Annotated in this window: 47 protein-coding genes and 1 other annotated feature (2 of these 48 only partly in view); of the genes, 9 read left to right on the top strand and 38 right to left on the bottom strand. The window is 46.8% G+C overall.

The window, feature by feature from the left end; genetic code table 11:
• From F4V51_RS13015 to F4V51_RS13000, 4 genes are all read right to left on the bottom strand, one after another.
• Positions 1-935, bottom strand: the 5' portion of a protein-coding gene (locus tag F4V51_RS13015) for a DHA2 family efflux MFS transporter permease subunit (protein WP_153980684.1). It extends 547 nt beyond the left edge of the window; only the first 935 of its 1482 coding nucleotides appear in the window; the start codon lies at positions 933-935; the stop codon falls past the left edge of the window.
• 59 nt (positions 936-994) lie between these two features.
• Positions 995-1582, bottom strand: coding sequence for a TetR/AcrR family transcriptional regulator (locus F4V51_RS13010; protein ID WP_153978282.1), 588 nt, complete (start codon positions 1580-1582; stop codon positions 995-997).
• Positions 1583-1806: 224 nt separating this feature from the next.
• Positions 1807-2969 (bottom strand): IS3 family transposase gene (locus tag F4V51_RS13005; RefSeq protein ID WP_416226484.1). Its coding sequence is split into 2 segments (ribosomal slippage): positions 1807-2705 and positions 2705-2969, totalling 1164 coding nucleotides; the frame shifts between segments, so codons are not numbered across the junction.
• Positions 2970-3170: 201 nt separating this feature from the next.
• Positions 3171-4088 (bottom strand): NAD(P)/FAD-dependent oxidoreductase, encoded by a 918-nt coding sequence (locus F4V51_RS13000; protein ID WP_153978281.1) that lies wholly within the window; start codon positions 4086-4088, stop codon positions 3171-3173.
• Positions 4089-4491: 403 nt separating this feature from the next.
• On the opposite strand from F4V51_RS13000, the gene cyoE reads away from it, so the two are divergent.
• Positions 4492-5421, top strand: a complete 930-nt coding sequence (gene cyoE, locus F4V51_RS12995; RefSeq protein ID WP_127535973.1) for a heme o synthase — start codon at positions 4492-4494, stop codon at positions 5419-5421.
• Positions 5422-5514: 93 nt separating this feature from the next.
• Here the strand turns inward: cyoE and F4V51_RS12990 are convergent, their stop codons facing one another.
• The 9 genes from F4V51_RS12990 to F4V51_RS12950 all read right to left on the bottom strand — a co-directional run bounded on the left by F4V51_RS12990 (position 5515) and on the right by F4V51_RS12950 (position 18563).
• Positions 5515-7284, bottom strand: coding sequence for an ABC transporter ATP-binding protein (locus tag F4V51_RS12990; protein WP_153978280.1), 1770 nt, complete (start codon positions 7282-7284; stop codon positions 5515-5517).
• Positions 7281-9026, bottom strand: coding sequence for an ABC transporter ATP-binding protein (locus F4V51_RS12985; protein WP_153978279.1), 1746 nt, complete (start codon positions 9024-9026; stop codon positions 7281-7283). Before F4V51_RS12985 ends, F4V51_RS12990 begins: the two co-directional genes overlap by 4 nt.
• A 140-nt stretch (positions 9027-9166) precedes the next feature.
• The gene (locus tag F4V51_RS12980) at positions 9167-9898 is read right to left on the bottom strand and encodes a Stf0 family sulfotransferase (RefSeq protein ID WP_153978278.1); all 732 of its coding nucleotides are present in this window, start codon (positions 9896-9898) and stop codon (positions 9167-9169) included.
• Positions 9899-10341: 443 nt separating this feature from the next.
• Positions 10342-10683 carry a hypothetical protein gene (locus tag F4V51_RS12975; RefSeq protein WP_153978277.1) on the bottom strand — a complete coding sequence of 114 codons (342 nt, stop codon included), beginning with the start codon at positions 10681-10683 and terminating at the stop codon, positions 10342-10344.
• Positions 10668-11168, bottom strand: coding sequence for a copper amine oxidase N-terminal domain-containing protein (locus F4V51_RS12970; RefSeq protein ID WP_153978276.1), 501 nt, complete (start codon positions 11166-11168; stop codon positions 10668-10670). The genes F4V51_RS12975 and F4V51_RS12970 overlap by 16 nt, the downstream gene beginning before the upstream one ends.
• Before the next feature lie 196 nt (positions 11169-11364).
• On the bottom strand, positions 11365-13998 hold the full coding sequence (locus F4V51_RS12965; RefSeq protein WP_153978275.1) for a PAS domain S-box protein: 2634 nt from the start codon (positions 13996-13998) through the stop codon (positions 11365-11367).
• Positions 13999-14273: 275 nt separating this feature from the next.
• The gene (locus F4V51_RS12960) at positions 14274-16658 is read right to left on the bottom strand and encodes a polyprenyl synthetase family protein (protein WP_153978274.1); all 2385 of its coding nucleotides are present in this window, start codon (positions 16656-16658) and stop codon (positions 14274-14276) included.
• A gap of 189 nt (positions 16659-16847) precedes the next feature.
• Positions 16848-17645, bottom strand: coding sequence for a sulfite exporter TauE/SafE family protein (locus F4V51_RS12955; protein WP_153978273.1), 798 nt, complete (start codon positions 17643-17645; stop codon positions 16848-16850).
• Between the two features lie 447 nt (positions 17646-18092).
• Positions 18093-18563, bottom strand: a complete 471-nt coding sequence (locus F4V51_RS12950) for a DUF6376 family protein (RefSeq protein WP_153978272.1) — start codon at positions 18561-18563, stop codon at positions 18093-18095.
• Positions 18564-18705: 142 nt separating this feature from the next.
• Between F4V51_RS12950 and F4V51_RS12945 the strand changes: the two genes are divergently transcribed.
• Positions 18706-19674: a bile acid:sodium symporter family protein gene (locus F4V51_RS12945; RefSeq protein ID WP_153978271.1), complete on the top strand. Its 969-nt coding sequence runs from the start codon at positions 18706-18708 to the stop codon at positions 19672-19674.
• A gap of 62 nt (positions 19675-19736) precedes the next feature.
• Here F4V51_RS12945 and asd read toward each other — a convergent pair whose 3' ends face one another.
• From asd to F4V51_RS12920, 5 genes are all read right to left on the bottom strand, one after another.
• Complete coding sequence (gene asd, locus F4V51_RS12940) at positions 19737-20822, bottom strand: aspartate-semialdehyde dehydrogenase (RefSeq protein WP_153978270.1); 1086 nt, start codon at positions 20820-20822, stop codon at positions 19737-19739.
• A 168-nt stretch (positions 20823-20990) separates the two neighbouring features.
• Positions 20991-21261 (bottom strand) — a binding site (T-box leader).
• Between the two features lie 185 nt (positions 21262-21446).
• Positions 21447-22319, bottom strand: coding sequence for a UTP--glucose-1-phosphate uridylyltransferase GalU (gene galU / locus F4V51_RS12935; protein ID WP_153978269.1), 873 nt, complete (start codon positions 22317-22319; stop codon positions 21447-21449).
• A gap of 1 nt (position 22320) precedes the next feature.
• Positions 22321-22758 carry a GtrA family protein gene (locus F4V51_RS12930; protein WP_153978268.1) on the bottom strand — a complete coding sequence of 146 codons (438 nt, stop codon included), beginning with the start codon at positions 22756-22758 and terminating at the stop codon, positions 22321-22323.
• On the bottom strand, positions 22751-23737 hold the full coding sequence (locus F4V51_RS12925; RefSeq protein WP_153978267.1) for a glycosyltransferase family 2 protein: 987 nt from the start codon (positions 23735-23737) through the stop codon (positions 22751-22753). Before F4V51_RS12925 ends, F4V51_RS12930 begins: the two co-directional genes overlap by 8 nt.
• Positions 23738-23783: 46 nt before the next feature.
• Positions 23784-26033 carry a glycosyltransferase family 39 protein gene (locus F4V51_RS12920; RefSeq protein WP_415752987.1) on the bottom strand — a complete coding sequence of 750 codons (2250 nt, stop codon included), beginning with the start codon at positions 26031-26033 and terminating at the stop codon, positions 23784-23786.
• Positions 26034-26229: 196 nt separating this feature from the next.
• On the opposite strand from F4V51_RS12920, the gene F4V51_RS12915 reads away from it, so the two are divergent.
• A complete protein-coding gene (locus F4V51_RS12915) occupies positions 26230-26913 on the top strand; it encodes a response regulator transcription factor (RefSeq protein ID WP_153978266.1) in 684 nt (227 codons plus the stop codon).
• Positions 26913-28460 (top strand): sensor histidine kinase, encoded by a 1548-nt coding sequence (locus F4V51_RS12910; RefSeq protein ID WP_153978265.1) that lies wholly within the window; start codon positions 26913-26915, stop codon positions 28458-28460. Before F4V51_RS12915 ends, F4V51_RS12910 begins: the two co-directional genes overlap by 1 nt.
• A gap of 57 nt (positions 28461-28517) precedes the next feature.
• Here F4V51_RS12910 and F4V51_RS12905 read toward each other — a convergent pair whose 3' ends face one another.
• From F4V51_RS12905 to F4V51_RS12875, 7 genes are all read right to left on the bottom strand, one after another.
• Complete coding sequence (locus F4V51_RS12905; RefSeq protein ID WP_153978264.1) at positions 28518-28799, bottom strand: hypothetical protein; 282 nt, start codon at positions 28797-28799, stop codon at positions 28518-28520.
• Between the two features lie 27 nt (positions 28800-28826).
• Entirely contained in the window at positions 28827-29378 is a 552-nt protein-coding gene (locus F4V51_RS12900; RefSeq protein ID WP_153978263.1) for a hypothetical protein, read from the bottom strand.
• 40 nt (positions 29379-29418) lie between these two features.
• Complete coding sequence (locus F4V51_RS12895; protein ID WP_153978262.1) at positions 29419-29769, bottom strand: VOC family protein; 351 nt, start codon at positions 29767-29769, stop codon at positions 29419-29421.
• The gene (locus F4V51_RS12890; protein WP_153978261.1) at positions 29766-30341 is read right to left on the bottom strand and encodes a GNAT family N-acetyltransferase; all 576 of its coding nucleotides are present in this window, start codon (positions 30339-30341) and stop codon (positions 29766-29768) included. Before F4V51_RS12890 ends, F4V51_RS12895 begins: the two co-directional genes overlap by 4 nt.
• A gap of 182 nt (positions 30342-30523) precedes the next feature.
• Entirely contained in the window at positions 30524-30817 is a 294-nt protein-coding gene (locus F4V51_RS12885; RefSeq protein WP_153978260.1) for a hypothetical protein, read from the bottom strand.
• A gap of 143 nt (positions 30818-30960) precedes the next feature.
• Positions 30961-32691: an ATP-binding cassette domain-containing protein gene (locus tag F4V51_RS12880; protein ID WP_153978259.1), complete on the bottom strand. Its 1731-nt coding sequence runs from the start codon at positions 32689-32691 to the stop codon at positions 30961-30963.
• On the bottom strand, positions 32688-33533 hold the full coding sequence (locus tag F4V51_RS12875; RefSeq protein WP_153978258.1) for an energy-coupling factor ABC transporter ATP-binding protein: 846 nt from the start codon (positions 33531-33533) through the stop codon (positions 32688-32690). Before F4V51_RS12875 ends, F4V51_RS12880 begins: the two co-directional genes overlap by 4 nt.
• Positions 33534-33646: 113 nt before the next feature.
• Here F4V51_RS12875 and F4V51_RS12870 point away from each other — a divergent pair, with 113 nt between their 5' ends.
• Positions 33647-34237, top strand: coding sequence for a biotin transporter BioY (locus F4V51_RS12870; RefSeq protein WP_153978257.1), 591 nt, complete (start codon positions 33647-33649; stop codon positions 34235-34237).
• A 236-nt stretch (positions 34238-34473) separates the two neighbouring features.
• Here the strand turns inward: F4V51_RS12870 and F4V51_RS12865 are convergent, their stop codons facing one another.
• The 6 genes from F4V51_RS12865 to F4V51_RS12840 form a co-directional block, all read right to left on the bottom strand.
• Entirely contained in the window at positions 34474-36729 is a 2256-nt protein-coding gene (locus tag F4V51_RS12865; RefSeq protein ID WP_153978256.1) for an FAD-dependent oxidoreductase, read from the bottom strand.
• A gap of 5 nt (positions 36730-36734) precedes the next feature.
• On the bottom strand, positions 36735-37580 hold the full coding sequence (locus F4V51_RS12860) for a carbohydrate ABC transporter permease (RefSeq protein ID WP_153978255.1): 846 nt from the start codon (positions 37578-37580) through the stop codon (positions 36735-36737).
• 22 nt (positions 37581-37602) lie between these two features.
• Positions 37603-38484 (bottom strand): carbohydrate ABC transporter permease, encoded by an 882-nt coding sequence (locus F4V51_RS12855; protein ID WP_153978254.1) that lies wholly within the window; start codon positions 38482-38484, stop codon positions 37603-37605.
• A 264-nt stretch (positions 38485-38748) separates the two neighbouring features.
• On the bottom strand, positions 38749-40062 hold the full coding sequence (locus tag F4V51_RS12850; protein ID WP_321573818.1) for an ABC transporter substrate-binding protein: 1314 nt from the start codon (positions 40060-40062) through the stop codon (positions 38749-38751).
• A gap of 153 nt (positions 40063-40215) precedes the next feature.
• Positions 40216-40977: a response regulator transcription factor gene (locus tag F4V51_RS12845; protein WP_153978253.1), complete on the bottom strand. Its 762-nt coding sequence runs from the start codon at positions 40975-40977 to the stop codon at positions 40216-40218.
• Between the two features lie 18 nt (positions 40978-40995).
• Complete coding sequence (locus F4V51_RS12840) at positions 40996-42798, bottom strand: sensor histidine kinase (protein WP_153978252.1); 1803 nt, start codon at positions 42796-42798, stop codon at positions 40996-40998.
• 448 nt (positions 42799-43246) lie between these two features.
• Here F4V51_RS12840 and F4V51_RS12835 point away from each other — a divergent pair, with 448 nt between their 5' ends.
• Positions 43247-44971: a cellulase family glycosylhydrolase gene (locus F4V51_RS12835; RefSeq protein ID WP_153978251.1), complete on the top strand. Its 1725-nt coding sequence runs from the start codon at positions 43247-43249 to the stop codon at positions 44969-44971.
• A 127-nt stretch (positions 44972-45098) separates the two neighbouring features.
• Positions 45099-45998, top strand: a complete 900-nt coding sequence (locus F4V51_RS12830; RefSeq protein ID WP_095358352.1) for a manganese catalase family protein — start codon at positions 45099-45101, stop codon at positions 45996-45998.
• Positions 45999-46069: 71 nt separating this feature from the next.
• Here F4V51_RS12830 and F4V51_RS12825 read toward each other — a convergent pair whose 3' ends face one another.
• Positions 46070-46459: a hypothetical protein gene (locus F4V51_RS12825; RefSeq protein ID WP_153978250.1), complete on the bottom strand. Its 390-nt coding sequence runs from the start codon at positions 46457-46459 to the stop codon at positions 46070-46072.
• Positions 46460-46952: 493 nt separating this feature from the next.
• Between F4V51_RS12825 and F4V51_RS12820 the strand changes: the two genes are divergently transcribed.
• Complete coding sequence (locus F4V51_RS12820) at positions 46953-47330, top strand: hypothetical protein (RefSeq protein ID WP_153978249.1); 378 nt, start codon at positions 46953-46955, stop codon at positions 47328-47330.
• 88 nt (positions 47331-47418) lie between these two features.
• Here the strand turns inward: F4V51_RS12820 and F4V51_RS12815 are convergent, their stop codons facing one another.
• The 3 genes from F4V51_RS12815 to F4V51_RS12805 all read right to left on the bottom strand — a co-directional run bounded on the left by F4V51_RS12815 (position 47419) and on the right by F4V51_RS12805 (position 52035).
• Positions 47419-49383 (bottom strand): sucrose-specific PTS transporter subunit IIBC, encoded by a 1965-nt coding sequence (locus F4V51_RS12815; RefSeq protein WP_153978248.1) that lies wholly within the window; start codon positions 49381-49383, stop codon positions 47419-47421.
• A gap of 26 nt (positions 49384-49409) precedes the next feature.
• On the bottom strand, positions 49410-50885 hold the full coding sequence (locus F4V51_RS12810) for a glycoside hydrolase family 32 protein (RefSeq protein WP_153978247.1): 1476 nt from the start codon (positions 50883-50885) through the stop codon (positions 49410-49412).
• A 160-nt stretch (positions 50886-51045) separates the two neighbouring features.
• On the bottom strand, positions 51046-52035 hold the full coding sequence (locus F4V51_RS12805) for a LacI family DNA-binding transcriptional regulator (RefSeq protein WP_153978246.1): 990 nt from the start codon (positions 52033-52035) through the stop codon (positions 51046-51048).
• Positions 52036-52593: 558 nt separating this feature from the next.
• Between F4V51_RS12805 and F4V51_RS12800 the strand changes: the two genes are divergently transcribed.
• On the top strand, positions 52594-53673 hold the full coding sequence (locus F4V51_RS12800) for a bifunctional 3-deoxy-7-phosphoheptulonate synthase/chorismate mutase (protein ID WP_153978245.1): 1080 nt from the start codon (positions 52594-52596) through the stop codon (positions 53671-53673).
• 123 nt (positions 53674-53796) lie between these two features.
• Here the strand turns inward: F4V51_RS12800 and F4V51_RS12795 are convergent, their stop codons facing one another.
• The 3 genes from F4V51_RS12795 to F4V51_RS12785 form a co-directional block, all read right to left on the bottom strand.
• Complete coding sequence (locus F4V51_RS12795; protein ID WP_153978244.1) at positions 53797-55470, bottom strand: ribonuclease J; 1674 nt, start codon at positions 55468-55470, stop codon at positions 53797-53799.
• A 206-nt stretch (positions 55471-55676) separates the two neighbouring features.
• Entirely contained in the window at positions 55677-56948 is a 1272-nt protein-coding gene (gene rhaA, locus F4V51_RS12790) for an L-rhamnose isomerase (protein WP_153978243.1), read from the bottom strand.
• A gap of 17 nt (positions 56949-56965) precedes the next feature.
• Positions 56966-57671 carry the 3' portion of a bifunctional aldolase/short-chain dehydrogenase gene (locus tag F4V51_RS12785; RefSeq protein ID WP_153978242.1) on the bottom strand. It continues 1364 nt past the right edge of the window, so 706 of the gene's 2070 nt are visible here — the last part of the coding sequence; the start codon falls outside the window, past its right edge; the stop codon is at positions 56966-56968.

Genomic DNA, 57671 nt, shown 5'->3' with positions numbered 1-57671 from the left:
AGTGCTGTAACAGCCATACCTTGCTGCAGATACATTGGAAGGATCAGCATTGATGACAACATCATCATCATACAGATGAAGATCAGAATCAAGCCGATCGTAAACATTGGATATTTGAAAGCGCGCAGATCCATCATTGGCTGCTTCATCCGCAACTGACGGATGCTGAACAGCAGCAGGGACAATACTCCGACAACCAGAGTAATTACCACAACAGGGCTGGTCCAGCCTCCGCCTGTTTCCCCATGTCCTCCCGCGCTGCTGAATCCATATACAATCCCGCCAAAACCGAGGGTAGACAATATAATGGAGATTACATCAATTTTCGGCTTGGTCAGTTTTGAAATGTTCGGCAAGAACAGCAGACCACACACCAGCGAGATAATGAAGAACGGCAAGGAAATCCAGAAAATCCAGTGCCAGCTCAGATTAGCCAAAATCAATCCGGAAATACTCGGACCACTCGCTGGAGCAAACATGATTACGAGACCGATCAATCCCATGGCAGCACCACGTTTTTCAATCGGGAAAATAACCAAAATCGTGTTAAACATCAAAGGCAGCAACAGAGCTGTACCTACAGCCTGCAGTACCCTTGCAACCAAAAGCAGTTCAAAACTTGGTGCGATTGCAGCAACAAGGGTTCCCGCAATCGAAAATATCAGAGACGTTGTAAACAACTGTCTTGTTGTAAACCATTGTAATAACATACCGGAAACCGGCACCAAAATACCCAGTACGAGCAGATAACCTGTCGTCAACCATTGAATCGTTGTAGGTCCAACTTCAAGCAGGGTCATCAGCGGCGTCAGTGCCACATTAAGCGCTGTTTCACCGAACAGGCCGATGAATCCGCTCAACAGCATCGCGAATAATATGGGCAGTACCTTATATTGCTTTGTTTCTTCTTGGTCCTGTACAGAACCAGCCTTCATGGAAACCTCCACGATCCATCCTCCTCAAACATTATAACTGTTTCTCTCTTTGTGCAGACTTATTGAATCCCTCTGGCATTCTTAGCCACACTTGACAAATAATCAGCAGCCGTCAGCAGAGGCTGTTTATCCTGATTGGTCAGACTGATAATCAGTGCTCCCTCCATTAAAGAGATGACCAAAAGACCCGTTTCTCGTGCTTTCTCCTCACCAACGCCCTCCATCATCAGATGTTTCGTAATGATGTTCTGCCAATTGGCGAATACACCCTGGCATGCCACACGCAGTTGATGACTGATACAGGAAGTCTCCACGGCTGCCCAAAAGCTGAATGGCAGAAACCCCGTGAAACCAGCCGCTTCCGTTTCATCAGCCATGTCATGAATAAATCTCTGGATGGCATCTCCTGTGGTCTCATGGGCTGCGAAGGTATCCTCGAATTTCTGCATGATGTGTTCATTGGCTTTCTGGATGCACTCGTGAGCGAGCTCTTCCTTGCCGTGCGGAAAATAATGATATAACGATCCTTTTGGCGTACTGCTCTCCTTAATAATCTGATTAAGACCGGTCGCATGATATCCTTGTGAAAAAAACAGTCTGGCTGCTGTGCTGACAATTTGTTCTTTAGCATTAGACTTTTCACTCAATGGAGCCACTTCCTTAATCTGAATTATAACAATCGGTCTACATAATTAAACCCGTTTCCAGAAGTACTGTCAACAACTTTATCAAAGAAATGTTATGGAAACGCTAACAGTTTGTTGTCTTCATATTAAAAGAAGCGAAGACACTGGTTATCGGCAAAGAATATAAAAAGACGGCTCTTTGGTCATAACCCTGTCAAGTAGACAGTACAAAAAAAAGACAAGATTTAAGCTGCGGCCGTTTCCCGGTATTCTACCGGGGAACGGTCGTTTAGTTTTTTCTGAAATCGGTTTTGGTTGTAAAACAGTATGTATTCATTCACTTGCTGCTCAACCTCTGCTTTGTTTGCCGCCTTATTCAAATAAATTTTCTCCGTCTTCAAATGAGAGAAAAAAGATTCAACACAGGCATTATCTAAGCAATTTCCACGCCTGGAGTGACTGCCTAGCATGCCAAGCTGGTTTAGTTTACGGTTAAATGGCTTCGACGTATATTGAAATCCTTGATCTGAGTGTAGGATTACGCCATTCAGATCCACGTGCTGACGGAGTCTATCCAGCGTGTCATGAACTAAAGCAAGGTCATTTCGTTCAGAAAGATGCCACGCTACAATTTCGTTATTGTATAAATCCTGAATAACAGACAGATACACAAAGTGTTCTCCAGCACGAATATAGGTAATGTCCGTAACCAGCTTCGTTCGTGGTGTATCCGCCTGAAACTGACGCTCCAGCCGATTTGGGTTTACCACAGAGGCTTGTTTTCCAAAGAATCGACGCTTTTTTCGAATGACAGAACAGATGCCTAATTGTTTCATTAATCGGTACACCTTTTTGTGGTTGACTCGAAGGCCTTCCCGTCGTAAAGCAACGGTCATTCGAAGATAGCCAAAGTAAGGATGCACGCGATGAATGGCAAGCAAATGGGATTCTAGTTCATGTTCTTTGTGTCTACGCTCTTTTGCGGCTGCTATGCTTTTTCTCCACTTGTAATAACCCGAGCGGGAAACCGCAGCTAACTTCAAGAGCCAAGCCAGACCATGGCGTGCTCTCAGGTCCTCAATGATTTGAAATCTGGCTGCTTTACTCGTCACTCCTTGTGTAGATTTGGATATTGCTTTTTTAAGTATTCAATCTCCGCCCGCAAATACGCCATCTCTTCTTCCATACTGGAAAACTTGGTTCTAGGGCGTCCCCGTTTGGGTGTAGCAGGTTCTAGACTCATTCCCTGTTTCGCTTTGGCTGCCCACACTTGTACCTGAGATTTATTTTGAATATCTAAACGCGTCGCTACTTCACGTATACTCATATGTTCTTCGTTGACCAGCCGGACGGCCTCCAATTTCAACTCCAAGGAGTACCGCCGGTATGTTTGTCCTTTTTTAGCCATGAAAAAATCCCCTTCGTTTACATGATTAAGTTCATCTTAACAGATGTCTTTTTTCTCATGTCTACTAAAAGGGGATAATACCACTTCGCCGCCTTGATTCTAATACGTTTCCTCGTACTCGATCCTGAAAAAATCAACATTCCGTTTACCTGGCCACACGTTTTCATAGAAAACCAATCTGATCTACTCTACTATCTACATTTATAACTTTCCTGAATGATCCCAGGCCTCGGCGTTCAGCTCACTATTAATGCTAACCGCCGCGAGCGCGCCTAACGAAGCTGCAGTAATCGCCTGATATATTTCCGATGCAGCATCTCCTGAACTAAAGACACCTGGTACGGACGTTTTGGCCAACTCATCTACCTTAATTGTCCCCGACTCCGTTACCTCACACCCCAGCGTTTGAGCCAGGTGCGAACCGATGACAAGCTTGGGTGCGAAGAAAATGCCTGTACACTCCACAGTATTTCCATCCTCGAGCACAATCTGCCTAACCATTCCTTCCTCTGATTCAATGGATTGGATCGGCGTGTCCAATACAGACACCTGATGCTGCTTCAACTCCTCCCGCTGTTCTTCCGTCATTCCAGTTCCGTTCGTTAGTATGGTGAATTCGTTCGTCCAACCCGATATGACTTTGGCCATGTGTACGGCTTTATCCCCACTCACAATGATGCCAAGGGGTTGATCCCTCAACTCCCAGCCGTCACAGTATGGGCATACAAAGGCACTCTTGCCATATACCGCGGACAGTCCGGTAATGTCGAGAGGCTGGTCTTTTTTTCCGACTGCAAAAAGAAGCTTCCGGCCTCTTACGATCTTTCCTTCTACCGTAGTTACTTCAAATGAACCTTCCGTTCCTGCGACCGCAGCGGCCGTGTCCTCCATGATATGTACAGATGGATAGGCTCGGATCTGCTCTTTGGCAATTTGGCGGAATTCACTAGGCGTTGCTCCGTCTCTTGTCAAGAAACCATGAGTTTCACGAGTCACCTTATTACGAGGTCGCCCTTCATCGATAACAACAACCTCTTTTCTGGCTCTTCCGAGGACCAGTGCAGCATTCAGACCGGATGGTCCCCCGCCTATAATAATTACATCTACTGTTTTATTCATTTTAAACACCCTTTCCAGATACTTAAAGTCCTTAATTGATCCAAAAAAAGATTCTCTTCTTCACAGCCTATGGATTAAAACAGTAAACCCTGACAATAACAACCAGATAGGCTATAATAAAGAGAATGAAATTAAAATCAATTAAAGATCCTTGATATCTACAATAGACCCTTAATTTCAAAAATGCAAGTATAATTTTCTCATTTATTATGATATCTTTGTTTTTTTCATGAATTCTGTAGCACAGAAATTCAATTTTAACAATTAAAAAAAACCTTGTTTTTAAATTGTTCACAATCAATTGACAGTATTTTTAAACAAAAACGTGTTTTAATTCACATAGTAAACTAAATGCTATAATAAGGGCACGAGATATATAAGTATAGATATAGGAAGTGAGCATTTGAAAACACTGAATAAGGGGTCTCAACCCAAAATTGAACTAGAGTATAGCTCCATTCCGAAAGTATTCTTTGATACGATTAAAGTCGGAATCATCAAGTCCAATCTGATTGCCATGCTTGCCGGTTTGTGTCTGGCATTGTATGTATTTGATGCCTCATTCATAGCCAACATTGTGCCGATCATACTGTCTGTCATTGGCTCCTCCCTGATCATTGGGGCTGCTGGTGTGTTCAACAACTTGTACGACCGGGATATTGACGCGATTATGGAACGTACAAGAACACGTCCGACCGTTACGGGTCAAGTTGATACCAAGTCCGGACTTATTCTGGGGATCACGATTACGGTGCTCGGGGGCATTCTACTGTATATTGCTTCACCTTCAGCAGCCGTATTTGGTATCCTGGGATTGTTGCTTTATGTCTTCCCATATACCATGTGGACCAAACGTACAACAATATATAATACGGAAGTAGGCAGCTTGTCCGGTGCCGTTCCACCACTGATTGGTTGGGCAGCAATCTCACCGGAACTTGGACATTTCGAAATCTGGGCTTTGGTTGTTACCATGCTCTTGTGGCAAATGCCTCACTTCTACGGTATTGCCATCCGCAGATTTGACGAATATAAGGCAGCTGGTGTCCCAATGCTTCCTGTAGTCAAAGGAATCAGACGTACGTATATTCAAACGAATGTGTATCTGGTATTGTTATTGCTTTCCAGCTTTTTATTCTGGCCGCTTAGCCCGTTAGTGGCGATTGTTGCTTTCTTGGTCAGCTTGGCATGGCTCATTCTTAGCGTGGCAACATTTGATCGGAACCAAACCAAGAAATGGTCACATAAAATGTTTATTTTCTCCATCAATCACATTACGATTGTATTCCTGGTGATCATCGCTTATTCCCTGATTGCACAGCTGCTCAGATAAAGAATTGCAGCAATCTTGAATACAAACAAGCCGTACAGACTAACTCATGCAAAGAGTTAACTGTACGGCTTTTTATATGTTGTTAATCTAATCTTATCCCACTTTCACAGGCGCTTGTTCTCCCTGCCAGAGCAATTGCATTTCTTCACTGGTCGCAAGAAGCTCGCTCAAGCTTCCTTCGGCTTCAATACGGCCATCTTTTAATACGATAATATGATCTGCCTTGGAAAGTGCTGCTCGCCGGTGTGAAACGGCAATACATGTCACATGCTGCTCGTTGGATAACCCTTCCCAGACCTGCTTCTCGGTCTCCACATCCAGGGCACTCGATAGATCATCGAAGATGTACAGATCCGCTTCAGTCATTAGCATCCGTGCCGTGGCTGCACGCTGTATCTGTCCACCTGACAGCATGACACCCCTCGGACCAACGGAGGTTTCCAATCCTTGATCAAGGTGTTCAATATCCTTTTTCATTACAGCCAGGCGAATGGCACGTGTGAGCGATTCGCCTACTCTACCCTTTTTGCCTTGCACAATGTTCTCCTTCAATGTATCACTGAACAATCGAGGGACCTGGGGCGTGTAAGCCGCACGAGGCGGCATCAAGAATGTTGCTGGATCTACCTCTTCCCCGTTCCACCGAATACGCCCCTCCTGTTTCGGCAATAATCCAAGGAGCGTCCTCACCAGTGTAGATTTTCCCGATCCGATTCGTCCGGTAATCACAATAAATTGTCCACGTTTCAGTCGGAGGTTAATATTCTGAATACCTTTTGAAGAATTAGGATAATGGTATGTCAGATTGCTGACTTCCAGCTCCTTAAGTTTATCGTCCTTTTCTCTCTGCAGTTCAACTGGTTCCGGCGGATCCTCATACAGGTAGATCTCTCTCGATTCGATGATGCAATCTTCTTCACCAGGACGAAACAGCTTGCGCATGCGGTCAAAGGAGACCTTCAGTCGTTTGTGCTGGAATACCATGTACCCGAATAAGGAAATGCTAAAGCCTATGTTCGCAAGATACGATGTAAACAAGGCAAAGTCACCTACAGTGAATTGTCCGGTTCTCATTTCGGCTGCACACATCAGCAGGATTAATCCTGTACAAATGCTGAGCACATGCTGATTCAGGGATCTCATCCACTGTTTGAACAGATTATCCCTTAAGGCTGCTTGACGACGATCCTCATTGAGTCGATTGAACCGGGCTGAAACGTGCTGCTCGGCCTGCCCCAGTTTCAAAGCCTGCACGGCACCAAACGTTTCCGCTATAAAACTTGTAATCCGCCCTGTCGCTTCCCGATTGGTCTGGGCGTATTTACGTGCGCGATTGCCTGACAGATTGTTCAGCAGCGTAACGACAAGTAATGGCATGACGGCGACCAGTGTGATTTTCCAGTTGATATTTGCTATAATGACGATGGATACAATTGCAAACACGAGCCTTCCCCAGAAGTCTACCCAGGACTCAACATACTCGACAACTTCGTCCACATCATCACGAAAGCGACTCATCGCTTCTCCAGGTGAAGCGGGAAGATTACGTCCAGGCCAGCGCATAATGCCAGCCAGCATATTGGTACGAAGAATGGCCTGAATGTGAAAGACATATGTAATCCACGCATAGAAAGCGGCAAAGAACGTGCCTACTCTGGCTACTCTTACTAGCGCAATGAATATTAGCGGCACTGCCAGCCATAAGTAATCACTAGAGCCAATCGTCACTCGATCAAAAAACCACTGCATCCCAATACCAATAGCTAATGGCAAGGAATGAAACAAGCACCACAACAAACCGTTAATGATAAATAATACCGTCCTAAATCGAAACAGCCGTCCAATAAATCCTGCCACATTCATGCAAGTTCCTCCTCTCTGCCTGTCATTCGCAGCCGTGCATAATGAGAATTCGGATTGTTCGCCAGGTCTTCCCTCGCACCGAATTCCAATATCCGGCCATCCCCCAGTACCATGATCTGATCAACCTGTTCAAGCGTAGCCAGACGATGAGCAATAATAATTCCCGTACATTGCTGCATCAACTGGTTGACAGCCGACTGGAGCAAGTGTTCCGTAGCCGCATCCAGACGTGAGGACGGTTCATCCAGAATGACCAAACTCGGCTCGGTCAGAAACACCCGGGTTAAAGCAAATAATTGCGCTTCCCCAGCGGACAAGGATGAACCACCCGCTGTCAAATGGGTATCCAGCCCATTTGGCTGGGTATCAATCCATTGACGCAGACCCAGTCGATCCGTCGTTTCCAGGATCATGTCATCGGGCATCTCCTGATTGAACAGTGTCAGGTTATCCCGAAGTGTACCATCGAACAGCTGAACATCCTGCGTAACCATGCCCACCCGTCTGTACAGTGCCTTCAAGCTGAGCTTGGAAATATCCATACCACCAACGCGGATAACACCCTGGTCCAGATTATATAAACGAAGCAGCACCCGGCTCAGGCTAGACTTTCCGCTGCCTGTTCGACCAATAATTCCAAGCCTTTGACCAGGCTCAATCTTAAAATGAATATCCTGCAAAACAGGCTTATCGTTGTTATAGCTGAAGTGCACATGATCAAATTCCAGACCAAGCGCTCCATTCGGAAGCTGTTCCTGGTCTCCGTCTTTGATTTCACTGCTCAGGGCAAGCAATTCCCTGGAACGAAGCATACCGGATTTCGCTTTTTGAAACTCCTGCACCTGATCTCCAAGCATCTCAATCGGATCATTCAGCATCTGGGTATATTGATAGATCAGAAACAAGGTTCCGATGCTAATCGCCCCTTGCATAAAATAATGAACGCCCAGCAAAAGGACCACTGTAACAGCAATGGCGAATAAAATGACGGTGGTATTCCACGGAATTACGCGGAGCATCCAGGCTCTCCGGCCTTTCAGGAATACCGTGCGCATTAATTTGTAGAAACGGCTCATGACATACGGCACGTGCCCGTTCGCCTGTACATCCTCAATTCCGGCAATCCGTTCTTCGATCATGCCGAACAGGGATGCACTTGCTTCTCGCTCATTTTTGGAGGATTGTACGCCCAAATTACGGATAAATACCATAAATAAAATCGATAATAACGTAAACACGGTCATGACGATTGCAATAGGTAAATTCACCGTGAACATAAAACCGAGTATCCCGGCAAGCAATACAAAACTCCCGATGACCTGAACAATAAACATGGCGAAAAAGTTGGAAATGCTCGTTACATCTCCATCCACACGTTCAATCATTTCCCCGGGTGTTTTTACATTGTGAAAACGCATATCCAGTTTCAGACAATGTTTAAGCAGGTCTCCCCGCAGCTGATTGGTTGCGCGCCATGACACATCATTGCCAAAATAACTGACTGCCACCGTAATCAACTGATTACATACAGCAACGACCAGAAAGAGGGCTGCGAGCTGAATCAGATTTGTGAGCATTCCACCGCTAGCGGCTGTATCAATAAACCGCTGGATGATCTGCGGATTCAGCAGCTGCAAACCGGTAGAAGTCAGCAGCATTACCACCAGCAGTGCGAGTCGCCCTTTTACAGGCTTCAGATAACTGAAGAGCCAGGTCATGGATCTTTTTTCTTGTTTGGGCATGCTGCCCACCCCTTTACGTCTATTTAAATACTATTCAATTAACTTCATTATGCCTTTCATGTCGTATAGCTAAGACGAATCATGCAGAACAACATGAAATACCATCTCTTGCACCCAAACTTCAAAATTGACTTGTAGTTTTACCATCTTGTATTCTCCCAACCCTTCTGGCAATCTTCCCGGAACCTTTGAACCCATTGTTCGGATATCTCATCTGCGATAGGGTCAAAAGCCGGGGGCGCAACGGTAACGTCAGCAGACGAAACATCCAAGTACTCCAGTACCTTTCGGACGGTCCCCTCGTAATTTTGTACGAAATCCTCATATACAATCGTCAAAGGGACGATGCCCGACTCCGAAAGGAAATCCTCGATGGCAGCTTCACACATACTGCTCTCAACAAGCAAATGTTTAATGGCATCAAAATGGTATTGATCTGCAATATCTTTCTCTTCAGCCTGAGCACCATGCTGACGATGCCACTCACCTGAAACAATAGCCCGCCACCAAGACACTGCCAGTCTCACTTTGTTTCTGCGTGTCATGTAAATATGCTTCGTACAGTTGGGGAAACCTGTACTCCATACTTCCGCCCTCGGCGTTTCGGATGGCAGCTGATAAAGTTTGCGAATGGCATCGATCCAGTGCTGTTCAAAATTAATTTTGATGCCGAATACCCCATTAGGTGTTGTACCCATCTCCCAGATTTGCTCCAGATCTGCACGCTTCAATGTTTCCGGGCTCTTATGCTGGAAATGCAGCCATTCACCAGGTTTACCTGCTACGCCTGTTGAACTTAAAGCTTCACTGAGCAGTGTACTGCCTGTGCGTTGGGAAAACCAAATCGTATAGCTTTGAGAAGGTTTATTCATACCTTTACCACCTTTCTTCCCTTAGGATATAAAATGAATTGAAGCCCAGATATCTAAAGATCTCCTTTCCATGTGAACCGATTGGTGGGATGCATGCAAAAAAGCCATAGATGAACTAATGTTCATCTACAGCTTTGTATCAACAAGAGAACCATATGAAATCAAAATCGTTTCCGGATTTCTCCTCTGCATCGCAAAATGAATAGTGTCCACGACAGGGGCTGCACAAGCACGACTGTCTACACACTGACATTCATCCTAAGATCGTATCTATGCTCATGCTTATTCAGTTATTGAATGTAAATCCCATATTGGCATGAACATATTCATCTACCCACCCGTTACACATATTTGTTATTATTGTATGCACTCCACCACATTACGTCAAGAACATTTTGTCTTAATTGTTATTTCTTACATGTTGATCATCATATGCGGTAAGCTTAACGATCATACCCCAGATTAGGAATGGTTCTGTAGGCAAACTTCATTTGATTGACTTTCCATACACCTTCACGGTGTACAAGTTCAATGTTTCGATCATAGACGTAGTGTGATTCACCTGTTAGCGTATTCCCAAGAACGAACGATTGAGATAATGTTCCTGTTGTAGAACTTGTATAATAAACGGAGTTCTCAGGAACATCATACTGAATCCATTCATTTTGCAGCTCCTGCCCTCCAACAATGGAACCGATCAACTTCTCTGTAAAATAGGGTTTGAAATACGTCTGTACATGTTTAATCTCAGACAGCTTGGACGTTTCGTTCAATTTTTCCGACAATAATTTAACCTGGCATGGCTTATTTTCAGAGAATTGGTTATTCGGGATTCATCACGCTGGACATGCACAACTACCGTCTGACCATTTGACCTTATTGTTGCCTGCTTGTTCTCACCATCCCAGGTCAGCTTGGCTCCAAAAACCTGACTGACAAATTTCAAGGGAACATACGTCACGCCTCCAATTAATAGCACGGGCGAATCCATCGTTATTATCGTGTCATTTACACGCGCATTTTTGAAGTTAACAGCCAGCAAAATCTCTTTCTCTTTTGTGTGAATCTGTATATATCTATCTTCCGGATACCACTTTATATCCCCCCCTAGATTGCTGGATACAACTCTTAAAGGGATCAGAACCCGATTATTGGACAGTACTCCATCCTCAACCTCTACAATAGCTTCTTCTTCAGCAAAGGTCGGTGCATTAAATGAGGCAATCATCAAGATCGCCAGCAATGATATAACCCATTTTTTTAATTTCATGTGACATCCTCCCAAGGAACAAATAACGTAACCATTCTTTCTGGAAAAGTTAACGTTATCTGACCATTGAAAGTTGGAACTTCACATAAAAAAACGCTGGATAGGATGCCAAAAAACCGCTCCCTTATCTAGGATAAGCAGCGGCTCTATTGCCCATCAGGTGCTGACTCGTTCAGAAATGATCCTTTTTACGAGGTCAATGATGGATCTGTTTCTTGTGATAATACCTCTCCATCACTTGCATGATGGACTCGCTCTTTATAGGTTTGCTTACATAATCATCCATGCCCGCCTTCAAGCATCTATCCCTATCGCCCCGGACGGCATTTGCCGTAACCGCAACAATATATGGACATGCTTCGGGGTCCGAAAGTTCCTTAATCGCTCTGGTGGCTTCAAATCCGTCAAGCCGCGGCATATGCACATCCATAAAAACAATATCGTATGCACTACGTTTGACCTTCTCAACAGCCTCCACACCATCTGCTACACGATCTACAAAATGTCCCTTTTTCTCAACCATCCGGCTAAGGACAAGCAAATTAACCTCATTGTCTTCGGCAATGAGAATGCGCAGAGGTGTACTTCTGTTCTTTTTCTGCTGTTGATCAAACTGGCTGCTACCTTCATCATTATTTAATTTGAAGGAAGCCGTAAATATAAATGTTGTACCAGGTTCATCCGATTCCTCGATCCAGATATCGCCCTGCATGAGCTCTACCAGCTTCTTACTGATGGCTAACCCCAGACCAGTCCCTTGAGGTTTACGGGTCATAAAGTTCTCTAACTGGTAGAAGGGCTCAAACAATTGCTGTCTTTTCTCAACAGGAATCCCTATGCCCGAATCCTTCACCTTAAATTGCAGAAGGATGTTATTGCTGCACTGCTCCTTAACTCCGACTTCAATTGCCACACTACCTTCTGGCGTAAATTTGACCGCATTGCCGATAATGTTGGTAAGTACTTGTTTCAAACGGTAAGCATCGCCATAGAGCGGAGTCGGTATGGCCTCATCCAGACGTAAACGAATATCCAGCTCCTTTTCACGAGCCAGTGGTTTCACAATTTGCACGGTTTCTGTCACGATTTCCCCAACATCAAAAGGATCATCGACCAGATCCGTTTTACCTGACTCTATTTTCGAGAAATCCAGGATATCATTAATGATGGCCAGTAAGGAATCTCCACTCTTCTGAATAATTTGAATATATTCCTTTTGCTCCTCACTAAGTCCCGGCGTATCCAGAAGCAGATCTGTCATCCCGATAACACCGTTCATGGGTGTGCGAATTTCATGGCTCATCATTGCCAAAAATTCACTTTTGGCCTTGTTCATTCTCTCGGCAGTCTCTTTGGCCACAAGCAGCTTCTTCTGTTCCGTAATATCCTTCGCAATCAGATAGAATCCGACATTGGTCTTGTTGATGATGATCGGAGCAAGTGTAGCTAACACTTCTGTCTCAGTACCATCCGTGTGACGAACGGCGTTAATTTCCTTCTCAGCCAATTCGTAATTGCTGCGCAGGATCATTCCCAGATTGACAGCTCCGATGAATCTGCTAATGCTCGTGCCGATCATGTCCGACACAGGACAACCTGTCATTTTCACCGCTACAGGGTTCGCATTCATGATGTTGCCGTCCATGTTAAACGAGATAATGGCGTCATGATTATATTTCTTAAGTGAAGTGTAACGTTCCACGGATTCCTGCAGTTTAAATTCAATAAGTTTCCGTTCAGTGATGTCCTGCAAAGTTCCGTTCAATTGTATTGGCTGTTGGTGTTCATCAAACGTAATCAGCCCGCGCAAATGGAGATATTTCTCACTCCCATCAGAACGGATATGTTTGTATTCGAAATCAAGCGGTTCTCCTTGCTTCGTCTCTCTGATTTTTTCTTGCAAGGATGCTGCATCGGCGGGATTCATCACCCGAAGAACATCCCTTGCCCGGTAGCGTTTGTGTGTGCGCTCAAGCTCGAAAATTTCAAGCACCTGATCTGAAGTGGCGATTTGGTCATTGACCATATCCCATTCCCAACTACCAATCATCGCAATACGTTCAGCCTCTGCACTGATCTCTTCATGTTTCTTTCGCTCAGATATGTCTCGTCCAATGGTAAGTATCTGCCGTTCCTGCTCGGCATCCCCAATAATCTTGTATGTGGTCTCAAACCATAGATAATGTCCATCTTTATGACGAACTCTGATATTCAGCATATTTCCGGTAGTCAAGTCCATCTGTGAGATCTGTTCCAGATCAAACGGATGAAAATAGTCATTGTTATTCTGGCCGATAATGTCTTCTGGAGAGTAACCCAGCAGATCGCGAACCGAAGGTGAGCAGAACCGACAAACTCCATCAAGATTGGCAATGTAGATAATCTCCTGTGCATTATCCGAAATCAGTTTGAACATCTCTTCACTGTGCAGCAGTTTTTGTTCGGACACCTTACGATCTGTTATATCTACAATATGACAAATGAAATATAGCGGCTCATCTGTACTTTCATCCCGGGCCAAGGAAATATGCAATGAAATCCAGAGTACGTCCCCATTTTTTTGGATGTAGCGCTTTTCGTACGTATACTCTTTCGATCTGCCTTCAAACAAATCACAAGCATAGACTACATCCTGCGGACAGTCGTTCGGATGTGTAATATCCTGGTAGCTGAGATTCATGAGTTCATCACTGGTATAGCCCATCATGCTGCAAAATGCAGGGTTTACTTTTAACCATTGACCTGACGGAGCGACGAGTGCAATTCCAATAGGTGCTTGATTATAAATCTGCTCGAACAATTCGTGATGGTCGACCTTTTGAACCTGCATTTTAAGATCTCCTTTTGAAATATATACTCAAGTAATGGGTTGTCGAAATTTCAAATTATCGCTTTTAACTTGTCCGTCTCGAAAAGGAATAATCGTTTTAAAACCATAATAACTGCTTAGTACCCATTATTATAGGGATTGAAACAGCTCTTTCCAAATGATTTGTGTCTTTTAAACGGAAACAAGGCCTGGATTCCATCAACATGGAAGTCCCGACCTTTGTCGCTTATGTTCATTATAAGTCATATGGTGCTCGAAATCGCGAGTAAAATCTGTCAGCGCTCACGACCAACAATGTAATCCAACAAATGTTTCAAAAAAGGGATGTGCTTCGGCATTTCGGCAAGTGCATCCGTTGCGAGACAATAATGTTCCCACATTGCTTTTTTCGCTCCATCCTCCCCAAGGATGGAAACGAAGGTTGAATTGTTGTTGCGGACATCCTGCCCGGCTGGTTTACCAAGCACCAAGTCATTCCCTTCCAGATCCAGCAGATCATCCTTGATTTGAAAAGCGATACCCGCATGATAGGCAAATGCCTTCAAGGAGGAAATTTCAGAATCCTTAACCTGTGCCAGAATAGCAGGCATCACCAGCGCGGCTTCAAAGGCAATGCCTGTTTTGTAGAAGCAGATCGTGTTCAGCTGATCCAACGTCAGCGCTTTTCCTTTAGAGTTGAGGTCCATCGCCTGCCCCATACACATGTCTTCTGCTTTTTCAGCCGAATATCGGATCAAGGTTAGCACCGTTGAAGCATCGAATTGACTAAGCGAGGATTGTTCTCCAATGGCTTTCTGGATCAGAAAGAGGCCTGTTAATTCAGCTGTGGCGCTGTTATGCACCTGATGCAAGGTTGAACGGCCGCGCCTGGTTGAAGCATTATCCTGCGTTGGCAGATCATCAAAAATGAGGGAAGCGGTATGCATATACTCCAGTGACCTTAACAGCGGAACGATCGATGCTTCTGACAGCCCATACTCTCGCACACCCATTACCCAGGTTAAAATCGGCCTCAGCCGTTTGCCGCTTCCCTGCAGGCTATAATTGGCTGCATCAATCAGCGTTTCCTTCATTTCTAGAATTGTATTTGGTTTGGAGATTTGAACTTCCATGTTAATCCGTTCACGAACGTTTCGAACCGTTTGAAGAAAATCTTCTTTTTCCTTTTTGTCATTCTTCAGATGGACAACAACCTGATCCCTGAGCAATTTATCGAGAAAGTCCACGTCATCCGCTTTTTGAACCATTCGTTGAATGAGATCGTTAAATTCAGGCTGACCCGAAGCAAAGATGTCCATAATTTCATTATATTTCGCTGGTCCCAGTCGTTCCCTGCTGCGTTTGAGGCCATTGATCGCACGATCCAATATGACCTCACGAGTCTTGGCATCCGAGTCATACACACTGTGGATCAAATGAGAGATTACAGTCCAATAGAGCTCATATGGATTAATTAAGTCAGGACGCAGATCCCGGTATTTCAAATAATACGTGTACGGAGTCACTGCCCCCTCTTCCAAATCATCAAACATATCTGCAAAATCATCGGCCAGTTGATTGTAAATTCCATAATAGAACGTGCGGAGATCAAAGCCTTCATCCTCCGAAGCGCTTAGGACGGAACGAACAATCAGCCTGGATGAAGATGACTTGATAATAATCGGGATATAGAGCTCTTCATTGGTATAACTCACATTGGCAAGTTTCTTCGCCCGGTCCAGCTCTTGGGATTGAAAAAACACATAGGATTGCTCGAAAAAGGTCCGCTGCATCTCAGGTCGCTGATAATTCTTGATGTATTCAAATGCCTCACGCAGCTCTGAATGAACATAGCGAATGACTTCCTCATTGTCTCCGTTCCACTCGCCAATGTCAGGTACAATTCCTGTAAGCAGCGCCTTTCGAATCAGGAGGGAATACTGTTCTTTCTCTTGGGAAGTCAGGGCCTGTGAATCCAACAGATCGTCTATAAATGGATAGGTTAACCCGTATGAATACCCCAATCTGATAGCTGCATCAAATCTCTTCGAACGTTCCGGAATGGGTGTCGTTTCATCCAATTCATCATTCACATGCAGGACAACGCCAAGAATGATCTTAATCAGCTTGCGTTGTGCCTGCTCTGCGTCCAGCTCCTTCGGAATATTTGAAGCGACGTTTTCAAGTTTCTGTATCAGCCAGATTACGGCAGTCTCCACGTTTTCCTTCTGAGCCCAGCGATACAATGCCGCCAGGCTGATAAAATCGGGCTGGCCCTGTCGTTTCGCTCCATCCGCACGCATGAAGTATTTCTTGGTATCCTGCACAACCCGCTGAATACGAGCCTGCGTTTCGGGAGTATCCAGCGCCTTGCCCAGATCTCTCATATAAATATAGGAAATACTGCGATCGAGGTACTCATCCAGTTTACCGGTCACGTTCAACCAGTGGATATATCTATATACATCCCGGGAATCGGGTTTTCTTGAAGTTCGTGATATCCAGGGTAACCATGAGAATCGCTGAATATGTTTCTTTTGCCATAGATGAAAATCCTGCTTTAGAACCGTTGTATATGTGTTATTTATTAGCTGGTTATGAAGGGAAGCAAAGTACTGGGCTGCCTTATGCTCGGCTAACTCATATCCTGCTTCGGCATGATCTATAAGTGCGTTATTCATAGGATGGATACCTCAACTTCTATTAATGTTAAACATGTATCCATGAGAGGAGATTGAGGATGCTCCATGGACGAAAACTGTTGTGAATTCATGCTGTATCAAATTCGCCAGCTCATGTTCATAACCTTTATACGGCGCTTGAACCGTTTGGTTACGTAATCGTCATGGACAATCCACTGATCCTTGTTTTTATAGAATAGAAGCCCACACTTTAACGGCAGTAACGGCAATAAGAACAATTAAACCATAGCGAAGCACATTCACATTAATCATTGAACTGACCCTCGAGCCGAGTGATGCCCCTATCAGACTCCCTATAACGGTGTAGATGACTGGCTCAATCGGAATGCTTCCACCACTGACTTTCCCGATGACTCCACCAATCGCGGATATAAACACGATGGCCAGGGACGAGGCGATCGTCGTTCTCGTAGGAATACGAAGCACCGTCAGCATGATCGGAATCAGAATAAAAGCACCGCCTGCGCCAACAATTCCCGATACAACGCCCACGGCCAGAGCCGAACCTGCCGCAATCCATCGGTTAAATTCCACAACATCTGAAGCATCGTCTGTACCTCTTCCCGGAATCAACATGAGGACAATCGCGATAACTGCCAATATGCCGTAAATCAGGTTAATGACATCTCCATCCAGATGACTGGATAGGATGCCTCCAATCAAGCTGCCGATGAGAATACTGATGCCCATGTATGCAACAAGCGTCCTATTCACCAAAGCATGCCCGACCCCGGCCTTCCTCTTCTTTCTCTGAAATGCGACTACACCTGCCAACGAGGAAAAGAATACCTGGAACATGCTAATGGAGGAAACCTCATGTGCAGTAAAAGGGTCAATACCCATTAGAGAGGGAACGTACAGCAGCATGGGGTAGTTAATAATAGCTCCACCAATACCCAGTAAACCGGAAAAGAAGGAACCGACCAGACCCAGTATAAACATGATGATAAAAAGCAGAACATCCATCGGTAATTCTTCCTTTCTTGCGCTTGAAAAACCTTGTCAAAAAACTGTATACGCGGCGATATTTATCGGCTATAATAAAAACCAAGTAAATTAATCAGAAATGAGTGATTAAGCATGCTTAATCTGTTCAAGACTCTTTTTGAAAATAAATGTCCTCACTGCAGCGAAAAATTGCATGTATGCAGTGATTCACTCTGCGCCACCAAGACCTGCAGCCAGTGCAATTATAAGGAAGAAAGCTACGGCACTCTCGGAGTACGCATTGTGTATGACACCACAAAATGATAAAAGACATTCCTGCTCATTGTACCACGTTTTCCGCTGGCTCGATAAGCAGTAAGCCCTGATAGCAAGTGAAATCGTATACTCCAGCATGTACAAATATAAAAAGGTGCTAAACGAATTACATCGTTTGGCACCTTTTTTACTTCATATTTGAAATTTGGCTCATTCATTTCCTAGTCCGCTCAACGGATCTTTTAGATTGTTGATATTATTGATCAGATCCGGGATTCCGGTCTTTTCCCAGTTTTCCGCAGTAAAGCCTTGCTCTGCTATGGTGGTCTCGAATTGGCCCACAACTTCGGTTAACTGATTGTTATAACTGACCAAATTTTCATGGATGCTCTCACCGATGGCCGGAGCCGTAAGCTGGGAGAATTCACTAGCCTCCGCTTGAATCTGATCAATCTTTGTTTGAATCTGCTCGGTAATCTGTGGATTGTTGGCGGCATCCGTTGCGAGCTGTTGGAGCTCTGCGCCAGCACTGGATATTTGCTCGATATAGTCCGTTGCTCCGCTAACATAGTTTAAACTTTCGTTTGCCTGCTCCACAACAGAACAAGCCGAGATGACAAAAATACTTGTGGCAATAAAGCCTGTCATGATCAGTGTTTGCCTTCGTTTACGTAGAATCATGAGCATCTTCCCTTCCTTGTATCAGAAGTTATTTACTTAATTGAATGATAGCTGTTCCGGATACCCGAATGCAAATCGGTCTGCACTCATAGGATTGAACATGTATAATGGAAGAATCACACGGTAAAGGGATGTCATGACTATGCTTCAGGCTTTGAATCAGCGCTTAAACCGCATCATGCCACTGATTACTCCAACCAGCATTATCATTGGCGTACTTTGCGGAAGCTTTCTTTCTTCGTACACCTTTTTGTCACCTTGGCTTTTTGCATTTATGACGTTTGCAGGAAGTATCAGTCTAGGGTTCAGGGATTTTCTGAATGTTTTGAAAAAGCCTTTTCCCCTGTTTGTTTGTCTGTTCATATTACATTTGGCGATGCCTTTGATCGCACTCGGTATGGGGCATCTGGTTTTTCCGATGGACGCTTATACGATAACCGGATTGGTTCTGGCAGCTGTAATTCCGACTGGTGTAAGCAGCTTCATCTGGGTTAGCATTTACCGTGGCAATATTGCACTGACGCTATCCATCATCCTGATTGATACCATGCTGGCCCCATTCGTCGTTCCGGGTGTTCTTTCACTCCTGATCGGCACCAGCGTTACGCTGGATATGGGAGCGATCATGAGCAGTCTGTTTTGGATGATCGTCGTGCCTTCGTTGGTGGGCATGCTGCTGAATGAATGGACCAAAGGAGCCATTGTACCGGTATGGGGCCCAAGACTGAATCCATTTTCCAAGTTGTTTATGGCGGTAGTGGTCGCTATCAACGGATCGGTTGTTGCTCCTTATCTGGCCGATTTCAACTGGAGACTGGCTGGTCTGGCGGCAATCATCATTTTCCTGGCTTCCTTAGGCTATGCACTCAGTTATTTCATTGCAAGATTGCTGGGTTGGAATGAGGCTGACCAGGTGGCGCTCGTATTTAATGGAGGCATGCGCAATATCAGCGCAGGAGCGGTGCTTGCCGTATCCTATTTCCCACCTCCCGTTGCTGTCCCGGTTGTTCTCGGGATGGTATTTCAGCAAATGCTGGCTTCCCTGACAGGTTATTTGCTTGGACGGCGGTCACAACTGCTGCAAAATGCAGACAAAACGTCGGCAGCCTAAGAACGTATAGCAAAAAACGCCAACAAACGGTTGGCGTTTTTTTATATTTAAAATATGATTTTTTATTTCGGTTGAATATATCCTTCAGCTTTAAGCAATTCCGCGATCAGAACCGCACCGCCTGCTGCTCCGCGGAGCGTGTTGTGGGACAATCCCACGAATTTATAATCATAGAGCGAGTCTTCGCGCAGTCTTCCCGTGGATACGCCCATTCCGCGTTCAATGTCACGATCAAGCTTCGTTTGCGGTCTGTTCTCTTCCTCGAAATACGTAATAAACTGTTTCGGTGCACTTGGCAATTCCAGCTCTTGCGGACGTCCTTTGAATTGCAACCAACGCTCCAGAATTTCATCTTTGGAAGGTTTTTTCTCAAAGTTGACAAATACCGTAGCCAGATGCCCATCTGTTACCGGAACACGGATACATTGCGTCGTGATGAGTGGAGACGCTGCTTTCACAATCTCGTTGTTTTGCACGCTTCCCCAGATGCGAAGTGGCTCTTGTTCACTCTTCTCTTCTTCGCCACCAATGTATGGAATGACGTTATCCAGCATTTCAGGCCAATCCGTGAAGTTTTTGCCTGCTCCTGAAATGGCTTGATACGTGGAAGCAACTACTTGAGTCGGGTTGAACTCACGAAGCGCATGCAGTGCAGGCACATAGCTCTGAATGGAGCAGTTTGGTTTAACTGCGATGAAACCAGTTTTGGTGCCCAGACGTTTACGTTGTGCTTCAATCACTTCCAGGTGTCCTGGGTTGATCTCTGGAATAACCATAGGTACATCGGCAGTCCAGCGATGAGCCGAGTTGTTGGAAACAACCGGAGTGCCTGTTTTGGCATAAGCTTCTTCAAGCGCTTGGATCTCATTCTTTTTCATATCTACGGCACAGAAGATAAAATCAACCTGGCTGGCAAATGCTTCAACCTGGGAGGCATCCTGTACAACGATTTGTTTCACAGCTTCCGGGATAGGAACTGCAAGTTTCCATCTGCCCTGAACGGATTCTTCGTATGTTTTACCTGCAGAGTTGGCACTTGCTGAAATGGCTGTTACTTCAAACCATGGATGGCCATCCAGCAGGTCCACAAAACGCTGGCCTACCATTCCTGTTCCTCCGACAATACCGACTTTCAATTTTGCTGTCATATAATCATCATTTCCTTTCGGTGTGAGTTCGATAATAGCTATTTTCATTCCTGCATCGGTTGATGGGACTTCATGATTCTTCCCTTAGTAAACACTATTCAAGTAATTCCAAAGCGTGTTGCGAGCACCCCGGAAAAACCAAAAAAATCCCACCCCCAAGACAGAAGTCTCAGGGACGAGATTGAACACTCGTGGTACCACCCAGATTCGCCCATATGTCGCCATATCAGCCTCTTAGAGTTAAGGATACAACTGTTAATCAGTTGTAACAGCCTATACTCCGCTCTGTAACAGGAGCTCCTGTCACACCATCCCCTATATGCAAGTTCCGATGTGCTGCTCTGAGTCTTTATTCAATAAAAATTCTTTACCCCTTTTCAGCTGCCGGGGCTCTCTGAGAAAGAATACTTTTATTTACTCGTCTCTTCGTCGCATTTGATATTGCGATTATAATATCAAAGTTACCATTGCGAAGTAAACATATTTTTTATAATTTGCTGCAAATGGATATTTATTTACTACGTTTTAGTGACAAAAGCATTCGTTAACAGAAGGACAAGCCTGCATAATGCTTATATTCCCATATTCATCCTTATTAACTAATACGTCTAAACATTATGCAATTCATCCCCACTGCGTTGCGAGCTGTTTGAGGTATGGTGACAGTACCGGCTGCAGCTCCTTGCGCATAAGTCCGATTTCCAAAATAGCCTGAATGTAACCGAACTGATTGCCAATATCGTAGCGGCGGCCCTCAAGCTCAAGAGCGAGCAACTCCTCCAACTGACTCACTTCTTTTAACGCATCGGTTAGTTGATATTCTCCTCCTGCGCCTCTCTCGATCCGATCCAATATGGGAAATATCGATGGTTTCAGAATATAACGCCCCATTACCGCCGTTCTTGATGGTGCCTCCTTCATTGAGGGCTTCTCCACCAGATTCGTAATTCGGTGAACCCGATCTTCCGCACCCGCTGAATCAATAATTCCATATTTGCTTACATCATCCGGCTGCACTTGACGTACTCCCACGACCTGACTGCCGGTTTTTTCATACAAATGAATCATCTGTGCAAGTGCAGGCGGATCGGACACCATAATATCATCCCCCAGCAGCACAGCGAACGGATCCTCTCCCACAAACTGACGCGCGCATCCGATGGCATGTCCGAGTCCCAGAGGCTCTTTTTGACGGATAAAATGAATGCTTGCCATATCACTTATCGCCTGCACCTGTTCAAGCAAATCCTGTTTGCCTTTGGCATAGAGGGTATGCTCCAGTTCCACCGATTTGTCAAAATGATCCTCGATCGATTTTTTGTTGCGTCCGGTCACGATGATAATGTTTTCAATGCCCGATTGTACCGCTTCTTCAACAATATATTGAATGGCGGGTTTATCCACAATGGGCAGCATTTCTTTCGGCTGAGCCTTGGTTGCCGGCAGGAAGCGTGTTCCGAGTCCGGCTGCCGGAATAACTGCCTTTTTGATTCTCATATCATGAAACACTCCTTTCGTTCGCATCTGTACTCGGATAGGCCGCTGTCGCGGACACAGCACGGAAAACCCAATATCGACTGGCGATATAGTTCAGGATCATGCCCAAGAGGGTTGCTGCTGCTTTGCTTATGACCAGGTTCCAGCCAAGTATGTGGTTGGAAAGTAACAGGATCAGCGATGACAAGGCGAGAACGATCAAATTAGTAATTACAAAACGCAGCAATTCATTATTAGGACCTTGTCTTCGTGCATCCCTGAACGTCCATCGCCCGTTCCACCAATAACTGTTCAATACGCCGCAGCTATAGGAAATGACCTGGGCAATCAGCGCGGGTGTACCCAGGGCGGCAAGCATGGTAAACACCAATGCATCCACCGCCGTATTCATCACACCCACGATCCCGAATTTGATCAATGTGGCCAATCGATTAATCATGGTGAGCAACTCTGCCTGTCATCCGCACTTGTGCGGTCTGACTCTCCGATTGATACACGTCACGCACAATGTATAAGGGTCTCGCCTTAGTTTCATCATAGATGCGGCCAATGTATTCCCCAAGAATGCCCAGCATAATGAGAATAAATCCATTAAATATCAGCATGATGCTGACGATGGATGGCCAGCCTTTGATCGTTGAATCGGTAAAAATCGCAGAAATGATCACGCTGAGCATGTAGATGAATCCGCCTAAGGAGAGGATAGCTCCCAAGTAACCCGCAAGCTTGAGCGGTTTATACGAGAAGGAAGTAATACCATCCAGGCTCAGCTTCAGCATGCGTTTCAGGGGATATTTGGTCTCACCTGCCAGACGCTCATCCCGTTCATATTCGATCGCTGTTTGTCTGAATCCAACCCAACTGACCAAACCACGGACGAATCGATTTTTTTCCGGTAGACGTTTCATCTCATCGCACACTTTGCGATCGATTAAGCGAAAATCTCCTGTATCCACCGGAATATCCGTATCGGTTGATGCCCGGAGTATGCGGTAAAACATGCTTGCAGACCATTTCTTGAAGCGGGTCTCCCCGCTTCGTCTGGTCCGGCGGGCATACACTACATCATAGCCCTCTTTCCATTTGGCAATCATGTCCAGTATCAGTTCGGGAGGGTCCTGAAGGTCCGCATCAATAATGACTACTGCATCACCTGCTGCATAATCCATCCCTGCGGTAATCGCGATCTGGTGACCGAAGTTGCGTGCAAAATCAATTAATTTTACACTTTCATCCCAACGTGCATAGTCACGGATCATCTGCGCACTTCGGTCGACACTACCGTCGTTGACAAACAGCAGTTCATAAGTTTCTCCCGTACTGCCCATTACCTTTTTCACACGTCGATAGGTTTCTTCAATGACTGCCTCTTCGTTGTACATCGGAATAATGATGCTGTAACGGCACTTTTGGGCCATATTCGTTCCCTCCCTTTTCAATTTCGGTTGTTCCACTTGACCATCTCTATAACTTCACTTCGTATAGGGTGCTCTGTCCGCCGAAGCCAGCTCCGCTATCCGTACCTGTCATCCACTCTGACGTCGGAATTTCGGTACCATGTTCCATGATCCAACTGCTGATATCCGAATTGCCTCCTCGGCCGCCCATGCCGCCAACCATGAAGTATTTCACTTGTCCGCTCCTCACGAGCTCTTCCAGTTCCTCGGTGGTATACACCGGATCAGAACCGGAGAAGCCTCCAAGTGTAATGACAGCCTCGTTCTCATCAATGATGTATGGGGCTGCCTGGTTATAATCTGTCGTTGCAAAAAGATAGGTCTCTCCTGTGTTATTTTCTCTGAGATAATTCAGTGTTGTTGTATCTACTCCTTCGTTTCTGTTTCCGGCTCCGCCTGGTCCGCCAGCCGCTCCTATGCCACCACCGCCAAACATGTTTCCACCAAATTCCGGAGGTGTTCCTGTACTTGAATTATCATCAGCATCTCCGCTGCCAGAAGCACCAGGTAAGGCTGGATCCGTATTACTTGCAGTATTAGGTGGAGTCATCGCGCTATCTCGATCACCTTGTCTGCCTCCCATAGCCATGCCCATGCCGCCGAACATTCCATTCGAACCCGGAGGACCTGCTGCAGGAATCATGCTGTTACCGCCGTAGGTAATTGGCGTGAATGCCCAATAGACTGGACCAATAAGCATAACCATAAACCCTGCCACGATAATTCCCTGCTTCCATTGGTGTGAACGATGGAGCATAACGATTAAGATGAGCGTGATCGCAATACCTGCAATGAGTTCGCTGATCGACCAGCCTGCACCGATGGTGTCATCATAGACCTGCATGATATACCAGCCGAAGATCGTCGTAAGCAGAACGGCAAGAGGAAGCAGCCAGGCTTGCCAGCCGTTACGCTCTCGATAAGCCTGCCACATGGCTACAAATCCGGCTCCGGTCAAAGCTGCAATTGGCGGGGCGAGCATGATCAGATAATATTGGTGGAAGAAACCAGCCACACTGAAGAATGCTGCAACCGGAAGCAACCAGATCAGCCAAAACGCAGCTTCCTTATGTTTCATCGTAATATTTCTCCGTCTGAGCCCCGCAAAGAGTGCAACGCATCCCAGCAGTACCGTTGGCAGAAGCCAACTTGCCTGCCCGGACAGCTCAGTCTGGAACAATCGAAGCACACCCTTCTCCCCTGTGCCGAACATGCCACCCATTCCGCCACCATTGCCGCCGAAATTTCTTCCGTTTGGCATTTCAGCACCATTCGGCATCTGACCGCCTTGCGGGAAATTCATTCCGTTCATTGGGCCCATCTCACGCGTTGAATCGTCGCTGGATGGGTTGCCTGCAGCAACGGAGTTGTCTGATGAATCAGAATCCGAGGCTGCTGCTGAAGCATCGTCACGGTTTCTATCATCTGCCATATTAGGCATGCCTGCGCCAGGTGTTCTGTTCTGCTGACCTGTAAGACGGGATAGACCGTTATAGCCAAAAGCAAGCTCCAGCACCGAATTGGTTTCGCTGCTTCCTATGTAAGGCCGCTGACTCTCCGGTATAGAATCGACTGTCACTGCCCAGGATAGGGAAACCACTGCCAGTACGGCGGTACTGCCAATAAGCAGAAGGATCTTCTTTCTCCATTTCGCCTGGAATGCAAGCAGATAGAAGATATAAAATGCCGGAAGAATCATGTAGGCCTGAAGCATTTTCATGTTAAAAGCCAGTCCAATAAGGCCAAATGCTACGAGAATCCGCCACGGACTGCCCTGCTTGGTGCCATTGAACAAAAACCAGGAACCGAGCAAAAGTGTAAACACCAGCATGCTGTCAATATTGTTGGTACGGCTTACGGCCGCCACAACCGGAACCGTAGCCATGGCCAGAGCAGCAATACGTGCCGCAGCAAGTCCAAAGGTTGGTTTAACCATGAAATAAATGATCAGTACCGAACCGATTCCCGCTAACACTTGCGGCAAAATAACACTCCAACCATGCAATCCGAAAACATAGGCAAAAGCCGTCTGAATCCAAAACACGACGGGTGGTTTATCTACCGTTACGGAGCCAGCTGAATCAAGGGATGCATAGAAGAAATTGTGGAAATTTCTCAGCATGCTCCCTACGGCGGTCGTATAGTAGGAATTGGCATATTGATCGTTCCAAATCCCGTATCCATTCAAAATTGCCGCCAATATGACAATCGGCAGAAGGACCAGATCAATCCTTCGTTTGGCATGTTTCAATGTCAATCACTCCTTCTCTTTCTTCATGATTGTATTGTGACATGCCAAAATAAAAATGGGATGAGTCCCCGCTGAATGTTAACTGAGGATAAGTTCCAATCCTTTCAGCTAATTTTCAGCTTGGCAAGCGATAATACAACATAAAGCCCTCAGCTTTTTGAGGCATTCAATAGATGGATTTAACAGGGAGGCATGCCCGCTTATGAAGTTAAGTACAGGGATAAAAATCCTTTTGGCGGATGATGAACCACATATTTTGCAATTTTTGGAGCTTGGATTGAGTAATGAGGGCTTCGATGTACGCACGGCTCCGGATGGCGCTGCAGCGCTAGAACTCGCACTTGAGTTCCGTCCGCATATGGCCATATTGGACGTCATGATGCCGGAAATGGATGGATTCGAGGTGGTTGAACGTCTGCGCAAGACTGGAGCCCAGATGGGAGTCATCATGCTCACAGCAAAGGACGAAGTCGAGAACCGTGTTAAAGGTCTGTGGCTTGGTGCTGATGATTATATGATCAAGCCCTTTGCCTTCGATGAGCTGCTCGCCCGGATTCAGGCAAGACTGCGTAATCAGTTTCCATTGCTCATTGGGGCCGTAACACATGGTCCTTTCCGAATCGACGATCAGCGCAAGGAGATTACCTATCATGATCAGATTCTTGAGTTGTCCCCTACCGAATATGAATTATTGAAGTTCATTGTGCTGAACCACGGTATCGTGCTAAGCAAGGCGACCATTCTTAGTCGTGTGTGGGGGTATGATTTTGGCGGAGAAGAAAATATTGTCGAGGTCTATATACGATCACTGCGTGACAAACTTGGGGATAAAGAGCACAAACTCATTCGCACTCTTCGAGGTGTTGGATATCGAGTGGATCTCTGATGAGTCATACGAAGAAGCCAACCACCAAATCTCTTCTGGGACAATTGCAGCGGTTGATCTGGCCCCGTTCGCTCCGTTCTCAGCTGCTCGCACGTTCTCTGTTTATTCTTGCAGCCTTATTTTTGTTAATTGGCATTTTTCAGTTCTGGATTATGGAGAGCTTTCTGTATCGCAATCAGGCGAAAACGATGGAAGAGCAGATGATGTCCATGCCTCCTGTCTGGCTCGGCTTATCCTCGCGGAATGAGTCATTCAACAACCCATTTGCCGGACAGGCAGGCACGGATGCACGCGTGTCGGGTAACAGGATGCTCTACATTCCCGATCGTTCACTTGCCCTATTCGATCAAAATGGCACATTCGAGGATATCTTCGGTAAAGAAGACGGTCTGGCAGCTCCCCAACTCACTGCCGCTGAATACAAAACAATCACGGACCAATTATTGGACAAACGACATGCTCCATACCAGATCGTGACGGATCGTACAGGCAGTGAGCAATTAATCGTTTTTGCCTCGCCCGGTCCGCGCAATCGGGATTTCACCATGGTTCAGATGGGTACCCCCACGAAACCGATAAGAGATCTCATGGTTAAACAGCTGCTCATCTTCATCATGTTATCCATTCTGGCGATGGTGGCGGGTCTCATTCTCTATACCAAAACGCTCCGCCGCACACTGATTCCGCTATCCAGTATGGTCGATACCGTCCAGCGGATCGATGCTGGCAGCTTGGCAGAACGTCTTCCCGCCACCCAGGGTCAACAGGAAGTGGATCAGCTCGCGCAGTCGTTCAACGGCATGCTCGAAAGACTCGAGCAATCATTTGAAGCGGAACGTGAATCGAAGGAACAGATGCAGCGTTTCCTGTCCGATGCTTCCCATGAACTGCGGACTCCATTGACGTCCATCCACGGATTCATTGAAGTTCTCCAGCGGGGCGCAGCGTCCAATCATGAACAACTGTACAGGGCACTGGACAGCATGTATGGGGAGTCTGTTCGAATTAACAAACTGGTTGAAGATTTGCTTATGCTAACCAAGCTAGATCAAGCTCCGAAGCAAGAGCAGGAGATTGTTCAACTGGATCATTTGCTGATGGAGATGCAGCCCCAGCTAAACATGATGGCACGGGAACGCCATGTACACTTCGACCTGACTGCCGGGTTATCCATAATGGCTGAGCCGCACAAGCTGAAGCAGGTGATTCTCAATTTGTTCCACAATGCGGTGCAGCATACGCACCCGGAATCCGGTTCCATTACTGTGGCGCTATATGCTGTTCATAACAAGGCCGAACTGACCGTACAAGACAACGGCACCGGGATTGAACCGGAACATCTTCCCCATATTTTTGAACGCTTTTACCGGACCAGCTCTTCCCGTTCCAGAAAGGAAGGCGGCGCCGGCCTTGGTCTGGCCATTACACATTCCATTGTGGAAGCGCATGGCGGAAGTATTGCGGTGAACAGCAAGTTAGGCAGCGGAACAACCTTTACCATTTTATTGCCTTTGTCTGACTTATCTGAGGCAAATTTCGATCATTAGCATGACCAATAACCCTTTCCAGCTCTTTAGGGACTGTGAAAGGGTTATTTCTTTGAATTATCTTACGATTATCCGATCATTTTTCAAGTCAAACACAGTCGGCTTTCCGGCCAACTTATATTCCCAACCAGCTTCGATTGCTTGCACAATGAAACGCCTTACATGTCTAGGTTGTATAATCTTCATTGTCATATTATCGACGTATACTTCAAGTTTTCGTCCCTGAATAAATTCATGCTCTGCAACGAAAACCATATAGCCACTATCAGGTGAAATTCCCCACCGGAATGTCTCTTCATTGATGAGTATCCTTCTTGATCGTTTCTTACTAAGTGTCATCTAATCTCCCACCATCCCTATCCCACTCTAACTCTCCGGTTTCCATGACTGGATCACCTGATGATTGGCATCAATGGCATGGATATTGTCGAACGTCTCCATGAGGCTAAGCTCCGATTCGTTTTGATAGGCTACTGGCATTTTTATGATAAATGTATTATTTATTGCTTTTACATCGTGGGTCTCTCCATTGATATATTTAATTTGGAACTTGGCAATGGAGATGTCGGAATATAAGGCACCCCACATGAAATTCCCACTATTGTTTTTGGGCTCCGCCACAACGAGGAACGCAGGACCATGATCTGAACTGGCCGTCCAACCCGACTCGCTGTCCGCATTTATATGAAATCTCCCACGCTTCTGCTCATAGGCTGCGAATACATACTGTGTTTCGTCCAGATAAAGAACCAACTGATTCTCCAGATCCACATTCACAATCTTCACCGGTGTCTTCCAGTTGGATTGGACAGCCTGGTCCAAGGTTGGATACCCGAAGATCCGATTCCAGAAAAGGCTGAGACCTACAATCATCAGCACAAGCAGGCTGGTGGTGGTTATCCAGATTATTTTCTTCATGCTACCCCTTTTACACCTTGCCTTCTATTCATTTCACGAGCTAACACTTGCACACCATTAACAGGTTTCCATCCAGATCCTGAAAGTTAAACCAATGATCATGCTCAATGGGTGTCGTTATATGAACATCCTTGGATTGCATAAACGCATAGGCTTCCTCAATATTTTCCGTATCAAAATGGAATGCAGGCGTTTTGAACGTATGCTCTTCGGCATAAATTTTGCTGTCCAGTACAATGCGTGTTCCGTTCATTGGAATGATATATAAGTGGCCAAACAGGATCTCGCCATCCGCTGGTAAACCCAAGATGTCACAATACCAATCTCGTGCGCGCTCAATGTCACGGACGGGAATAAACACGGTACCGATCTGATTTAATATCGGGCTCATACCATTCCCTCCTTCTCCATGAACTCGTCCTTGGTTAATCCGAAAAGGATCATGTCATGGTACCTGCCGTTCGTATAGATAACCTTGCGCCGTACGCCTTCCTGAACGCAACCCAGCTTTCTCATCATAGCAGCTGAAGGCTCGTTCCCTTCAAGGACACTATCATTGAATTTATTCAGTCTTCTCTCGAAAAAGGCATACTTCAGCAGAATGCGAACGGCTCGCGTTCCAACCCCTTTGCCCCGATGATCACGATCCACTTGAATCCCAATGCTAAATGTGCCGTTCCGCTCATCTATACTGTTTATGTTAGCGCCCCCAAGGTACTCTCCATGCCAATCCTCAATGGAGAACATGATGCGTCCATGTGTACTGGAGAAATTGGAGAAGCTTTCTGTAAAATGTTTGGCCTCGGCAGACGTCGGCGGCAGTTCCACTGCGCATTCGAGCAGACGTCGAGCAGGTGTATCAAACCGATTATAATAATGTGCTTCCCAATCTTCCTCGCGCAGAGCACGCAGCCTAATCTGTTCGTCCTGCCAAAAGTACTGACTATAGTCAATCTCTCTCATTTCTTCATCCCCATTTCCCGTCCGTTCTTGTACTCACCATCTGTTGAACTAAACCTATGATAACCCAAATTGTGGAATGAGTGGTAGATTCTTTTTCACTGAAATGAACGCCAAACAGTCCCCAAGCAGATCATACTGCCAGGAGACTGTGATTTATTATTGTATACGATGAACCGCTCTGATTATTCGGAATATTGGGGCTTCGTCACGCGATCAGGGACCGATTCGTCGAAGACATCCTGACCTGGATAATCCCGTACTTCCCCTTCATGAAGCTCATGGTTCTCATAGTCAAACCGATGTGCGGATCGCTGATCCACTCGCCACGGCGTACTTTTTCCAAGTGATTCTGACAGTAACGATGAGCCGTAAGGTCCTTCCGGAAACTCCTCCAGTGCGAGATCATTCCGCTGCGACTCCACCGTTGACAGATCGGTATATTCGCGCCGTTCTTCGTGCAAAAATTTGTCCTTCATCGTTCGTCCCTCCATATCCGCCTTGAGGTATCCAAAGCACGTCTATTTTGAGCGAAAAGCTTACCATTTATGCATCATCCCTGGAAAACACTGCGTTTCATGCCTTGATTCATAGAATAAATCTGCGCTTTGCTCTCTCGTCATCACTTACGTATCGATATAAACAAAACAAATACAATAAGTCCAATACAGCAGATGATCGTATCCCTTTTGGACCATACCAACAGGGTAGAACGTACGCCAAGCATGGGATTTTCCCGCACTTTCCGCATCTCCATAGCAATCGTCATATCTTCGGCTCGCTGCAATAACGACATGAATAAGGGGATAACCATTGGTCCGATGTCCCGGACCCGAACCGTATTGGGTTTCAGGGCAGCTTTACCACGTGATCGAACAATTAGGGAGAAGCGCTGCCACTCGCTCCAGATCATCGGGATAAACCGGAAGATCAATGAAACGGCAAGTGCAAACGAAGCAACAGGCAGCCTGATTTTTTTACCTATGCCCAGCACCCAGTTTAGCCCTTCTACCATTCGGCCATACGGCGTGGTTAGCGAAAACCAGAGACTCGCCAAAGTAACGATAAACAAACGATACACATTCAGGAGTGTTGCCTCCGCCTGTAGCAAGGAAAAACCGAAGCGTAGACTCCCTGCCTCTGTATTAAGCGTGGTCCCGGATAACGCTGTAGATATGATGAAGAACAGCAATAAGGGCTTCATTAACTTCACGCAGCCTGCTAGAGTCTGACGGGGCAATATACTTAGCGCCAAAACGACTGGTACCAGTGTGAGGGATAACCCAATCCAGCGGTGCTGCAGCATTGCTGCCGTTACGAGCAGAATATACAGCAGCCATTTCAGACGCGGGTCCATGTTACGGTAGAGGTCATTGGGTGGAACCGCCTCTTGAGCTTCAATGGTACGCTCCATTCTTGCCGACTCTTGCTGGCTCGCTTCACTTGTCTCTTGCACACTTGTCTGCCTCACCTGCTGGTGAAGCTTATCCGACGCAGTAAATGAGGACTGAGCAATACTTGCAGCCATCTCCTCTGGCGTTAATGCCGTGGGCAATTCCATACCAGCTGCTCTGAACTGCTGGGCAAGTCGCATGGAAGGCGGCAACCCGATCTCCGCCTCCTCCAGCAGCTCAGGCTGCATATGAAGTTCTCTCGGTGTAAGATCCGCAATCAACTGCCCTTCTCGCAGCAAAAGAACACGATCCGCAATTGGCAAAAATGTATCGAGGTCGTGCGTGGCCACAATGGCTCCCTTACCTGCCTCCCGGTGCCGTTTAAGCACATCAAGCAGAAGCAAAACGCTCTGCGCTTCCAATCCGGCGCTCGGTTCATCAAGCAGCAGCCACTCAGGCTTCGTGGCCGTCCCGAGTGCGAGGCCGAGTCTTCTTCGTTCACCCCCGCTAAGCGCAAAAGGAGATCGATCCGGATTGAAGCGCTGCTTCATCTCATCTGGATCCGTTGGCGGATCCCATTGGATAAGCGACTTGGTCATCTGGCGTTTCTTTTGTTCATCTGATAGTGGGTACGGGCGAAGCGAGTACGAGAATTCCCTTTGAATGCTTCGGGCAAACAGCTGCTGCTCGGGAAACTGGAACACCAATCCCATCTGCAGCAAAATAGACCGAGGTACCTTGCCATTTTGCCAGAAGGGTTCACCGTTCAATGCAATGTGACCAGCACTTGGTGGTTTGAGACCTGCTATGGTCTGTAATAAAGTGGTTTTACCCGATCCTGTGCAGCCTAATAACAGGGTTATTTCACCGCTGTTAAACTGGATGGAAAGGTCCTGCAAAAGTGCCCTCGTTCCGGATTCAGGTGCTTCTACGGTTAAGTGATCCAGTCCAATATTCATCGGGCGACCTCCTTCACCAGTTGTTCTGGACGGAGTGGTGTGGCGTTATGATCCAGATAACCTTGCTGTTTGAGAAGGAGAGCTGTTTTTACTGTAAAGGGTGGGTCCAGTCTCAGTTGCTCACAGGGTGTACGTCCATCAGCCATGGTTGCCGGGGGAGTCCCGACCGTACTTCCATAGAAAAATGATGATGGTACCCCATCATATATACATTGTCCTTGTTCCATAGCCATAATTCGATTGCTTAAAGTCGCTTCTTCCAAGTGATGTGTAATCCAGACAACTGCAGTTCCTTGCCGGACGACAGATTCCACAATGGATTCAATCCGCTCTCTCGCTCCCGGATCCAGCATGGCTGTAGGTTCATCCAGAACGAGAACATCAGGCTTCGAGGCCAAGGCTACCGCAATATTGAGCAGCTGCTTTTGGCCGCCAGACAGACGAGATATAGCTGTGTCCGGGGAATATGGAAGGCCAACCATATGTAAAGCGTCTTCTCTACGCCGTAATTGTTCCTCTACGGAATCAACGAACGGCGATAGACTGAAATGAAATTCTTCCTCAATCGTATCTCCAAGCACCTGCGCATCAGGCTGCTGAAGCACTCCGCGAACGGCAAGCTCAGGAGCGGCCTGTCTTGTTCCGCCTGATAGTTGTGTGAAGCCGATCAGCACTGCGGCCAGTGTACTTTTCCCGCTGCCATTGGCTCCCACAATACTAATCCATTCCCCGGGATTTACGTTCAGGGAAACACCATCGACCGCTTTGCGAACTTGGCCGGATTCGGCCGCATAATGAACCCGTGCTTGTTCCAGTTTAATTAAAGGTATAACGTCCTGCATCGAAATTTGGTCCTTTCCCTTTTGCTTCTTTTGTGGTACGATCCAAATCGTTAACCACCGTTTCCTGTTTTGGTTAACAATAAGATTACCAAAATCGAAAGGATTGTTCAATCATGAAGTTATCTTTGCGGGGTATTGTATTCAGTGCACTCATGGCAGCTATACTTGTTCTTTTTGGTTACATAAGTATTCCCATCGGTTTCTCACCCGTCCCTATTACGCTGCAGACGCTTGCCGTCATGCTTGCAGGAGGTTTACTTGGCCCGTTATACGGTTTTCTGAGTATTGCTCTGGTCGTTATTTTGACTGCTCTGGGTTTTCCGCTTCTGCACGGGGCCGGCGGCCTCGCCGTACTCCTCGGTCCTACCGGCGGATACGTCATCATGTGGCCTTTCGCCGCCCTGCTCATTGGATTGCTGCTGGCTCGAATCAAGCTGAGAGGAATCGGCGGTTATGTACTGGCATTTGTCGTGTTTGAACTGTTCGGATCGCTGCTGATCTATGTTTCGGGCGTACCTTGGCTGGCTTATGCCTATAAAATGTCTCTTCCGGAAGCGATGATTCAAGGTTTCTATCCTTACATTATCGGAGATCTGATCAAAGCAATCTTTGCTGCGATCATTATCGCGCCAGTTCGTATGGTATTTCCACCGCAGCGACTGACAGGTAATCTGAATTCGACCATTGTGAAGGCTGAATCCTAAGGAACACATAATATAAAAAGTTGTTCAAGTTAAAAAGTATTTTCTTCGTGCATGTAGGTACTTACATCCGCGCAGGACACGACTTTTTGAATTCAATCAGGAACGTAGCTAATGAATTGAATCATGAAGGTGATTCTTGCTCCCCAGTTCTAACGACCAGTTAGCGAATCTGCTTAAACCCATTCAATTCAAGACCAATATAAAATGAAAGGGCAGCGCCAACGGCGCTGCCTTTTTTAGGAATATACACGGACTTCAATCAGCTCGGCACAGGAAGCCCCATTTGTCTCCTCAATAATGATTCGTAAATTCCTTGTTGGCACAAAGTGCTTCAACGCAATACGGTTCGTACGCCTGCGATTGTCCTTAACGGATTCTACCAGAACCCATTTGCCTTCCACCTCTGCCTCGATCCGGTACGCTTTTACGAGCTCCGGAATGATCTCGAACGGAGTCCGGTGATGATGCAAATTAATGAGATCTTCATTCACATCATCATTCCACGTCAGAAGAATCTCACGGATGGACACCCCATGCTCCCATTCCAGCTCCACCCAGGCTTCCCCGTTCTCGTTCTCATTCAGAGGAAGAGACATCCAGGAATGAGGACCGCCATAAGGGCGTTTATAGCCATCGATTACTTTTTCCGGCAGATAGGCATCCGTCGTTCCTGTCATTTTAAAACAAAATGGCTTGCGGTTCAGCGCCTTCATGCTCCAGGCAACAACGGGCTGAGACTCATCGTGATCCTCAAGGGAAGCGACCGCGTGCGGGGCAGCACCCTTCTCAAAGGCCAACACACCCGTTACTTGCTGACTGGATTGATAGAGTCTAATTCTGTCATTCTGCTTGATAACAACAAATGCATTCTGCGAATGGGCAGGCTCCCATTGGATGCTGACATGAACCCATTGCTCTTCACCCTTAGCTACACGAATGGTCGCTTGGGTAATCTGTTTTGCTGGAACGTAGTTCTCTTCCCGCCCTGTATCCCAGAGTTCTACTTGCAGCTCTGTGTCTTCCTCTGCCGATATCAGTAACTCCATCCCCTGAAGCGAAGGATCAACGGGAAAAAGAATTCCGATATCTCTCTCCAAACGATAGGACGCTGCCGGTTGATCAATAGCAATGGTCTTACTCGTTGTTGAAGCAGTGACTACAGCCTTTGGAGCAAGGTCCTGCCTGTCTTCATTTCGCAATCCGATGACCGATGCATCCTGTCGCAGCAGGGTCTGCTGCAATTCCTCCAGATGCTGGTTATGGATCAATTGTGGCGATACCCCTTTCGCTGCACAGAGCGCAGCAGCCGTTCCTGCTGCTTCACCCATCACTGCACAGGTAGCCATAACTCTTGTCGTACCGAAGGCCACATGTGAAGCACTTACATTTCTTCCCGCAAAGAGCAGGTTCGACACATTCGCTGAGTACAGTGAACGATAAGGAATATGATAGATGCCGTCGGCATGCATATGCTTGGAACCGCTGGCTTCGGCGTACATGCCCTGCGGTGGATGCAGATCAATGGACCAGCCGCCAAATGCAATCCGGTCGGCAAATGGCTCCTGAGCAAGAATATCATTTTGGTTGAGTACATAATCTCCCACAAAACGTCTATATTCCCTTTTCCCCGGAATGGAACCCACCCACTCCAGTGTCATCGTTTCTGCATCAAACTGCCCTGAATTTTTAATATAATCCCAAATGCCATAAATGACCGACCAGAGCTCATCCCGAATCCGTTCATTCTCGTGAACCGTGTCCAGCTCCCCACCCCATTCGATCCACCAATAGTGACAGCCCGAATCACCACTGCGAATGACACGTTTGATTGGAATGGGCGTTTCCTCAATGTTTTTGGCAAAGGACGGAGGCACGAAACGAACAGGTCTACCGGCATCCTGTGTGTAAAATAGCAGCGTACTTCCCAGCGTTATCTGATCAGCCGTCTCAGGCGCCCACTCTTCTCCATATTCATGTGCCGCCTCCCGGCCCAGACGATAGCGAGCTCCTGCCAGAAATCCGACTAAGCCGTCTCCTGAACAATCAAGAAAAACCGGACTTTCAAAGCGAATGCGTCGTTCCGATCCCATCATCCACCCCGTCACCGATCGAATCTGGCGGTCTTCCTCCGTTCCTTCTGCTTCCACCTCGTGTACATCCGTATTCAGAAACAGGCTGATCCGCTCTTCTGCTCGAACGGCTTCCATAAGAACCAGGTCCCATAAATAGGGATTGCCTTCCGGATTGCGGTACTGATTCTCCAGAAACAGCTCGCCCATGATGCCCGTCTCCCGGGCATACCGATTCGTTCCGTGTGCTGTTGCTCCGCAAACCCACACTCTTACTTCACTGCTTGAATTACCGCCAAGCACCGGCCGGTTATTAATTAGGGACACCGTACTTCCCAGTCTCGCGGCTGCGATGGCAGCACAGATGCCCGAGAGCCCTGCCCCGACAATCGTTATGTCACTGGTAATCTGTTCCGTTTTCATGTTCATCACCCTTTCACGGCAGAGTTGGTCAACCCCTGAATGATGTAACGCTGCCCTATAGCAAATACAATGATCATGGGAATAATCCCCGCTGAAGCAGCAGCCATCATGCCATTATAATCCACCGTATTTTCCAATATGAAATTTTGCAATCCCAGAGGTACCGTGTACAGATTCTCGTCGATCAGAAACACAAGTGCATTCTCATAGTCGTTCCACTGCCAGGAAAAGTCTATAATGGCCAGTGTCGCAAGCGCCGGCTTGGCAAGCGGAAGAATCAGACGAAAGAATATGCGGAAGTGTCCCGCCCCATCAATAAAGGCTGACTCCGATATTTCATTCGGAATGGACAGGAAGAATTGACGCAGCATGAACACGCCGAAAATCGTGAACAAACCAGGCAGAATCAATGCCAGATGTGTATTATAGATTCCCGCCCACTCAAACATGATGAACTTCGGAACGAAAAGTACTTGCGGCGGAATCATCATCATCGACAGATAGAGCAGAAACAGCGTATTTCGACCTTTGAAATCAATCCGGGCGAATCCGTATGCGGCAAAAGCGGAAAGAAATGTCGCCCCTACCATGCCGATGATGGATATCTTGAGTGAATTCAAATAATACGTTCCGAAGCTTTTGGCGCCGGACCATACCTTTTGATGATGCTCCCAGGTCAGATTGGATGGAATCCATTCAATCGGATACTTAAATACTTCAGCAGGTGTCTTCAGCGAGGTGCTGATCATCCATAGAAAAGGAATAATCATGACTACAGCCAGCGCCAACATGATTATGGTGATGAACAAACTGCTTGGTTGCAGGATGGATAGGCGTTTTTTGATTTCCATTTCTTCGGTCTCCCCTCATCATTTAATAATGGACCCAGCGTTTTTGCCCTACCCACTGAAGAACAGTAATCAGCAGAATAATGGCGAACAGTGCCCAGGAGACCGTAGCGGCGTATCCCATATCGTAATAACGGAACGCATTCTGGTATACATACAGAGACAGGATGGTTGTACTATTACCAGGTCCCCCCTGCGTCGTGGCCTGGATAATTCCGAACGTTTTGATGGCCATGATCAGTCCGGTAATCAGCAGCAGAAATGTGGTCGGACTGACCAGAGGCCATATGATTCTGCGCAAAATCTGAAGCGGTCTGGCTCCATCGATCTTGGCTGCTTCCAGCAGCTCTGATGACACTTCCTGTAAAGCAGCAAGGTAAATGATCATATTGTAGCCCAGCATAAACCAGATCCAGATGATATCGATGGCGTACATGGAAGAGGTTGTCGTGGAAAGCCATCCCGGCGGGTTATCTACGCCAATACTGCGCAAGAAACCGTTGATCGGGCCCTGATTTGGCTGAAACAGCAGCATCCAGACAAATGCCACGGCCACTCCGCTCGTAATATAAGGCATAAAATACAACCCGCGCAGCAGCTTTTTCAGATAGATCTTTTGATTCAGGATAACGGCTACTATAAAACCAAGCACGATTGAGACAGGCACAGCGAGCAAAAATATCAGGGTATTACGCAAGGATAGAAAGAACAGTGGATCTTTCATCAGTCGCTTGATATTGTCCAAACCTATAAACGTCATATCCGGGTTCATAAATTTGTAATCCGTGAACATGAGACCAAAAGAGTAGATGGCCGGGATCAGGAAAAAAAGCAGAACGCCCAGCATGTTTGGACCGACAAAAATATATCCCAGCATGCGTTGTCTTTTCATCCAGTTGTTATGCATTGTTTTTCGCCTCGTTTCTTCCAGGGATAACCCAAGTCTACCAACCCGGCAATGTTCCCATAAGTAACAAATCCACCTTGTTCATAAAACAGAATGATGCAAATAATGCTTTGCCACAGGCGGTCCAATCCTTCAAAAACATCAATTTGTTCTATGCTGCGAATGCCTATCCATCTGCTGTCAAGACAAAGAGACTGCCACCATAAATCTGGGGCAGTCTCCATATATCAACCCTTTTGTTGCAAAAAATAATGTTGCTTTTTTTTATTTGGCCGTCTTGAGATAATCATTATGTCTGGAGACCATTGCGGAGATCGTTGTATCCAGATCCTGTACGCCCAGAAAATACTTTTCGTACTCCTGCGCTCGCAAATCCATCACTTCCTGAGGCACAGTTCGGACATAGGTTGGCGTTTGATAATCAAACATGACATACATGAGTGACTCCAGATCATACGTATCTTTTTTATCCCCAAGCATGCTCTCCAGCGCCTTATCCTGATCTGCATCCTTGGAAGCCGGGAATCGTCCTCCCTCAGCCATTGGGGCCATGCCACCATCCGCATACCACTTCAGAAATTCCCAGGCTGCCTCCTGATGTTTCGACTTGGCATTAATGGAGATGTAATCTCCCAGTCCACCACGCATAACATAACCTTCCTTATCTTCAGACAAGCGTGGTACCGGTGCAAAGGCGATGGTGAAATCCCGCGGGTAATCGGTAAAATTGTTCGAGCTGCGGAGAAGCCATGCGCCAATGTTAAGCATAGGGACTTCCCCGCTCAGAAACATCTGCTCCACAGGCATTTTCGACGTCAGCTGCTCACCAAGCGGCGGCGTTGTCTTATCCTCAGCCATCATGGCATTCAGGGTTTCCAACCACTTTCTCACCATGGGATGATCCAGGTTGGATGTTCCGTCTGCCTTGGTGTACCCTTCCTGTGACAGGACGGAATCCATCGAATCAACGAACGGTTCAGTGTTTTGAATGAACCCATGTCCACTATCCTTTTTTAGCTTTTTCGCATATTCTCTCATCTCATCCCAGGTCCAGTCCTTCGGAACAGGCAGATTGGCCGCATCGAGTGCTTCCTTGTTAAGTGCCACGAAGTAAGTGCTCTTCGTAGTAGGGACACCATAATACTTTCCGTCAATTTTCCAGCCCTCCGCATCAGGACCCATTTTCTCGTCGATGTTGTAGTCGGTGAAGGAACTCAGATCAGCCGCAGCACCGGATGCGACCCTCTTGGCCGTATGGGAAATCGTATAGTTCACAAATAAATCCACATCCTGACCTGTCATGATGGCGGTATCCAATTTAAGATTGCCTTCGTCATCATTCACATAACGCACATATTCAATCTGTGTTTCGGGATGCTCCTTGTTCCACACATCGATGACTGTCTGCGGCCCCGCTTCAGGCGGCACGCCTCCCCACATTTTCAATTTGACTGTATCACCCGAATTGCCAGACGCACTGGTCTGAGCATTGGAACCTGAATCATTGGAACAACCTGCGATCATGCCCACAACAAGGACAAGTGATACCATTCGTGCTACCAAGCCTTTTTTTCTCACCAAGAGACGACCCCCTCGTAAATTCTGGATTGAAGTTTGCAACTTAAGGATAGCAAATGAGTGAGAATGGTCGTAAGTAACAGAATCATGATTGCCATGGAACAGAAATACACATTTGAAACCGTTATCATCCCTCAATCAAGTCATTTTGTTCTATTTCTGATGACGATACTGACTCGGGGTTGTACCCGTCATACGTTTGAAGATTTTGATAAAATAATTATCGTTCATAAAACCGACCTGGTGGCCAATCTGGTTCACAGGCCAATCGGTATCCGTCAGGTATTCGATCGCTTTGTTAATGCGTGTTCGATGCAAATAATGAATCAGCGTCTCCCCGGTCTTCTTTTTAAACAGGGCACTCACATAGTTTTCCCCCATCATGACATAACGTGCGAGGAACTTCAGTGTAATATCCTGATCATAATGCTGTTCAATGTATTGGATGATCTTATTCACTTCCGGATGTGTGATTTTCTCCTTGGTCGCTGTGGACGCAGGACGAATGGCGCGTTCTGGTTGCACTTGCACCCCGTTATTCGATAATTCCTTGCTCACCTTAACAAGGGTCTCCCGCAAGTCCTTCACACTCATCGACAACTTCAGAATGTAATTGGAAGCTCCGTATTCCATCGCCTGCCGCATGGATTCAAAATCACCCATACATGTCAGCATGACAAATTTGGATTGGATGCCAGCCTTCCTTGTTTCCTGAAGTAGCATTAATCCGTCCATCTGCGGCATGACAATGTCACACAGAACAAGATCCGGAGGATCCTGCTTAATCATTGGTAACGCTTCCAATCCATTGCTTGCTTCTCCTGCTAGCGTGAACCCCATGTCCTCCCAACGAATGATCTCCTTCACGGACTCCCGGACGAATGTCTCATCTTCCACCAGTAATACTTTCCACATCGTAGTCCCTCCATTCCGTTAATCCTCGTCATTCTTGTTGTCCAGGTTTTGGTTCGCATATGGTTCGGACAACAAAACAGGCAGATGAATCCGGCACAATGTGCCTTGTTCCAACGAGATCACCTCGAGCTCACCTTTGTCCTTGAACAGAAGTCTTAGTCGCTCCCTGATATTCTGCAGCCCAATACTCGGTCTCTGACGACCCTGCTCCCTGTTATTCTTCGAATGATCCATCCCTACCCCGTTATCCTCAACCTCCAGCGTCAACCGATCAGGCACAGCTGCATTTCTAAACATCCGGATCTGGATCCGCCCTCCCTCTGTCATATTGCCAATCCCGTGGCGAATCGCATTGTCAATCAAGGGCTGCAGACTGAGCTTGGGAACCAGGGCATACAGCAGCTCTTCGTCATAACTGAACTCTATGTCAAACACATTTCCATATCTGACTTGCTGGATATACAGAAAAGCTCGCGTCAGATCCATTTCATCGCGAAGGAGAATGAGATCCACATCTGAATTAAGACTGGTTTCCAGCAGTTTACCGAGTGATAGGCATATTTCCACCGTTTCTTCATTCCCGTTCCGCAGTCCAATCCATTTCAGTGTATTGAGCGTATTCAGCAGAAAATGTGGATTCATCTGAGCCAGAAGCATCTGAAAATGCACGGCATCCTTCTGCCTTTCTTCGGCACGAAGCTGTTGAACCAGTCGGTTCATGTCTACCATCATCGTATTGAAGGTCCGTGTAAGATCCAGCACCTCTCCCTTGTGATTCTCCTCTGGCAGCCGAATGCGGAGATCCTTGCCAACCGCTTCTTTCATCTTGACCTGTAGACGGGACAATGGCCTTGTAAATGTATAAGCAATCATGAAAGCAATAGCAATAAAAAGAGCCGTAATGGCATAAAACGTTGCGAAATAATGCTTCTTGAGGCTTTCAATCTCACCAAACAACAATTGTAAGGGAATGCGGTTTATCATATACCAGTCCAGTGAAGGCAGATAACTATAGTTAATGAGTGACTCACTGGATTTGTCAGTCCAGTATCCATTACTCGGCTCTCGGGAAACCTCCCGAATAACTTCACCGGACAGCTTAGATTCGGAGTTGGAACGAGCAATCACTTCACCCTGGCGCGTCATGATAAAGTAGAGCTGGTCACTCTCGGACTTCTGCAATACAGACTGAAACCAGTAAGAGAAATCAATGCTGATTCTTGCCAGTCCGTATGTATTGTTATTCCGGTCACGCAGTTTGGCGTACAAGGATAACAGGGTTGGGCTCCTGGTCACATCACGAGATACGTAATTCTCATCATTCGATGTCCACACATATGAGGTTCCGCTGTCCTGAAGGGCCAAAAAGGAACGATCCGAGGCAACAGTTTCATAATCTAGCGGGACCTTGGGCTGATATGAGGTGTAGATATTCCCGTCTTCATCGAGCAGTGTAAAATAAACGGATGGATTGTAGAGAAAAAAGCTGTTATTCAAACCCTTGAATTTGTCCTCCATACGCTCCTTGTTATCCAGGACGTTGTGCTCGCCAGGGTTTTGCAGAATACGGCGAACCTCGGAATCCTGTTCCAGGAAGATCAAGGTTTTGAAAGCGATACTGAGCTGATCTTCCAGCGACTGGTGGAGGTTATCCAGCTGTTCGTGACTCTGTTCACTGATCTTCTGCTGCACGAGCGATTCAATTTTTTCGTAATTGTACAGATTGAGAATGCTGAATGGAAGCAGAATGACAAGCGCGAACCCTGCAAACAAACGGTATTTGAGCTTGTGGGGGATCATCCATCCCAGCCACTTCCGCATATGAACCGACTCCTTTTGCTGCCCTCTGGTGAACTTATTATATCACCCTGTTCATGCAGCTGGTGGCTGATTTTGCTAACGATATCTTCATTTTAAAGAAGGCTGCACTCCAGTCATAGAAACATATTTCTCATTGCATAGAACATATCTACACATTAATGCCCACTTCTCTTCGAAAACTCATGCTTTCATATACGAAAAGTTTAATCATCCTATTATCGTGAAACGGATCGCTAATTTACAACTGATTTCTGTTCCAATTATGAGGGTATTCGCTTCTTCTATTCTATGTTATATTAACATCTACGAAAACGCTTTCAATACAAATTCTGGAGGTGATCCTTCCTTTGTAAATCCTGTCTGGACTGTTTTATAACTGAGCTTTTCTCCATCTGAGCAAGCCTAATTCATCAGTTCAACTATTCCAAGAATGAAGGAGACACTGTTAATGAAGAAAAATCGTAAACATGTTCTATCCCTCACACTGGTCACCGCACTGATTCTGTCTCTGTTCTCTTCTGCCATGGCCTCTGCAGCTCCTGATCACAAAGGTAAACCTAGTAAACCTGCTGCGCCAACCAAAATCCAGTCCTACGTCAGCGCCATGGAACCAGGCTGGAATCTGGGTAATTCGCTCGACGCTGTGGGCGAAGATGAGACGGCCTGGGGTAACCCGCGGATTACCAAGGAACTGATCAAGCAGATTGCGAAGCAAGGTTATAAGAGCATTCGCATTCCTGTGACCTGGGAAGCCCACATCGGCGACGCACCCAACTACACCATTGATCCCGCGTATATGAACCGTGTACAGGAAGTTGTGGACTGGGCACTCGATGCCAATCTCTATGTCATGCTTAATATTCACCATGATTCCTGGCGATGGGTCAGTTACATGGAGAAGGATCATGACCCTGTGATGGCACGCTATAATTCCGTATGGACCCAGATTGCGAACCAATTCAAAAATGCTCCTTCCAAGCTGATGTTCGAAAGTATTAACGAGCCCCGTTTCACAGAAGGTGGAACAACGGATGCCGCAGTCGGGTACCGTATGCTCGATGAGCTTAATACTTCTTTTCATCAAATTGTAAGGTCTTCTGGCGGAAACAACAAGACACGTCCACTCGTACTCCCGACGATGCATACCTCATCCGCACAAGCTGATCTGGATGCATTAAATGAGACGATCACGAAATTAAATGATCCTAACATTATTGCTACAGTTCACTATTATGGCTTCTGGCCATTTAGTGTGAACATCGCTGGTTTTACCAAGTTTAATGAAGAGGTACAAAAAGACATCACCGATACATTCGATCGTGTATACAACGCTTTTGTAGCCAAAGGCATTCCTGTTATTGTTGGTGAATATGGCTTGCTGGGCTTCGATCAGCATACGGGTGTCATCGAACAGGGTGAGAAGCTGAAATTCTTCGAATTCGTGGGACAGTATCTGCGTCAAAAGAAGATGACCACCATGCTGTGGGATAACGGGCAGCATTTCAGTCGTACAAACTATACTTGGTCTGACCCTGATCTCTATAACACGATGAAAGCGAGCTGGAAAGGTCGTTCGTCCACAGCCGAATCCGATCTGGTCCATCTCAAAAAAGGAGCGGCCGTTCAAGATCAAACGATCCGATTGAATCTGAATGGAAACACCTTCAAGTCTCTCGCTAACGGTAACAAGAAACTGTCTAAAGGCAAGGATTACACGATTAAGGATGACGTGCTGACCCTTAAATCCAGTCTGTTAAGCAAACTGACCGCTTCCGGCAATCTTGGTGTCAATGCGAAGCTTACAGCGAAATTCAATAAAGGCGCCGACTGGCACCTGAATATCATTACGTATGATACACCTGTGCTGAGCGATGTTACAGGAACTACCGATTCTTTTGCAATTCCAACCACATTTAACGGAAACCAGCTGGCCACGATGGAAGCGACTTATGCCACCGGAGGTAACGCAGGTCCGCAAAACTGGACATCCTTCAAGGAGTTCTCTTACACCTTTAGCCCGGATTATAGCCGTAATATCATTGAATTGAAACCAAACTTCTTCAACGAAACGAATGATGGTGAGGTTATTCTCAAGTTCCACTTCTGGAGTGGCGAGGTGCTCACCTACAAAATTACGAAGAACGGCACGAGTGTCGTTGGTCAAACGTCTTAATTCACACATGCGAACGTTCTGTTCAGAGCAAGGCTCTGGCAGAACGTTTTTGTTTTGACCAAAGTCCGAATAACGTACAAGTCATGCCTCATACCTTTACAGTAATTTGGCTTGAGGAGGCAAAATCATGTTTAAACGGGTAGACCGCCTTGCAATTGAACTGCCGATCTCCAATAACCCGGACCCCAATGGAGCAAGCGCAGTCCAGGAACTGCTTGGTGGAAAGTTCGGCGAAATGTCCACGTTAAACAACTATATGTTTCAGTCCTTCAACTTCCGGGGCAAAAAAAAGCTGCGTGCCTTTTATGACATTGTGGCAAGTATTACGGCTGAAGAATTCGGTCATGTGGAGCTTGTCGCCAATACCATTAATCTGATGCTGGTTGGCACTACTGCTCCGGGAGACCCTGATACTACCCCGCTTCGTGCAGGCAAGGATGCTCGTATTACTTCCCATTTCATTGAATCGGCTCAGACCGCGCTTCCTTTTGATTCCATGGGCAGACCCTGGAATGGCTCCTATGTCGTGAACAGCGGCAATCTGATCTTCGACCTGCTGCATAATTTTTTCCTCGAATGCGGTGCGCGTACTCACAAGATGAGAGTGTACGAGATGACGGATCATCCAACTGCGAGAGAGATGACCGGTTATTTGCTCGTCCGTGGTGGCGTACATATTCTTGCCTATGCCAAAGCGCTGCAGATTGCAACCGGGGTTGATGTGACCAAGATGTTCCCTATTCCCCGCCTGGACAATAAGGTGTTTGACACGACCCGGAAATGGGAAGCCATGGGCGAACATCGCAGGCTATACACCTTTAGTGACAAGGACTACCAGAATATCGCCCAGATCTGGAAAGGCACACATCCGACAGATGGCGGAAAACTGGAGGCATTTGCAGGACTGCCCGGACACAGTGGTGCTATTCCCGATCTGCCGGACCTGCCGGAAGAATTCGCCCCTGGCGTCTCTGCGGAAGATCTGTTACAGATTGCAGAACGGCTGAAGCGCCAAGCAGGATTGTAGTGCTGAACATATGTCAAGCGGTCATCTCATTATTCGAGATCACCGCTTGTTATTTTTGCATGACCGTCCCATCATAAAACAAACGATATATCACCGCTTCGGCTGTGTATGACATATGAGGCTCCCAACCCGCGGTATACCAGCTGCACCGGATTCAGGCTGCTTGTAACTACATAAAGCCGCTGCGGGCACCAGCTATGGCATAATTGAATGTCCTGACAGCACACTGGCAGATTTCTTTCAAATACAAAGGCATGTTTCACCGCACAATCTATAGCAACGGGCGTCTTGTCTGCCGAATCAGTGGGATAGAGGCGATGCACAGAGATTTTACCGATCAATTCAGTCAGCTGCTGTTCCTCTTCTGCATTGTGGACAAGCACGATTACATCCATTCCCCGCTTCAGCAATAAACGAACAAACTCCATTCCAGCTGAGCTCTGTCCCGTTGAAACTAACATAACAGCGTCTTCCACCATCGTACTCCCTCACCTTCGTCTCCAAGCCAGCAAGAATAAATATCCTCTGGCACGGTATGAGCGAATCATAGTCCTGTACTTGCAGGGCTGCAAGGCCGTAAGGGAACGATTTACTGCGTAAATCAACCAATTCTGGCGAAACTCAAGTTCATTTTAGCCAAAATCTACTCCTGGCTTCATCTAGCTTCAATTTACCGTGGAGGAAACAAGCCAATGAAATAAACGGATGTAATCAGCAAAAATAGCAGACTGATCCCGATTTAATCGCTTACATCACGGAAATGTCTACCCGGAAGCACTTAAATGCGGTAAATAAAAGATCCCCAACATTTTACTTCATCGTCACTCAGCCGTAACATAAACCAAAGGTTGAAGAACATTAAGTCGCATTCATTCGATGGAGGTTGGTGGCGTGTTTCCGAGTTGTGAACTCATAAATCAAATAACAATAAACCATGAAACGAAGATTACTTCCATGGAAATCATTCGGTACGATATGCGAAAGCTGCCGTTACTCCCGCTTGAACATTCAGGTGGCTACTGCGGATTGTTCAAAATTTCATGTGGAGGCATTCACGGATTTGCAGAATTTGATGTACCGCGAGGTTCAGAGCCCGCCGATCTGGTCAAATGGGCTTCGGTATTCGCAGGGTTAAAAGGGTTGGAACCGAAGCAAGCTATCCACTACATCACCGAGCACCAAAGTCTGTGGGGAGAGGTCCGTGCTCATTTTCTTCTAAAATGCCTGGACAATCTGATCATCAATCTGGAGAATGGCAGGAATTTGCCTATGAGCCAGGAACAGGTGCGTGCCTTTTTGATGGAATATGCGCTCACCTATTATTCGTTTTAATACACTTGTTACGTTGTATGAATAGCAAAAAAAAAAGCAGGCAATGAGTCTGGTCAAATTCATCAGCTCTCTCTGCCTGCTTTGTTCATTATTGTTTAAACTTCACGACAAGGATGTTGTCCCCATTCGCCTGTACGCTGCCAATCTTGGCCGTCTGCACTTCTTCTATGATTTCATTTCCGTTCGGGATGAGAACGGGAGTGATGAGTGGCAGCCCCGCCGCCTGAATGGCGTACATGTCAAACTCAATCAATAATTGGCCAGCGGTGACTGCATCTCCGCTTTGGACATGAGCGGTAAAGCCCTCTCCCTTTAGACCAACGGTATTGATTCCAACGTGAACAAGCATCTGCAGACCACTCTCATGCTCCAGAATGACAGCATGTTTGCTCTTGTTCATGACATGGGCTACGATGCCATCAAAAGGTGCGAACACCTTACCCTCCGTAGGCTCAATAGCAATCCCCTCACCCATATGTTTCTCTGAAAATGCAGGATCAGGTACGTTGGCCAAAGCTACCGCTGTACCAGTCATCGGCGAAGCAATTTCCAACATTTCCACTTTAGGCCGATGTACCGCTGTTTGATTCATACGATCATCCATACCTGCGGTTTGGACAGCCGATGCATCACTCTCATTTCCACTCTTCGTTGTCTCCTCTACAGCAAGTGGTTCATCCTTGTAACCGAAGAACCAGGTTAACGCAAAGGCCACACCCACAGCAACCACATTCACAAGAATGTACAGAGGCAGCTGACTGTTCAGATACAACAATGTACCTGGAATCACCGTTACGGCCATACCTGTACCCTTCAGATGGAACAAGGATGCGAGAAAACCACCGACTCCGCCACCAATTAGTCCCATAATGAACGGTTTCATGAAGCGCAGGTTTACCCCAAAAATGGCAGGTTCGCTAATCCCGAGAAAAGCGGATAAGGACGATGGCAGCGCCAGTGCCTTGAGTTTTGTATTCTTTGTTTTTAATCCTACCGCCAAACAAGCCGCTCCTTGTGCAGCCATTGCCGAAGTTACGATGGCGTTGAACGGATTATAACCGGTTTTCTCCAGCAGCTGGATTTCCAAGAAGTTGAAGATATGATGTACACCAGTAACGACAATAATCTGATTGAAGAAACCAATAATAATTCCGGCAATACCGAATGGAAGGTCCAGAACAGCTGTCGTTCCATGCAGCACCCACTCTTCAAGCGAATGAAAGACGGGACCGATGGCAAAGAGTCCCAATGTGATCATCACCGTCAGTGTGATAAAAGGCGTGAGGATCAAGTCCAGCGCCTCCGGCACACGTCTTCTCAGAAATTTTTCAAACTTCGCTCCAATAAGTCCCACGAAAAATGCAGGTAAAACGGACCCCTGATAGCCTACAACGGGTATAAACCCGAACATGTGCAGTGCTTGAGCCGATCCATCTGCCACAGCATAAGCATTCGGCAGTGCCGGATTGACAAGCATTAGTCCAAGTACAATCCCGAGCACAGGACTGCCGCCAAATACACGGAATGCAGACCAGGCCACGAGTGCAGGCAGGAATGCGAATGCCGTGTCCGTCAGAACCTGCGTAAACAACAGGAAATTGGGCGAAATGTCCTCAGGGGTTGCACCGAACAAGGACAGAATTTCATTCTGGGTAAGCAGTCCGCGCAGCCCCATGAACAACCCTGTAGCCACCAGTACAGGAATAATAGGTACGAACACATCTCCGAACGTGCGGATTGCCCGTTGGAATGCGTTGCCTTCCTTTTTCCCCTGATTCTTCACGTCTTCCTTGGAGGTCCCTTCGATTCCGAGCTTCTCGACCTCTTCAAAGATCCGGTTCACGGTACCTGTCCCAAAAATAATCTGATACTGTCCGGAATTGAAAAAGGCACCCTTGACCTTGTCTATATTCTCGACCTGCTTCTGATCGATTTTCTCTTTGTCATTCACCATAATACGAAGACGTGTCGCGCAGTGGGCAAATGATGCGATGTTATCTTTGCCCCCAATGGCTTGAATGACTTCCTTGGCTATTTGTTGATTCTCCGACATGGTAATTCATTCCCCTCACCTGATATCTAGTAATCCCATTTGGTTGCTTTGAACTCAGCCTTGCCTCCACTCGCAAAAAAGCGAATTCCCGTACTTTCGGGGCTTGGGAAAATTCGGCTTGTGAATACCTCTTCCCCATCATTGACAAAGATTTCAACCGATGACGTATCTACAAACAGTTGTAGCTTGATCCGATCTCCATTCAGCGCGCACTGGCGTACCGTGCCATTCATGCCCCCCATTGGAGCACCTGATGAGGTTCGGTCCAGTATCAACTTTTGCTGGAGACGGTCGTATTGCAAAACGGTCTTTTCTTCACCGCCTGTTCGAAATTCAATCCCGAATCGTTCAGCATCAAAATGACTGATTTCACATTCCAGCTCATAGGCAGTGCCGTTGAATGCAGGAACACTTTCAGATCTGTTCTCCAGTGTCGTTTGATAACGGTGTCCCTCAGATTGTTGACGCAGCTTCTTCATCTCATCAACAGGCTGCTGAATGAGTTTGCTGCCTTTCAGGGACAACTGGCGCGAAATCGTAAGGCAATGGGCCCACCCGCTCGCATCGGTTGGATACTCCACATCCGGAAGTCCCATCCATCCAATCAATATGCGTCTTCCGTCCGGCGCTTCCATCGATTGTGGCGCATAGAAATCGAACCCGCGATCCAATTCCTCAAAAGAATCATGATCAAACTCTCTCGTCTGTAGATTCAATGGCTCACCCATCAGGAAACCTGACTGAAAAATGTTGTTGTACAAATCCCCTTCACCTTCGAGACCCTGCGGTGAAAAAAGAAGCACGCCTCTGCCATTCATCTCAAAGTAATCTGGACACTCCCACATATAGCCGAATTGGGAGAGATGTGTCTGGATCTCACCCAGAAACTCCCACGCCGTGAGGTTGGATGATCGGTACAACACCGCGCATCCTGTCATGTCTGTCCGCTGTGCTCCGATTACACAATAAAAGGTATCCCCATCCTGCCAAACCTTCGGGTCCCTGAAATGCTCTGTGTACCCGGACGGTACTGACGATATAACCGGCTGGTCGGCTTTCACAACTGAACCGCTTTCATCCATGACCGCCAAGCATTGATACGGATGTCTGATCCATGCTTCATCCCTGGTGTTGCCTGTATAGAGCAGGTGCAGCTTGTCATCCTTAACAATGGCACTCCCCGAGTAAGCCCCATGCGAATCGAATGGATCACCCGGACGGATGCCGATGCCCACCTGCTCCCAGTTCACCAGATCTGTCGAGCGAACATGATACCAATATTTCATTCCGTGCTCTGTTCCCAGGGGAAACCACTGATAGAAAAGATGATAGTGCCCTTGGTAATATGAAAATCCGTTAGGATCATTCAGCAAGCCCGTAACAGGTTGAATGTGATAGGATTGTCTCCACGAGCAAGCAGAAATCAATGCTTTCAGCTTCTCAATCTCTCCTTCTTCCGCCTGCTCAATGAATCGGTAGCGCTGCTCTCTGGTCATTTTCATAACATATCTCCTAACCTTGCCTAAAATATTTCATCAAAGAGGAACCGGTTCCAACACAACTAAAAAAATAATTCCACGGCATACAGCCAAAACCATTATTCCAATTCGAATATCTCAAACGAATGGAACCGGTTCGATGGAATTATCATAAAGGATAAGTTTATACGTTGTCAACGCTTTCTCGGGGAATCAATTCCACATCAAGTATAGTTTGCTTCTCTACCGGCTCACCTGTAACCTGACGAATCATATGGCTTGCAGCCAGTTTGCCGGCCTGCAAATAATGAAATTTCACTGTTGTCAGCGCCGGATGAATCATTTCCGTGATATCGTATCCGCCAAATCCGGCGACCGACAATTCATGAGGTATTCGAATCTTGTTAGAGAAAGCAGTCTTCATTACACCAAGGGCGATGTTATCCGTGGCACCTACAATGATGCTCGGCTTATTGTCCCGAAGAATGGCCTCTGCTGTAACGATCGCTTCGGACATTTTGAAGCTTGTCTCATAGTACGTAACATCACAACCGCCCCCGCCATATTCGGCGATGGCACGCTGAAATCCCTGTCTGCGATGTATACCGACGGCCTGGTCCCTCTCCGTTACTCCAATATATACAATCTGGCGATGCCCCTTCTCCACCACGTATTTGCCCATATCGTATCCGGCCTGGTCATCGTTGTGAACCAGACTATGCAGACGTTCATGCTGTTGTCCCACCAATAACACCGGAATGCCAATCTCTTCTACTGCCTTCAGATGTGCTTCAGTCACTTCAGCCGCAAGCAGAATAATGCCGGATACCTTTTGCCTTGCAAAATCATAAATGGCGTCGATCTCACGGTGCATATCCTGGCTTGTGTTGGCAATCAACATCTGGTACTGATTGGTTCTTAATTCCTCATCTATGCCGATAAGCGTCTGTGAAGTTGCAAATGAGTCCAGCCGGGGGACGACTGTTCCGATAATACTGGTTTTCTTCGCTTTGAGGCTCTGTGCAAAGGTGTTCGGTACGTAATTATATTGCTTGATAATGCGCTCAATCTTCTGGCGTGTATCTTCACTGACCGAACCGCCATTAAGAAAACGGGAAACGGTGCTTTTGGCCACGCCGGCCAGTTGAGCGATATCAGAAATGGTCTTGTTCATAGTTACTCCTCTTGTGTACAGCTTAAAATGAAAATGGATAATGCACCCTTCTTATTATACTTGGTTGATGTCGTTGTGGCGAATATCATTGTGCTGCAGTACAGCGTTATTGATGTGCGGCATCACTTCAATTCATTGCATGCAGAAGGTGTACATGCTAGTATAACTTCAATTCATATCGTGCACGATGGAATATTAACATATCAATAAACAATTACAGGTCAATAAACAATATACAGGCTATGACGGAAAGAGTAAGCGGAATCTGGCGTTGATTACAGGGACGTGGTGCCAAAGACTGAGAGCACCCGAGACAACCATCCGCCGAAGTTCACTCCCGAGCCGATTGCTGAAAAGCGGCTTCTTCAAGAGTCAGCTTCTAGGACAATCCGTTCCTTGCGTTAAAAGGTCAAAGTGAGATTCGGCATGCCTTCATTCAGGCTGAACCGTTTCTAATTAGGGTGGTACCACGGCTTCTTCGTCCCTTGCGGATGAAGGGCTTTTTTTGTTTTTCAATAAAATGAATTCATATCCAACGTAACGGAGGAGTGGTTGTAAATGGACGAGAACAACACCTTGGAACAATTACGAAGTCGATTGAATGAGATTAATCATGATCTGCTTCACTTATTATCCGAGCGGGCGCAAATCACACAGGAAATCGGTCAGATCAAGGAAAAACAGGGCGTTCCCAAGTTTGACCCCGTTCGTGAGAAAGAAATGCTGGAAGAATTGACGGCAGCCAATCCTGGGCCTTTCCATGATGATGCCATCAAGCTGCTGTTCAAGCAGATCTTTCAGGCTTCCCTGCATTTGCAGGTCGACGAACACAAAAAACAGCTTCTCGTTAGCCGTAAAAACCAGCAGGAGGATACGATCGTCTCCATTGGCGACATTCAGGTTGGCGCGGGCAAACCAATCATGATTGCCGGACCTTGTTCCGTCGAGAGTTACGAGCAAGTCCGGGAGGTTGCCAAGGCCTTGAAAGAAGCCGGGATTTCGGTGATGCGCGGCGGTGCGTTTAAACCACGTACCTCCCCATATGATTTTCAGGGATTAGGGATTGAAGGGCTGAAAATTCTGAAGGAAGTGGCTGACGAGTTCGGTCTCCAAACGATCAGTGAGATTGTGCATCCAGCCCATATCGAGCTGGCAGCGGATTACATCGATGTGATCCAGATCGGTGCCCGAAACATGCAAAACTTTGAGTTGCTCAAAGCAGCGGGCGACGCTCGCATTCCGATCTTACTTAAACGAGGGTTGGCAGCAACCATTGATGAATTCGTGCATGCTGCGGAATATGTCGTGTCCCGTGGTAATAAACAAGTCATGCTGATTGAACGAGGGATTCGCACTTATGAAAAAGCTACACGCAATACCCTTGATATCTCTGCCGTGCCTATTCTAAAACAGGAAACCCATCTTCCCGTTCTGGTGGATGTAACCCACTCTACCGGACGCAAAGATATTCTGGCTCCATGCGCCAAGGCTGCTCTGGCGGCAGGTGCCGACGGTGTTATGGTGGAAGTGCATCCGAATCCAGCGGTCGCACTATCTGATAGTGCGCAGCAGCTGAACATCGAACAATTCCATCAGTTTCTCTCCTCTGTGAGACAATCCGGTTTATTAAAGGATTAATGATCACGGAAGAAAATGAACAGAATTTTTCAAAGTAAATAAAAGCAAAAAGCCTGAAGGAGCTGCCTATTCATTAAATATGAATGAGCATTCCTCAGGCTTCTATCTTATTCTAACCATTTTTCATACCTCTATGATAATAGGCAGGATCATCGGTCTTCGTTTGGTCTGGGCATAAATGTAATGTCCGATCTCGTCCTTAAGCTTTCTTTTGATGACATTCCATTGGTTCACTCCGGCTCCGGTCAATTCTTCCATTCTGGACAGTACCAGGCCGTGAATCTCCTTCATAAATTCCTCCGAGTCTTTCACAAACACAAATCCTCTGGAAATGATCTCTGGAGACGTGACCATTTGCTTCTCCGTTTTGCTAAGAGTCGTCACAATGACAAGCATACCGTCTGAAGATAGCTGTCTGCGATCCCGAAGCACAATATTACCTACATCCCCCATAATCAAGCCGTCAACCAGACTGTTGCCCGAAGCGATTTTGGGACCCGGTGATGCTACGCCATCCTTGTACTGAATCATGTCACCATTATTAACGATGAATACGTGATCCGGGTCTATGCCAACCGATTCAGCCAGTAATCTGTGCTGGTACAGCATGCGGAATTCGCCGTGGATGGGCACCAGATAATCCGGCTTCATCAGTGTCAGCATCAGCTTCAGCTCTTCCTGACTGCCATGTCCCGACACATGCATGCCCCCGGACCCGCTCGAACCATATAACACTCTTGCTCCCAGTACATACAGGTTATCAATAACGTGGGCTAAATTGCGTTCGTTGCCCGGAATTGCTCCTGCCGCAATAATGACAGTGTCACCTGCTGCCACTCTAACATGAGGGTGCTTACCTGTTGCGAGCCGTGACAGCGCAGCCATAGGTTCACCTTGGCTTCCCGTACAGAGAATAACGACTTGTTCAGGAGGAAACTGATCTACATCGATCGCTTCAATCAGCAAGCCATCAGGAACATCAAGGTATCCCAGTTCACTGGCAACCGACACAACGTTAACCATGCTTCTGCCCAGCAAGGCCAGTTTGCGACCGGTCTCAAAGGTGGCATTCACAATTTGCTGCACCCGGCTGACATTGGAAGCGAAGGTGGAGATAAATATTTTTTGCCTCGCTCGAATAAATGCATCCAGAATGCGATCACCTACAACTCGCTCCGAGGGTGTAAATCCAGGCCGTTCAGCATTCGTACTTTCGGACAGCAGCAGATGAACCCCCTGTTTACCAATCTCAGCCATTCGATATAGATCAGGATAAGGACCATTCACAGGTGACATATCGAACTTGAAATCGCCGGTATGTACCACATTTCCACCAGGTGTACGGAAGAAAACGCCCAGGCAGTCCGGGATGCTGTGGCTCGTTGCAAAAAAGGAAACGTCGATTTCCCCCAGCTTTACAGTGGAATGAGCATCGATGGTATGAAGATCTGCCGTCCGCAGCATGTTATGCTCTTTCAGTTTCAGTTCAATCAACCCTCGGGTTAGCCTGGATGCATATACGGGGATATTCATTTGTTTCAGAAAATAGGGTATGCCCCCAATGTGATCTTCGTGTCCATGAGTAACCACAAGGGCTCTCACCTGATCCAGATTCTCCAGCAAGTAAGAAACGTCCGGAATAATCAGATCGATGCCCGGCAAGGTCTCATCCGGAAATTTGGAACCACAATCGATGACGATAATATCCTTGTTGTACTGAATAATATACATGTTCTTACCAATTTCGTTTACGCCGCCAAGAGCAGCGACATACAACTTATTGTGGGCTAGATTCAATTTAGAGCATCCTCCTTTTCGCTTTGCTGCAGTAGCTGGGCTATTCTATATGCCTGTTTATGTATTTGTAGTATGTTGTTTCTCGGTTCACTTATGCATCTTGAATGTTGCACGCCAAAAAGCCCGCAATGGAACGCTGGCTCCACGGCGGGCTTTGATCTGTTTAGGATGAAATAAGCAATACAAAATTCCTTTATAAGAACAAGTTAAACAAGCGATTTACCACGCTGCAGCAAAACATTTTCTTCATAGGTTTTGATCTCGGAGATCCATTTCTCGCGAACTGGCACTCCCTGCTGTGCACAATAATAATCCCAGATGGCACCAAATGGATAGGATTTGAATTCTTCAGTCAGCGCCAACCGTACCGTATAATCACCTTGCAGTTCAGCGGCTTTAAGTGCATCCACCGGTTCCAGCATGGCGCGCAGCAAAGCCTTGATCGTGTTGCGTGTACCGACAACCCAGGCAGCTACGCGATTGATGCTGGCATCAAAGAAATCGAGGCCCACATGCGTCGTTGACAGCAGGTCGTGACGAACAAGCTCCCGTGCGATTTCCAACAGCTCATCGTCCATAATGACGACATGGTCACTATCCCAACGCATTGGACGGCTCACATGCAGCAGAATGCCACTAGTAAACAGCGCAAGGGAAGACAGCTTGTTGGAGATGACCTCCGTGGGATGGAAGTGGCCTGCGTCCAGGCAGATCAGGGTATCATTTTGCAATCCGTATCCCATATAGAATTCGTGTGATCCAACCACGTACGCTTCCGAACCAAGGCCGAACAGTTTACTCTCAACCGCGTCCAGATTATGCTTCGGATCAAGCTTCTCTGCAAATACTTCATCCAACGAATCCTTAAGACGTTTGCGTGGTGTCATGCGATCAACCGGATTATCCTTGAACCCGTCCGGAACCCAAACGTTTGTTACGCATGTCTGGCCCAATTGCTCGCCAAAATAAGCACCGATGCGCCGAGACGCCTTGCAGTGATCAATCCAGAACTGGCGAATCTCCGGATCAGGATGACTCAGTGTGAATCCGTCGCTAGATTTCTCATGGGAAAAGCACGTCGGGTTAAAATCGAGACCCAGCCCCTGCTCCTTGGCCCATTGCACCCATTTCTCATAATGCTTGGGCTCGATCTGGTCCAGCTCCACTTTTTCATCCGTATCGGTATAGATTGCATGCAGATTAACCTTATGCTTGCCTGGAATTAGCGAAAAGGCTTGTTCCAGATCTGCCCGAAGTTCTGCAGGAGTGGTTGCTGCTCCCGGATATTGACCTGTAACGGAGATGCCTCCCGTCAACTCTCCATCCTGGTTCAAAAAGCCTTTCACATCATCACCTTGCCAGCAATGCACAGATACCTTAATCTCTGCAAGCTTCTCCAATACCTCATCCGTATCAATTCCATGCTGGGTATATAACAATTTGGCTGCTTCATACGCTTGCTTGACTTGGTTATCCATTCGCAGAAACCCTCCTCTTAACGTGTAAATGCTGCAGGTACACCGCCATCGATGGTCATCATGCATCCGGTTGTTTTCTCGGATTTGGAAGAAGCAAAGAAGGCAATACCTTCCGCAATATCTTTTGGATAAATATTCACGAGCAGTGTCGTACGCTTGCGATAGTACTCTTCCAGCTGATCGGGCTCAATCCCATACGCTGCCGCACGTTCGTTTCTCCAGGAACCATTCCAGATCGCAGACCCTTGCAGAATCGCGTCAGGGAGTATCGTATTGACACGAATACCATATTCGCCGCCTTCAGCTGCAATACAGCGTGCAAGGTGAGCTTCAAGCGCTTTTGCCGAGCTGTAAGCCGATGCACTTTTACCGGCATAGACCGAGTTTTTGGACCCGATGAAGACCATACTGCCGCCAATTCCCTGCTGTTTCATCAGCTTGAACGCTTCTCGGGCAACGAGGAAATATCCGGTACCCAGCACATTCATGTTGAGGTTCCATTCCTTCAGGGAGGTTTCGTCAAATGGACTCGATGTGGCAAGACCCGCATTGTTAACGATAATGTCCACACCGCCATATTGCACAGCCACTTCAGCGTACGCCGATTGTACGGCTTGCTCATCCGTTACATCCATTTTTAGTGCATATGCGCGATTCGCACCATATTGGTCATTGATTTCCTGGGCTACTTTTTGAGCGCCTTCCAGGTTCAGGTCTGCCAGA

Origin of the sequence: Paenibacillus xylanilyticus, from assembly GCF_009664365.1 — a bacterium.
In the GTDB taxonomy this organism is placed as follows: domain Bacteria; phylum Bacillota; class Bacilli; order Paenibacillales; family Paenibacillaceae; genus Paenibacillus; species Paenibacillus xylanilyticus_A.
The sequence above is the reverse complement of the archived record's forward strand: the minus strand, read 5'-3'. Positions and strand labels throughout refer to the sequence as shown.

Bases quoted from the DNA above. Each gene is read 5' to 3' on its own strand.
- F4V51_RS13000 (WP_153978281.1), bottom strand. From the start codon at position 4,088: ATGAATAAAACAGTAGATGTAATTATTATAGGCGGGGGACCATCCGGT.
- F4V51_RS12990 (WP_153978280.1), bottom strand. From the start codon at position 7,284: ATGAATGTGGCAGGATTTATTGGACGGCTGTTTCGATTTAGGACGGTA.
- F4V51_RS12985 (WP_153978279.1), bottom strand. From the start codon at position 9,026: ATGCCCAAACAAGAAAAAAGATCCATGACCTGGCTCTTCAGTTATCTG.
- F4V51_RS12980 (WP_153978278.1), bottom strand. From the start codon at position 9,898: ATGAATAAACCTTCTCAAAGCTATACGATTTGGTTTTCCCAACGCACA.
- F4V51_RS12970 (WP_153978276.1), bottom strand. From the start codon at position 11,168: ATGAAATTAAAAAAATGGGTTATATCATTGCTGGCGATCTTGATGATT.
- F4V51_RS12965 (WP_153978275.1), bottom strand. From the start codon at position 13,998: ATGCAGGTTCAAAAGGTCGACCATCACGAATTGTTCGAGCAGATTTAT.
- F4V51_RS12960 (WP_153978274.1), bottom strand. From the start codon at position 16,658: ATGAATAACGCACTTATAGATCATGCCGAAGCAGGATATGAGTTAGCC.
- F4V51_RS12955 (WP_153978273.1), bottom strand. From the start codon at position 17,645: ATGGATGTTCTGCTTTTTATCATCATGTTTATACTGGGTCTGGTCGGT.
- F4V51_RS12950 (WP_153978272.1), bottom strand. From the start codon at position 18,563: ATGATTCTACGTAAACGAAGGCAAACACTGATCATGACAGGCTTTATT.
- F4V51_RS12945 (WP_153978271.1), top strand. From the start codon at position 18,706: ATGCTTCAGGCTTTGAATCAGCGCTTAAACCGCATCATGCCACTGATT.
- asd (WP_153978270.1), bottom strand. From the start codon at position 20,822: ATGACAGCAAAATTGAAAGTCGGTATTGTCGGAGGAACAGGAATGGTA.
- galU (WP_153978269.1), bottom strand. From the start codon at position 22,319: ATGAGAATCAAAAAGGCAGTTATTCCGGCAGCCGGACTCGGAACACGC.
- F4V51_RS12930 (WP_153978268.1), bottom strand. From the start codon at position 22,758: ATGATTAATCGATTGGCCACATTGATCAAATTCGGGATCGTGGGTGTG.
- F4V51_RS12925 (WP_153978267.1), bottom strand. From the start codon at position 23,737: ATGGCCCAAAAGTGCCGTTACAGCATCATTATTCCGATGTACAACGAA.
- F4V51_RS12915 (WP_153978266.1), top strand. From the start codon at position 26,230: ATGAAGTTAAGTACAGGGATAAAAATCCTTTTGGCGGATGATGAACCA.
- F4V51_RS12910 (WP_153978265.1), top strand. From the start codon at position 26,913: ATGAGTCATACGAAGAAGCCAACCACCAAATCTCTTCTGGGACAATTG.
- F4V51_RS12905 (WP_153978264.1), bottom strand. From the start codon at position 28,799: ATGACACTTAGTAAGAAACGATCAAGAAGGATACTCATCAATGAAGAG.
- F4V51_RS12900 (WP_153978263.1), bottom strand. From the start codon at position 29,378: ATGAAGAAAATAATCTGGATAACCACCACCAGCCTGCTTGTGCTGATG.
- F4V51_RS12895 (WP_153978262.1), bottom strand. From the start codon at position 29,769: ATGAGCCCGATATTAAATCAGATCGGTACCGTGTTTATTCCCGTCCGT.
- F4V51_RS12890 (WP_153978261.1), bottom strand. From the start codon at position 30,341: ATGAGAGAGATTGACTATAGTCAGTACTTTTGGCAGGACGAACAGATT.
- F4V51_RS12885 (WP_153978260.1), bottom strand. From the start codon at position 30,817: ATGAAGGACAAATTTTTGCACGAAGAACGGCGCGAATATACCGATCTG.
- F4V51_RS12880 (WP_153978259.1), bottom strand. From the start codon at position 32,691: ATGAATATTGGACTGGATCACTTAACCGTAGAAGCACCTGAATCCGGA.
- F4V51_RS12875 (WP_153978258.1), bottom strand. From the start codon at position 33,533: ATGCAGGACGTTATACCTTTAATTAAACTGGAACAAGCACGGGTTCAT.
- F4V51_RS12870 (WP_153978257.1), top strand. From the start codon at position 33,647: ATGAAGTTATCTTTGCGGGGTATTGTATTCAGTGCACTCATGGCAGCT.
- F4V51_RS12865 (WP_153978256.1), bottom strand. From the start codon at position 36,729: ATGAAAACGGAACAGATTACCAGTGACATAACGATTGTCGGGGCAGGG.
- F4V51_RS12860 (WP_153978255.1), bottom strand. From the start codon at position 37,580: ATGGAAATCAAAAAACGCCTATCCATCCTGCAACCAAGCAGTTTGTTC.
- F4V51_RS12855 (WP_153978254.1), bottom strand. From the start codon at position 38,484: ATGCATAACAACTGGATGAAAAGACAACGCATGCTGGGATATATTTTT.
- F4V51_RS12845 (WP_153978253.1), bottom strand. From the start codon at position 40,977: ATGTGGAAAGTATTACTGGTGGAAGATGAGACATTCGTCCGGGAGTCC.
- F4V51_RS12840 (WP_153978252.1), bottom strand. From the start codon at position 42,798: ATGCGGAAGTGGCTGGGATGGATGATCCCCCACAAGCTCAAATACCGT.
- F4V51_RS12835 (WP_153978251.1), top strand. From the start codon at position 43,247: ATGAAGAAAAATCGTAAACATGTTCTATCCCTCACACTGGTCACCGCA.
- F4V51_RS12830 (WP_095358352.1), top strand. From the start codon at position 45,099: ATGTTTAAACGGGTAGACCGCCTTGCAATTGAACTGCCGATCTCCAAT.
- F4V51_RS12825 (WP_153978250.1), bottom strand. From the start codon at position 46,459: ATGTTAGTTTCAACGGGACAGAGCTCAGCTGGAATGGAGTTTGTTCGT.
- F4V51_RS12820 (WP_153978249.1), top strand. From the start codon at position 46,953: ATGGAAATCATTCGGTACGATATGCGAAAGCTGCCGTTACTCCCGCTT.
- F4V51_RS12815 (WP_153978248.1), bottom strand. From the start codon at position 49,383: ATGTCGGAGAATCAACAAATAGCCAAGGAAGTCATTCAAGCCATTGGG.
- F4V51_RS12810 (WP_153978247.1), bottom strand. From the start codon at position 50,885: ATGAAAATGACCAGAGAGCAGCGCTACCGATTCATTGAGCAGGCGGAA.
- F4V51_RS12805 (WP_153978246.1), bottom strand. From the start codon at position 52,035: ATGAACAAGACCATTTCTGATATCGCTCAACTGGCCGGCGTGGCCAAA.
- F4V51_RS12800 (WP_153978245.1), top strand. From the start codon at position 52,594: ATGGACGAGAACAACACCTTGGAACAATTACGAAGTCGATTGAATGAG.
- rhaA (WP_153978243.1), bottom strand. From the start codon at position 56,948: ATGGATAACCAAGTCAAGCAAGCGTATGAAGCAGCCAAATTGTTATAT.